This window comes from Neorhizobium galegae bv. orientalis str. HAMBI 540, from assembly GCF_000731315.1.
In the GTDB taxonomy this organism is placed as follows: Bacteria; Pseudomonadota; Alphaproteobacteria; order Rhizobiales; family Rhizobiaceae; genus Neorhizobium; species Neorhizobium galegae.
The window spans coordinates 4,391,438-4,446,511 of record NZ_HG938353.1 but is presented as its reverse complement, the minus strand read 5'-3'; the positions used below and the strand labels follow the sequence as shown (position 1 = coordinate 4,446,511).

The window sequence follows — 55,074 nt, the reverse complement described above, 5'->3', positions numbered from 1 at the left end:
AGCGTGTCGAGATCGCCGAATTCCTCGAGAAGCTGGGCTGCCGTCTTCGGGCCGATGCCCGGAATGCCCGGCACGTTGTCAACCGAATCGCCGACCATTGCCTGCAGGTCGATCATCTTCTCCGGCGGCACGCCCCATTTCTCGATGACGTCGGGAATGCCGATCTGCTTGTCCTTCATGCTGTCATACATGTGGACGTTCGGCGTCACGAGCTGCATCAGGTCCTTGTCGGACGAGACGATCGTCACATCGGCGCCGGTCGCCTCGGCCTGACGGGCGTAGGTGGCGATGATGTCGTCCGCCTCGAAACCTTCGGTCTCGATGCAGGGCAGGTTGAATGCGCGGGTCGCCTGGCGGATCAGGCCGAACTGCGGGATCAGCTCTTCCGGCGGCGCCGAGCGGTTCGCCTTGTAGGCGTCGTAGAGATCCTTGCGGAAGGTCTTGGAGGAATAGTCGAAGATGACCGCGAAATGGCTGGGCGTCACGCCGACCGAGGTGTCGCGCGCATCGGTCAGCAGCTTCCACAACATGTTGCAGAAGCCGGAGACGGCGCCGACCGGCAGGCCGTCGGACTTGCGGGTGAGCGGCGGCAGCGCGTGGAACGCGCGAAAAATGAAGCCGGAACCGTCGATAAGGAAAAGATGATCGCCTTTTTTCATGGCGCAAGGAATAGCGTGGGGCATTTGATCCGTCCACGAAAACTTCGCCCCGCGGGGCCGCGCGCGCCTCACCGGAACGTTACCGATTTGTAATATGCTTTCTCTTGAAAAGCCCGTCTCGGTTCCACATTTCCTTGTTACCGGCGATTGATCACGCCGCAGTCTGGCAGTCGGCCTGTCCCCCGCCGCACCCAGACCGGACAAAGGCCTATCCCCCTCTCCGGGCCTTTGTCCCTCCATCAGAACCGCCACGGCTGTCCCCTCCCTGCCGTGGCGGTTTTTTATTGCCCTTTTGCAGGAAAGACTTGTCATTTTCCCCATCTTCGCACAGGCTTGGCGAAAGCATGGCGTGCGATATATCTGGTAGATAACGCTCGCAAACGGGCTCGTTCAGGGAGGGATGAAGACCAGCCATGGGATTCGACCGCTCGCATTCGGCGACATACCTGGCGGGCCAACTCGCCAAAGGCTTTGCGCGCTCCTTGCAGAAGCGTGCCATGGTGCTTGGCTTTTCTCCCGGGCAGTTTCCTGTCCTGCTCGAACTCTGGCAGGAAGACGGGCTGACGCAGAAGCAGCTCCTCGACAAGCTGGAAGTCGAACAGGCAACACTCGCCAATACGCTCGCCCGCATGGAGCGGGATGGGCTGATCCAGCGCACCCCTCATCCGAACGACCGGCGAGCGCAGATCATTACCCTCACCCCGCTCGGCCGCGAGCTGGAAATCCAGGCCGTCGAAGCCGCTTCCGAGGCGGATGCAGCGCTTTTTTCAGGCTTCCGCCGCTTCGAGCGTGAACTGATGATCGAATATATGCGGATGATCGTCGAGAACGCCCGCAAGGTTTGACTGAGGCCGCGCCTTTCGTCAGACCTCGTCGTTAGAGGCAGCAGGCGCTGGCTTCGGCGGACGGTCCGCAGCATGCTGCCGCCGCGCGGGTTTCCTCCGCCAGCCATCGGTCGCGGGGTTTGCAGCTCGCCGGGCGCGCGGCCAGTTCCACATGCAATGCCCCGCCCTCAAGGACCGGCGTCGACGCGCAATAGAGCTGCATCGGCCGGATGCCGTCGCTGACTTCGAACGTCAATTTGGCGGTGCCCTCGATCTTCACATGTTCGGAGACCTTGCGGATGATCGCCGAAAACTTGCCCGCCGTCATATGGGTGCGGTCGCCTTCCTCGATGTCCCAGAGCTGCACGAAAATTTCCGACCAGGCCTCCGGGTTGGCACCACAGTCGAGCGCCGAGAACTGTCCCGCCTTGACCTCGGTGACATGGTAGCCGGGCTTTACCGGCCGGCCATCGTAGTGAAACACCAGCGGCTGGTCGCTGGCACCCGCCAATGTGTCGAGCAGGAAGCCCAGGCTGATGTCGTCCTGCAGAACCGGCTTGTCTATCACGTTCATTTCGGTTACTCCTTATTTCAATTATTCAAGGATTGTTGAAATATGGATGAACGTCAAGCCCTCGCGTCATTCGGAGCACTCTCGCAGGATACCCGCCTGCAGATTGTCCGGATGCTCGTTGTTGCCGGCCCCTCCGGCATGGCGGCCGGCACGATCGCCGAGCAATTGGACGTATCGCCGTCAAACGTGTCCTTCCATCTCAAGGAACTGGACCGGGCCGGCCTGATCTCCCAGCAGCGGGAATCCCGCTCGATCATCTATTCCGCCGATTACGAAGCGCTCGGCGGCCTCGTTCGCTTCCTGATGGAAGACTGCTGCGCCGGACATCCGGAAATCTGCGCGCCAGCCGCCGAGGTGGCCGCCTGCTGCACCCCTGCACCTGCCGCGTTGGAGGGCTGACGGCCATGTTCGACCTGCCCCGCAGACTAACCGCCGAAGCTCTCGGCACCGCCATGCTGGTCGCCACCGTGGTCGGTTCCGGCATCATGGCTGACCGGCTCTCAGTAGACATGGCGGTTTCGCTGCTCGGCAATACCCTCCCGACCGGCGCGATTCTCGTTGTCCTGATCACCCTGCTCGGGCCGATTTCCGGAGCGCATTTCAATCCGGCGGTGACAATGGTGTTTGCCCTGAGACGCGAGATTGATGTCCGCTCGGCGCTCTTCTATCTCGCCGCGCAATTCGCAGGCGGCGTCGCGGGAACTATCCTGGCGCATGCGATGTTCGATCTGCCGCTGCTGCAGGTATCCACCACGATCCGGACAGGACCGGGCCAGTGGCTCGCCGAGGTGGTCGCCACTTTCGGCCTCGTTCTGACGATCCTCGCTGGAATCCGGTTCCGTTCCGAGGCTATCCCGTGGCTGGTCGGCCTCTATATCACCGCCGCCTACTGGTTCACCGCCTCGACCTCGTTTGCCAATCCCGCCGTCGCGCTGGCGCGATCGCTCACCGACACCTTTGCCGGAATCCGGCCGGACGATCTTGCCGGCTTCATCCTGGCCGAGATCGTCGGCGCCCTCGTGGCCCTGCTGCTGGCCGGCTGGCTGCTGGTGGAGACAAAACCCCTCACCCAACCGCTCGCACACATGAAGGGCGCAGAATGACCATCGACGTCACCATCTATCACAATCCGGATTGCGGCACCTCGCGCAACACGCTGGCCATGATCCGCAATGCCGGCATCGAGCCGACCGTGATCGAATATCTGAAAACACCGCCGGCGCGCGACCAGCTCGTCTGGATGATCGCGGATGCGGATCTCACCGTGCGAGAGGCGATCCGCGAGAAGGGCACGCCCTATGCGGAGCTTGGTCTCGACGATCCTGCTCTCTCCGACGATCAATTGCTGGACGCGATGCTGAAGGATCCGATCCTGATCAACCGCCCGTTCGTCATCACGCCGCTCGGCACGCGCCTGGCGCGGCCGTCGGAGGCCGTGCTGGACATTCTGCCGGATACCCACCAGGGTCCGTTCGCCAAGGAAGACGGCGAGCAGGTGCTCGATGCTGAAGGTAAACGCATTGTCTGAACGCATGCCCGTTGCCGCCGTCGTGGCGCTCGGCGTCACGCAGATCATCGGGTATGGCACCCTCTACTACAGTTTCAGCATTCTTGCGCCCGATATGGCGGCGCATTTCTCGTGGTCCAGCGAATGGATCTTCGGGGCGCTTTCGGTCGCGCTTCTGATCGGCGGGCTCAGTGCTCCATGGCTCGGCGCGCTGTTCGACCGGATCGGCGCCGGCCGCGTCATGACAATCGGTTCTGCCGCGGCCGCTGTCGCATTGGTCGCCTGCGCCATGGCGCCCGGCAAGACCACCTTTGTCGTGGCGCTGATCGCGATCGAGGTGGCCGCCAATCTCGTGCAATATGGCGCCGCCTTCGCCCTTCTGGTGCAGCTTCGGCCACAGGTCGCGCAACGCAGCATCACCTATCTCACCCTGATCGCCGGATTCGCCTCGACGATCTTCTGGCCAATCACCGCCGCGCTGCATGCCTATCTCTCCTGGCAGCACGTCTATCTCGTCTTTGCGGCGCTCAATCTGCTGGTCTGCCTGCCGCTGCATGCCTGGCTGTCTTATGGAGCCGCGCGACGAAAGACGGCGTCTTCTGCCCTCCCCACCCGCACCGAGGGCATTTTGACGCCCGACCTGCGGTTCGTCGGCTTTACGCTGATGGTCGCCGGGTTTTCGCTGCAGTCGCTGGTGAGCTCCGCCGTGCTCGTCCATATGGTGCCGCTCCTCTCCGGCCTCGGTCTCGGCACGAGTGCTGCCCTGGTCGGCACATTGTTCGGCCCTTCCCAAGTTCTTAGCCGGCTCATCAACATGACGTTCGGCCGAAACCTGCAGCCCCTTCGGCTCGCGCTGATTGCGGCGGCGCTGCTTCCGGCCGGCGTTGTCGTTCTCGTCCTCACGGCGCCATCGGTACCCGGAGCGATGCTGTTTGCGGTCATCTTCGGCATGGGTAACGGACTTTTGAGCATCGTGACGGGTACCCTTCCGCTGACGCTGTTCGGCAGCGATGGCTACGGCAAACTGCAGGGCAAGATGATGTCGGCCCGATTGATCGTCTCGGCGATTGCCCCCTTCGTCCTGGCGCTTTCCATGCAGCGGCTGGGTTTTATCTGGTCGCTTTCGATCACGGCGGCGCTTGGCGCTGTTGCCGTCCTCGCCTTCCGCGCCATCGATGGGCTCGTCCGAAACGGAAGGCGTTTCAGCTAGGACGCCCATCCCGCGTGCCATGGACTTCTTTGCCATTGTCTCTTCCACCCTGGACTTGCTAACAAGGTCGGGCATTCGAAACGATGGGCCGCTTCTCGCCTCCTGGGCTCAAGGGTCTCGCACTTCAAAGACAGGATTCCCCATGACCGATCTTTCCTCCGTCCTCGACCGCGCCGACCGCAATCTTCCCGAAAGCCTCGAGCGCCTGTTCGGCCTCGTCCGCATCAAGTCGATTTCCACCGACCCCGCCTTCAAGCCGGATTGCCGCAAGGCTGCAGAATGGCTGGTGGCCGAACTCAAGGATCTCGGCTTCGAGGCGTCGGTTCGCGATACGACTGGCCATCCGATGGTTGTCGGCCATCATCCGGGCGCCAGCGCCGATGCGCCCCATGTGCTGTTCTATGGCCATTACGACGTCCAGCCGATCGATCCGATCGAGCTCTGGGAGGATGATCCCTTCGATCCCAAGGTCAAGGAACTCGGTCCCGGCCGCAAAGTGGTGACGGGCCGCGGCGTTGCCGACGACAAGGGCCAGTTGATGACCTTCGTCGAAGCCTGCCGCGCCTACAAGGATGTACATGGCTCGCTGCCGGTGCGCGTCACCATTCTCTTCGAAGGCGAGGAAGAATCCGGCTCACCGTCGCTCAAACCCTTCCTCGATGCCAATGCTGCCGAGTTGAAGGCCGATTATGCGCTGGTCTGCGATACCGGCATGTGGGACGCCGATACGCCGGCGATTACCGCGTCGCTGCGCGGCCTGGTGGGCGAGGAAATCATCGTCACCGCCGCCAATCGCGACCTCCATTCCGGCATGTATGGAGGTGCTGCCGCAAACCCGATCCAGATCCTGTCGAAGATCCTCGCCGGACTGCATGACGATACCGGCCGCGTGACGCTCGAAGGCTTTTACGACGGCATCGAGGAGACGCCGTCCAACATCAAGGCGGCCTGGGAAAGCCTGGTCGCCGGACGCGACGATTTCCTCGGCGAAGTGGGGCTGTCGGAACTGGCCGGCGAGAGGGGCCGATCGCTGCTCGAACTCATCTGGGCACGGCCGACCTGCGAATTCAACGGCATCAGCGGCGGTTACGAAGGCCAGGGCTTCAAGACCGTCATCGCCTCGAAGGCATCGGCCAAGGTCTCCTGCCGTCTCGTCGGCGGCCAGGATCCGGAAAAGATCCGCGAAAGTTTTCGCGCCTATGTACGCTCGAAAATCCCTGCCGATTGCTCGGTGGAATTCCTGAAGCACGGCGGCTCGCCGGCGATCCAGCTCGGCTACGACTCGCCGGTGCTGACCAAGGCGAAGACCGCGCTTTCCGAAGAGTGGCCGAAGCCAGCACTGCTCGTCGGCGTCGGCGGCTCTATCCCGATCGTCGGCGATTTCCAGAAGACGCTCGGCATGGAATCGCTGCTGGTCGGTTTCGGCCTCAGCGACGACCGCATCCACTCGCCGAACGAGAAATACGACCTGCGCTCTTTCCACAAGGGCATACGCTCCTGGGCACGGATCATCGCGGCGCTGGCTGCCTGAACTTGACGCTTAAAACTAAAAGGGCCTGACGCGTGCTCGCATCAGGCCCTTAAAAACAAAAAGGCCGGGGCAAGCCCGACCTTTCCACTCCCATTCACTGGTGCCAGTACATCCGTGGTCACTCTAAATGGGACAAGCATTTCCGACGCGGCCGCTTTCGACCTTTTCAGATCACCACGGCTCTAGCGGTCATTGTCTCTCGGTGAGGTAAACATTCCGTTAACGCGGATATGGAAACTGCCTCAAGACGGCACGGTCGCCCGTATTTGCCGTAACACACATGGTCGCTGAAGCTTTTTGGAGCCCGACCATGCGGTGCGTCGGAAACGCTATTGTACCCTAGATGGGAGCTGGATTTCCGTTTACAAGGGCTCAAATTTAGAATTGCTCTAAATAATGAAGCCTAGGTTCCCAAAAGCAGAAAGGCCGGACGAGCCGGCCTTTCGCAATCTTAAAGACCTGAAGTCTTCAGCAGATCATGCGCCCTGGAGGCGGTCTGCGGAAACCTTGCCCGAACGCTTGTCGCTGACGAGTTCGTAGGAGATCTTCTGACCATCCTTGAGCTGGCCGAGGCCGGCGCGCTCAACGGCAGAGATGTGAACGAATACGTCCTGCGAACCGTCGTCAGGCTGAATGAAGCCGTAGCCCTTGGTTGCGTTGAACCACTTTACAGTACCGGTAGCCATAACGATGCCTTTCCCTTGCAAATATGACCGACTATTCCACGCTCGAGCGCTTGGAACGTTGAAGTTTCGTATTTGAAGAGAGATCGTCGCAAACGCCGTGAGGCGCATAGTGCTGGCTATCAAACAAATATCGATGGCGAAGCAAATAGGGTCTTCGCGCAAAAAGGTCAAGATCGGGAAAATTCAGGCTTGCCTTAAAAAGCGAAATCGCCAGCGATTTCAAGGCATATAAAACAGAAAACCCGGCGCGGGAGGAGGTGCGCCGGGTTTCTGAAACTGACCAACAACTGGGAGGAGGAGGTGTTGTCGGTCCCATCAAGGGCGCTGGGAGGAGGAGTGCGCCCGTCGATGAATTGAACATACAGGATCGAAGCTCAAAAAACAGTCACGATATCGCAGTGCAGCATTGCAATTCTCGCATAGCTCTATTGTTCTCTTGCGGCGGGCGTGATCCTGCGCCAATTTTGCGGCCATGAGCCTCGAATCCGTCCGCGCCTTCTTCGCCACCAACGCCCCCGATATCCACGTCATCATTACCGAGGAAAGCTCGGCGACCGTGCCGCTTGCCGCTGCTGCCCACGGGGTGGCGCCCGAACAGATCGCCAAGACGATCTGCGTGCGCGCCGGCGAAATTATCGCGCTGGTCGTCATGTCAGGAACCAGCCGTCTGGACAATCGCAAATTCCGGGATCGGTTCGGCGCAAAGCCGCGCATGCTCGGCGGCGACGACGTCGTGGCGATCACCGGGCATCCTGTCGGCGGCGTATGCCCGTTCGGGCTGCCTGCGCCGACGCCGATCTACTGCGACGTATCTCTTCTAAAATTTCCGGAAGTCGTGCCCGCGGCCGGCGCCGTCAATGCCGCGGTGCGTATCAGCCCCGACCGTATGGCGGACCTGACCGCAGCGACCTGGGTCGATGTCGGTCAGGATCCGGTACCAGATGGCGCCGCCTAAAGGCGGCCGCTCAGATAGCGGTCATACCAGGCATGTTTGCTGTCGGCAGAAGCGGTGGCCACCACATAGCCGATCGCAAAACCGATGGCGCCGATCAGGGTGAACAGCGTCGTCGTGGCGGCAGGGTGCTCGCGGATGGTGCCGGCAACCGAGCTTGCTTCATTCTGGACGTAATGCGCGGCATTGCCGGCACGCTCGGCGACCTTACCATAGGCAGCGCCGGTCTTTTCGGCGAGCATCTCGCGCAGATTGGCGATCTCGGAACGAAGCGTCGCAATCTCGGCCTTGACGTTTTCGCTGGGCTCGTGATCGAAAGAGGGCGTATCCGACTTCGCGGGTGTATTCAGGTTTCTGATGGGCTCTGCCATTACCGGCCTCCTTGAGTTGATCGAGAGACCGTTCAACTGTCGAAGGACTGATAGGTTCCTCGTTTAGGCGAGAAGCTATCGGCTTTTCGCCAGCGCCTCGGCGAGCGCCGAGAGCTTTTGCTTGTCATCCGAGCCTTTTTGAAGCGAGTTCACCAGGATCAGTGCGAGCGCCTCCGCATCGGGGCTCGCCTTGTCGATCTGGTGTTCGGCACAAGCCTGGTCAAAGACCTGCTGCAGCAGGCTGAGCTGCTCGGGATTGACCGGATTTCGAACCATCTGTGTAGGCATATAACCCTCCCGATCATACGGTGCCCGACCGGCGGACCACTCCCCTCGCCCCATTCAGCAATGGCGGCCGGAGAAAATTACCAGCGGCCTTTTATTGCGACAGTCTTGCGCCGGCCTTGTCGGCGCCCGAGGAAAAAGGTCTGCAAGCCACAGGAGAGGGGATTTTGAGCCTTGGCTAATAAATTGACAATAACAATAATAGAGGGGTGCAATATAAGGGTGGACCCGTACGGGTTACTACCTATACGGGTCCGTCGCGAGTGTCCGCGGGCTGGGCAGAAGGTTCGGCCCGGTTACGCCATGCCGGCCGGATCGCCGGTCGGCAGGAGTGCAGGATCAAGCGTCGGATCCTGCGGGTTCTTGCTGTCGCCAGGATCCTGCGCCGGCGTCAATGGCGGCTTTTCCTGGGTGCGATCGGGAACTCCGCCCGCCGGTGTCGGCCCGCGCGGCTGAGGGCTCGGAGTCGGGATAGGGTCTCGATTGGGCATGATGGCCTCCTTTTCCTGTCAGGAAACCAACGACTGAGGCCCGCCACTGTTCCAGGAGCGGACAGGATTCTGAGGAAAACCTCACTCACCTCTGGCGATACCAGCGCCGGTCGCGGGACGCGGACGACATGCCGAGCATGTAGCCGATCGCCAGGCCGAGCAGGCCGATAACGGCAATTGCCGACCCGGTAGCCGCCGGATGATCGACGGCATGAGCGCCAACCATACCCGCCTCGTCCTTGACATGATGAACAGCAGATTTCGTACGAGCGCTAACGCCTGTCTCTTCGGCGACGTCGCCGGTAAAGCCGGCAGCGAGAGATTTTTTAGCCATGGGAGTCTCCTTTTCGGAAACAACACCAAGCGGAACGCGAGGTTCCGTTGCTCGATCTATCCGAGAGGGCGGGTCTCTATCTGAAGCAAAATGAAAACCCGCACCGGCGGGAAGCCGGCGCGGGCAAAACGATTATTCGGTGGCTTTAGCCTGTCCTTCGGACTGTTTCAGCACGGTGGCTTCCTCGCGCGGATCCATTTTCGGAGCCGCAATGCTTGCCGTGGTGACTTCCTTGTCCACCTTGTCGGAAGCCGTGACGTTGTGGCCGGCGCATTCCGCAAGAGCTGCGGTCGACGACAGGCCGAGCACGGCGGCGATGACGAGAATTGTCTTCATGCCATTCTCCTTTCGCTGTGGTTGCAGGCATAACGTAACCCGCAAAGCGATGAACCCGAAATCACGAATTCGCGTTTCGGGTCGTCTCAAACTGCCGGTTTTTCGCCGCCTGCCGCGATTACATCAGCTTCGAAAGGGTTTCGCGATTGACGAAAATATCCGTCTTTCCGGCCTCATAGGCGGGATGACTGAACTCCAGCATCCCCCTTTCAGGCATTTCAAGCGCCTGCTTGACACTGACCAGCCCGACCGGAACACGCTGGTCGCCGTTGCGGATCACTGCCTCGACGATTTTCTGCATATCCTCCCCTCCTCCAAGGTGGAATCCGTCGTAACGCGGATCTTGCCTCCTTGTTCCATCAGGAATCGGATTTTTTTAAGGTCTGATATGGTATCGGGCAGCTTTTGTGACACAGGTCAACGCCCGGCATTGCAGGGCGTTGCGGCCTTTCAATGAAGGTCCAGCGGCAGCTGGATACCCTTGGGGATGTTCGGGCGTCGCTGGTTGGCGATCTGTATCTTCTGGAACGTCTCGCGCCGACGCTGCGCTTCGGCCTCGCGCAGAGCCTTCGATGCCGCGACTGCGGCCATTGCACGTTCGATCACATGTTCGGTTCTGCTCATCAGCACCCTCCAAATGTTCTCTATTTGTTCTCATAAATGGAGATGAAAGTCAAGCGGTTCAATAAGTATTGTCCGATAAACCATTCCTTTACGCCTCCTTAAATCGCCGCATTTAGAGTCCAGCCAAAGCTTGGGCGATCAGACATTCGAGTAACAGCCTGTTTTGACAGGCGCGTAACGGGGGTATGCCGGCTCACCATGGCAGCCAGAGGCAGATCAGACAAACGTGTTGAACCGTCCTTCGAGGGTTCGCGACCGAGCGACGATTTCCGCCTCGACGCGGATGAACGGGTCGTGGGCAACGGCAACGGCCGGCCTGGCAGACGTCCATCGAGAGCCGAAAGCGACGAGCGTTCCGAGCGTCCGGAACGTGCCCGTCCTTCCCGCAACAAAAAAGCTCCTCAACGCGGCCAGGGCGGCGGGTTTTTCGCGCCGCTCCGCAGATTGATCTACTGGTGTTTCGTGCTCGGCATCTGGGCCGGCATCGCCGTTGGCGGGCTGGTGCTCTATTATGGTGCGAGAATGCCGGCCGCCAGCACCTGGGCGATCCCGGATCGCCCCCCCAACATGAAGATCACCGCGGTCGACGGCTCGGTCGTTGCCAATCGCGGCTCCACCGGCGGCGAGGCGCTGGCGCTCGAAGAAATGTCGCCCTACCTGCCGCAGGCGGTCATCGCCATCGAGGACCGGCGCTTCTATTCGCATTTCGGCGTCGATCCGTTCGGCCTGGCGCGCGCCGTGGTCAACAACCTGACCGGCCAACCGATCCAGGGCGGTTCGACGATTACCCAGCAGCTCGCCAAGAACCTATTCCTGTCGCCGGACCGCACCTTCGAGCGCAAGATCCAGGAGGTGCTGTTGTCCTTCTGGCTGGAGCACAAGTTTACCAAGGACCAGATCCTCGCCATGTACCTGAACCGGGTGTTCTTCGGTTCGAACGCCTATGGCGTGGAGGCTGCCTCGCGGCGGTATTTCAACAAGTCCGCCCGCGACGTGAACCTCGGCGAAGCGGCAACACTTGCCGGCCTCCTCAAGGCTCCGTCCCGCCTGTCGCCGGCCCGGGACCCGAAGGCTGCGGAAACCCGCGCCCAGATCGTGCTCGGCACGATGCGCGAAGAGGGCTATGTCACCGACAGCGACCTCAAGACCGCCATGTCGCAACCGCCGGCCAAAGCAAAGAGCTACTGGACCGGCGCCCAGCATTATGCCGCCGACATGGTCGTCGACGAGGTGAAGAGCCTGATCGGCGAGCCGAAGGTCGACGTGACTGTCGAAACGACGCTCGACATGCGCCTCGAAGCCGCCGCCGAAAAGTCGCTGAACGATATTCTCAAGAAGGAAGGCGGCAAGCTCAACGCCTCGCAGGCAGCCCTCGTCTCGGTCGATGCGACCGGGGCGATCCGGGCGCTGGTCGGCGGCCGCGATTATGCGACAAGCCAGTTCAACCGCGCCGTCAAGGCGAAACGCCAGCCGGGTTCGGCTTTCAAACCCTTCGTCTATGCCGCGGCACTCGAAGCCGGCGCCCGGCCGGACTCGATGGTCAACGATGCGCCGGTCAAGATCGGTAACTGGTCGCCGGAGAATTTCGACGAGAAATACCGCGGTCCCGTAACGCTCGCCTCGGCCTTCGCGCAGTCGCTCAATACGGTTGCCGCACAGCTCGTCATGCAGGTCGGCCCCGACAAGGTGGTGAGCCTCGCCCACCGGCTCGGCATCGATTCCGACATCCAGGCAAATGCTTCGATCGCGCTCGGCACCTCGGAAGTCTCGCTGGTCGAGCTGACGTCTGCCTACGCGTCCTTCATGAACGGCGGTTACAAGGCGACGCCGCATATCGTCAAGCGCATCACCGATCCGGACGGCAAGGTGCTTTACGAGGCCGATTATGCCAACCCCCCGCGCGTGCTCAGCGAGCCGGTGGCGGCGACGATGAACGGCATGATGAACCGCGTCATCAACGAGGGCACCGGCAAGGCCGCCAGGATCGACGGCTGGCAGGCAGCCGGCAAGTCGGGCACCACCCAGTCGTTCCGCGACGCACTGTTCGTCGGTTATACCAGCATCATGACCACCGGCATCTGGTTCGGCAACGACGACGGCGCCTTCATGAAAAAGGTGACCGGCGGCGGGCTGCCCGCAAAAGCCTGGAAAGAATATATGACGTCGGCGATGAAGGGTTATACGCCGACGCCGCTGTTCGGCACCGGCCGCGGCCTCGATTTGCCGCCTGCCGCAGTCCAACCGGATTCACCGTCGACGACGATTGGCGATATTATTTCCGGGATCCTGCCCGGCGGCCGCCGAACCCAGGAAGAGCTTCCCGCCGATTATCCGCCGGCGCCGCGCCCTCCTGTCCAGGATTCCGCCTCGATCGAACGGGAGCCCGCCCGCGTGCGGCCCGTCTATGGCGACAATCAGGGCTATGACAACAGGGACAACAGACAGATTTACGACAATCGGCCGGTCTATGGCGACCGCGGCCGCCATGGCGACGTGATACCGCCCGGCGACGTTCCGGCCCGTGATTATCGCCAGTATCGCGGCCCTTATGATTCGCCCACTCCGGTGCCCCCGGGAGCGATCGGCGGCGGCCCCGTTCCGCCCGGCGACGTGGGCGTTGCGGGCTCCAGAGGCCAGCCCCGGCAGACCACGCTTTTCGACCTGATCATGGGGCAGTGAAGCGTATTCACAGTATTGCTCGGCAAACTGTTCTTTTTGCTAGGATCCGGGCGATTTCTCGCCTTGCAGTCCTAAAAACCCGTCCTTATATACGCCGCATGACCGCAGCCGATGCTGCGCACCATCCCAGTCGAGGAACTGTCAGTGGAATGCCTTTGAGGGGTTCCGATGGTTCGCTTAAAGGAGAGAGAAGAAAATGGCAAAAGTAATTGGCATCGACCTCGGTACCACCAACTCCTGCGTCGCCATCATGGACGGCAAAGATGCGAAGGTGATCGAGAACGCCGAAGGCGCGCGTACCACGCCCTCCATGGTCGCATTTTCCGATGACGGCGAACGCCTCGTCGGCCAGCCGGCCAAGCGCCAGGCAGTGACCAACCCCACCAATACCCTCTTCGCTGTGAAGCGCCTCATCGGCCGCCGCCACGAAGATCCGACCGTCGAGAAGGATAGGGGTCTCGTCCCCTTCGACATCGTCAAAGGCGACAATGGCGACGCCTGGGTCAAGGCTCAGGGCAAGGCCTATTCTCCCGCACAGATTTCCGCGATGATCCTTCAGAAGATGAAGGAAACTGCCGAATCCTATCTCGGTGAAAAGGTCGAAAAGGCCGTCATCACCGTTCCGGCATACTTCAACGATGCCCAGCGCCAGGCGACCAAGGATGCAGGCCGCATCGCCGGTCTTGAAGTTCTCCGCATCATCAACGAGCCGACCGCTGCCGCTCTCGCCTACGGTCTCGACAAGAAGGACGGCAAGACGATCGCCGTCTACGACCTTGGCGGCGGCACGTTCGATATCTCGGTTCTCGAAATCGGCGACGGCGTCTTCGAAGTGAAGTCCACCAATGGCGACACCTTCCTCGGTGGTGAAGACTTCGACATGCGTCTGGTCGAATATCTCGCGGCCGAGTTCAAGAAGGACAACGGCATCGACCTGAAGAACGACAAGCTCGCTCTGCAGCGCCTCAAGGAAGCTGCCGAAAAGGCCAAGATCGAACTCTCGTCCTCGCAGCAGACCGAAATCAACCTGCCGTTCATCACCGCCGACGCTTCCGGTCCGAAGCACCTGACGCTGAAGCTGACCCGCGCCAAGTTCGAAAGCCTGGTCGACGATCTCGTCCAGCGCACCATCGCGCCGTGCAAGGCAGCCCTCAAGGATGCCGGCGTCACCGCAGCCGAAATCGATGAAGTGGTTCTCGTCGGCGGCATGAGCCGCATGCCGAAGGTCCAGGAAGTCGTCAAGCAGCTGTTCGGCAAGGAGCCGCACAAGGGCGTCAACCCGGATGAAGTCGTCGCTCTCGGCGCCGCCATCCAGGCCGGCGTTCTTCAGGGCGATGTCAAGGACGTTCTGCTTCTCGACGTGACCCCGCTGTCGCTCGGCATCGAAACGCTCGGTGGCGTCTTCACCCGCCTGATCGACCGTAACACGACGATCCCGACCAAGAAGAGCCAGACCTTCTCGACCGCCGAAGACAACCAGCAGGCCGTGACCATCCGCGTATCGCAGGGCGAACGCGAAATGGCCCAGGACAACAAGCTGCTCGGCCAGTTCGACCTCGTCGGCCTGCCGCCGTCGCCGCGCGGCATGCCGCAGATCGAAGTGACCTTCGACATCGACGCCAATGGCATCGTCCAGGTTTCGGCCAAGGACAAGGGCACCGGCAAGGAACAGCAGATCCGTATCCAGGCTTCCGGCGGTCTCTCCGACGCCGAGATCGAGAAGATGGTCAAGGACGCCGAGGCCAATGCCGAAGCCGACAAGAAGCGCCGTGCCGGCGTCGAAGCCAAGAACCAGGCCGAAAGCCTCGTTCACTCCAGCGAGAAGTCGCTGAAGGAATATGGCGACAAGGTTTCCGAGACCGACCGCAAGGCGATCGAGGATGCGATCGCTTCGCTGAAGACCGCCATCGAAGCTCCGGAACCGGATGCCGATGACATCCAGGCAAAGACGCAGGTCCTGATGGAAGTATCCATGAAGCTTGGCCAGGCCATCTATGAGGCCCAGCAGGCCGAAGGCGAGGGTTCCGAGGGCGGCAAGGACGATATCGTCGATGCCGACTACGAGGAAGTCAAGGACGACAAGAAGTCCGCCTGATCCGCCGGTTGCCTGATGGCCAGACCTCGACCATAGTTGACTAGAGTATCCGGCTGCCTTCGTGCAGCCGGAATCCTTTCCGGAGCCGGTTACCTCCATGGCAAAAGCAGACTTTTACGAAACGCTGGGTGTCGGCAAGACCGCCGACGAGAAGGAGCTGAAAAGCGCCTTCCGCAAGCTCGCGATGAAATATCATCCCGACAAGAATCCGGGCGACGCAGAAGCCGAAAAGAAGTTCAAGGAGCTCGGCGAGGCCTACGAGACCTTGAAGGATCCCCAGAAGCGTGCGGCCTACGACCGCTTCGGCCACGCCGCCTTCGAACACGGCGGAATGGGCGGCGGTGGCGGTGGTTTCTCGGGCGCAGGCGCCGGCGGCTTCTCCGATATCTTCGAAGACATTTTTGGCGAAATGATGGGCGGCGGACGCGCCCGCCGATCCTCTGGCGGGCGTGAACGCGGCGCCGATCTTCGCTACAATATGGAAATCACGCTGGAAGAAGCGTTTGCCGGCAAGACGGCGCAGATCCGGGTTCCGACCTCGATCACCTGCGACGTCTGTTCCGGCTCGGGCGCCAAGCCCGGCACGCAGCCGAAGACCTGCGGCACCTGCCAGGGCTCTGGCCGCGTGCGCGCAAGCCAGGGCTTCTTCTCGGTCGAGCGCACCTGCCCGACCTGCCACGGCCGCGGCCAGACGATCACCGATCCCTGCTCCAAGTGCCACGGCCAGGGCCGCGTCACCGAAGAGCGTTCGCTGTCGGTCAACATCCCGGCCGGCATCGAGGACGGCACGCGCATCCGCCTGCAGGGCGAAGGCGAAGCCGGCACGCGTGGCGGCCCTGCGGGAGACCTCTACATCTTCCTGTCGGTCAAGCCGCACCAGTTCTTCCAGCGCGACGGCGCCGACCTTTATTGCGCCGTGCCGATCTCGATGACGACGGCCGCCCTCGGCGGCACGTTCGACGTAGCGACGCTCGACGGAACCAAGTCCCGCGTGACGGTGCCGGAAGGCACCCAGCCCGGCAAACAGTTCCGCCTGAAGAGCAAGGGCATGCCGGTGCTGCGATCCTCGCAGACGGGTGACCTCTACATCCAGATCCAGATCGAGACGCCGCAGAAGCTCACCAAGCGGCAGCGCGAACTGCTGCAGGAATTCGAGGAATTGTCCTCGAAGGAGAACAACCCGGAATCGACGGGCTTCTTCGCCCGGATGAAGGAATTCTTCGAGAACTGAGCTTCTGGAGCCCAGACTTCAAAGCCGCCCGCAACAGATCGTTGCGGGCGGCTTTTTCATTGGCACCTAAAACGTGTCGCGGCCGCCGCTACGCGGGTCGTTCACCATATGCGGCTCATAGATGCCGGCACGCGCCATTCGCCTCCAGGGGCGGGCGATCTCTCCCGGATTGTGGTCGACATCGACGATCGCCAGCGAAGGCGTCGCATCCGCCCGGCATTGGGCCACCCATTCGCCGCTCGGGGCGGCAATCCCGGAAGGCGGCATGAAGCCGGGATAGGCCAGGACCGAGAAACTCACCCAGTATCTGTTGCTCGCCGCATGTCCCAGCGCCTCGGCCGCGAAGGCAGGCGTCGCGCCGGTGGTCGAGAACAGCACGCAATCGACGTCGAGCTGCTCGTATTCCCTGAAGATTTCGGGAAAATGCGTCTCCATTCCGAGCGAGCAGCCGAAGCGCACCCCATCGACCTCGAAGGTCACCGGCGTCGAACCCGGCGTGTACATGAACGAGATCTTGGTGTTCGACAGCAGGCGCTCGTCGTAGCGCGTTACCAGCTCTCCCCGGTCGGAGACGATATAGAGGCTGTTGTGCGGCCGATGCGGCTCGGTGAGCTGGTGCACGGAACCGATCACCGCAAAGAGCCCAAGCTCCCGCGCCAATTCCCGCGTGGCATCCAGTTCTTCGCGCAGGACGGTCCATTCGAACCGGCTCCAGTCGGACGGCCCGACCGGATCGCGGCCGGTCGAAGACATGATGCGCTTGTTGGGAGAGCAGGTCGCACCTTCGGGGAAGTGTATCATCCGCGCGCGCGCCTTTTGCGCTTCGCGCATCAGGCGGCGCATCTCCTCCCCGCTTGCACGAAGCTCGGCTGCGCTGCGGGGATCGACATAGGGCGTGGTTTGGGCCACCGCCAGGCGCACCGACCGGGCCTGCGGCCCCGGATCGCTCGGGGCACTCTCGCGGATGTGGCTGAAGGCTGCGGTATAGGATTCGCCCGTCTTTTCGGCACGGGCACGGACACGGCGCTTGAAATTTCCGTTCTGGGTCATCTTGAGCCTTTCACGTCCCGGACGGAGTTCCCCAGCAACCACATCCGAAACGGTCGGACCAAGAGAGCGACCCGAGACTGAAGTCCCTTTGCCTCCGTTTCAGGACCATGCTGGGGAAGGTCCGGGGAGGTTCGGCGTAGGCCACGCAAGGCAAAAGATGCCAATCACGCCTTGATTCGTCAACTCGGGTGGAGACCGTCTATTTCAGGCCAGCGACTGGATCGACGCGCTGGCGAGGATCATTGCGAAGAGGAGGAGACAGACGGCGGCGGCGCGACGTATGATGATCGGTTTCACCTCGAAAAGCTCGGTCCGCCGCATCAGGCTGCCGAAAGCGATCCAGCCATTGGCGGCCAAAAGCACGAGCCCGGCAAACAGCGCAAGCCAGGGCGCGAGTTCGGTGAGGCCGCCATGCGGCATGATGACGAGCGCGATGATCAGCGCCTTGGGGTTCAGCACCGTGGTGACGAAGACCTGCCGGACGGAAACTTCGACCGCGTCCTTCGCCTGCTTTTCGGACGTCCACAGCCGATAGCCCAGATAGAGCACCCAGACGCCCGCAGCGAGCTTCGCCCAGACCGAAGCCTGCGGATAGGCGTCGAAGAAAGGCGCCGCAAGCGTCGCCACCGGCACGATCACAAGCAGATAACCGCCGAGTTCACCGGCGATCAACGGCAGGCTCGTCAGCCAGCCGCGCGAGTATCCGCCGAGCGCCATCAGCGTATTGGTCGGCCCCGGCGTGCAGAGAAGCAGGAGGATGGCGCCGGTGAATTCCGGAAGGGTCATGCAACTGCCTGTCGAAGTAACCGGCATGGTCCGGCTCTTCCTCTCTATCAGCATTTTCGGCACGCCGATTGACACCCGTCAAATCAGCTTATTTTGTCGGCGAAGGCATGCGGGCCACAAACCAGCCGAGATATTTCTGGATTGCCGGCGAGACGACAAATACGATCGACAGCACCATGATCGGCGCGATCAGGATCGTTCGATGCCACACGGCCCAGCCTTCGGTGAGCGGCGCGAGGATATAAAGAAGCATCGTGATCAACGGATAGACAGCGAGGATCATCACGATCGCAAGTCGCGCCTTCGAAGGATTGACGCGGGCGGGTTTGGGCTGCAATTGCGCCTCCAAGGCTTGATTTCCCCTATCGGGATTGAGGATTAAAGTTGTCGTGGTCATCGGACCTCCATAGAAACGATCCGTTTCGATGGAGGTGATATAACGAAACGGTCCGTTTCGTTCAAGTAGGATTCGTGTTATGTCGATTAAAATTTTGCTTGGGAGACCTGCATGACGGCGAAAAAGGCTGCGGAGACCCGCCGCACGTCGATCGGCGCACAACGCAATCCCGACAGCCAGGATGCCATTCTCCGCGCCGCAGAAGAAATCCTTGTCGAAGGCGGGCTGGGATCGTTTTCGATCGAGGCGGTCGCCCGGCGAGCCCATGCGGGCAAGCCGACGATCTATCGGTGGTGGCCCACGCGCGCGATCCTGCTTCTGGATGTCTACCACCGCCAGAAATATGTCGACATAGCACCGGACACCGGCACGATCGAGACCGATATTTTCCAGCTTCTGAGCGGATTGCTCGAGTTCTGGAGCGCCGGTCATGGAGGCGCCGTCTTTCGCTCCGTCATCGCCGAGGCCCAGACCGATCCGGCAGCGGGCAAGGCGATCGCCGCCTACATGGCAGACCGATACCAGCAGGGCGGCGAGATATTCCGCCGGGCAAAGGCCCGGGGCGAAGTGGCCGACTGGGTCGCACCGGAGCTCGCCATGGAGATCATCACGAGCTTTGCGTGGAAACGACTGCTGACCGACCGGCTGGACATTACGCCGGAAGAGCTGCGCCTCGTGGTTCGGCACCTCGTCGAGGGTTTCAAGGTACAGTAGGTCTTTGGAACATTCGTACGGCCACGGCCAAGCGACCAAGGGAATATTTCGCGCTCAAACAGCGCATGCTCGTGCCGCCTGACGGACGACAGGACCCGTCAATAATGCGGCGGCTTGGTGATGGCCGGCGCGTCCAGCGAGGATTCCTCCAGCGAGAGGAACCGCTCGGTCAGCCGGTCGAGCTTGGCGCGCGTCTGTTCCATCACCTTCCACTGCTCGGCGAGCTGGTCGGACAATTCCTCGATCACCTTGGCCTGATGGGCGGCCAGTTCCTCGAGTTTGACCAGTCTTTCCTCGTCACTCACCTGTCGTGTCCTTTGCTGCATTCTTCGCGGCCTTTTCGGCACGCACCGCATCCGGCATGCCGTCATGAGGACCGAGCGGCCGCTTCGGCACGTCGTCCCACCAGTCGCTGCGCGTTTCGCGCCAGTCGAGGCGCGTGGGATAATAGAGGCGGTTCTCCGGCTTGTTCGGTTCGCCGACCACCAGCAGCCGGACCTCCGCCTCCGAATTGTTCATGAACGTATGTGCCAGCCCCGTTCCGGCGGGAAATCCGACCGAATCGCCAGGTTTTAGCCGATGGAGCTCGCCATCCAGCCAGACATCCGGCGTACCCTCGATCACATAAACGAACTCTTCCTCGGCGCTCTCGGCATGCGGGAAGGAGGTGCGGCGGCCGGGCGGCAGGCGCTCGTGATGGATACCGAGCCGCGTCAGGCCGAAATGCCGGCCAAGCGCAGCGCCGATCGACATCAGTTCGTCATCGCCACGATAGGTGCGCGTATCGGGCCTTTCGATGTCGCTCCAGTGGGTGATGCAGGAAGGGCGGTCCTGGTCGGTCATGTGCTGCTCCTCTGAAAGCGGAGCTACACTAGCCGACCGGAACCGCCCGGTCCATGTTTCAAGCCGAGGATCAAGCGCGTAGGCGCGGGCGCTCGGTGCGGGTTTCGCGGACAGCCCTTGTCTTGAAGCGGCCGAGCAGCGACGCCAGCCGGCTGCTGATGCCGACCAGGCTCTGGGTCGAGGCATTGGTCTCTTCCATCAGCGCCGCGTTCTGCTGGGTGATCTGGTCCATGCTGCGGATCGCGGAATTGATCTCTTCGATGCCGGAAGCCTGTTCCTGAGCCGAACGGGCGATCGACGAGATATGTTCGTCGATCGACTTGACGCGCCCGCCGATGCCGACCAGCGCCTGCCCCGTCTTGTTGACGAGCTCGACACCGCGATGGACGTCTGTCGAAGACTGGTCGATCAGTTCCTTGATTTCCTTGGCGGCAGCGGCAGAGCGTTGCGCCAGTTCGCGGACTTCCTGCGCGACGACCGCGAAACCCTTGCCCTGCTCTCCAGCGCGGGCCGCTTCCACGCCGGCGTTCAGCGCCAGAAGATTGGTCTGGAAGGCGATCTCGTCGATCGCCCCGATGATCTGGGTCATCTTCTGCGAGGACTGCTCGATGTCGCCCATCGCGGCAATGGCCTCCTCGACCACCTTGCCGGAGCGAACGGTCTCCGAGGCCGATTCGCGCACGATCTCCTGCACTTCGCGGGTCCGCTGCGCCGCCTGGCCAGAAATCGTGGTGATCTCTTCGAGTGCGGCAGCCGTCTGCTCGATCGCCGAAGCCTGCTGCTCGCTGCGCCTGGCCATGTTTTCGGAAGCCGCCGAAATGCCGCCGGCTTCGGCGCGCACCTGTTCGACCGAGCTGCTGATCCCGCGCATTGCCGTGTCGAGTTCGGAAATCGAGGAATTGTAGTTCTGCTGCAGCTTGGCGAAGCTCGGCGCCAGTTCCTGCCAGAGTTCGGATGTCAGGTCGCCGCCGGAAAGGCTCGTCAGTGCCGCTTCGAGCGCCGCGAGGGCTGCATCCTGTTCGGCCTTGGCCTTTTCCTGTTTGGCTTCGACCTCTCTGCGCTGGTCACCCAGCACCTCGAGATAGACCGAGATGGCGTAATCCATGTCCAGCAGGGCCGCCTTGACGACCGAGGAGAGATGTTCGGAAAGCACCTTCGCCTTCTTCTCCTGGAAGAAGCCGGACAGCTCCCGGCTGACGACGGCGCGAATGACTCCGTCGAGGATCAGCGCGTAACCGCCGATATACCAGCGCGGTTCGAGACCGAGCCGGGCATGGGTGCGTCCGATCGTGGAAACCGCGTCCACATAATTGTCATCGTATTTGCCAGCTGCAATGGCATCCCAATGGGTGGCCTGGCGGCTCTTGGCCTGGGCGATATGAGCATCGTTGGAGAAGAACTTCGCCGTCTGCGGGTTGCCCTTGACCTTGCGATAGAAGGCATCCAGCGAGGCGCCGATCGCGTCCTTGATGGCCGGCCGGATCTCGGCCAGAGACCGGCGCTGCTCCTGGCCAAGGCCGATGAAGTCAAGGCGCTCGGCGAGATCGGCTTTGTGGTTCTGGTCTTTCATGACAAGTCTCCGGAGTTAAAAGGATCCACGCGGCCATCCGGATATAAGATGCGTATGCGTGCTCAGGCATCTCTAGGAGCCAAGCTTTAACGGGCTGTTAGCCATACCCCCTAGTTTTTGGGTAATCATAAATTGGTGTTGCATTGGAGAAGTTTCGGTGTCGAAGGCAGGGCGCGAAATTCTCGGCGGGACAACCTCTGGCAGGGATGGCACGGACTGGGATTCGTCTTTTCAATCAATGCGATCCTTCGATTGTGGGCAACCGGATAGGCTGCAAGGCTGAGCGACGGCGTCCGGCGCAAGGACAGTTGCAAAGCCTCACCAAAGCAAGCGCTTGCCATCCGGGCCTTGAGCCCTTAGCTCCTGTTTCACGAAACCTTAAGATTCCCGATGGCGCAGAAAACTTCCCTCTCCCGGCTGAAGCTCACCGATTTCCGCAATTATGCGGAAGCGGCGCTGTCGCTCGACGGGCGCCATGTGGTGCTGACCGGCGAGAACGGCGCGGGCAAGACCAATCTCTTGGAAGCCGTTTCCTTCCTGTCACCCGGCCGCGGACTGCGCCGCGCCGTGCTGTCCGACGTGACGCGCGTCGGCGCTGCCGCCGGGTTCACCATCTTTGCGGATGTCGACGGCATGGACGGCGAGGTCTCGATCGGCACCGGTATCGAGCCGGGCGAAGGCGAAAGCGTTACCCGCAAGCTCAGGATCAACGGCACCCCGGCCAGATCGACTGAGGAGCTTACCGACCACCTGAGCGTCCTGTGGCTGACGCCGGCTATGGACGGCCTCTTCACCGGCGCCTCCTCAGACCGCCGCCGTTTCCTCGATCGCCTCGTGTTGTCGCTCGATCCCGCCCATGGCCGGCGGGCGAGCGATTTCGAGCGCGCCATGAGGAGCCGCAACCGGCTGCTGTCGGAAGGCCGCTTCGACCCTTCCTGGCTGTCGGCCATCGAGGCGCAGATGGCGGGCCTCGGCATCGCCATGGCCGCCGCCCGGCAGGAGATGCTCGGGCTTTTGAGGGCCCTATCTGGCAATTCCGGCGAGACGCCGTTCCCGACGCCGGTCCTGACACTCGAAGGCTTCATGGACGGTGCAATGGACCGCCCGGCAGCCGACCTCGAGGAAGACTATCTCGACATGCTGCGCAATGGCCGCGGTCGCGATGCCGCAGCCGGCCGCACGCTCGACGGGCCGCACCGTACCGACCTGCTGGTGCGCCACCGCGAAAAGGACATGGAGGCCGCGCGCTGTTCGACCGGCGAACAGAAGGCGCTGCTGATCGGCCTCGTGCTTGCCCACGCGCGGCTGACGGCCGACATGACCGGTTACGCGCCGATCCTGCTGCTCGACGAGATCGCCGCCCATCTCGACGAAGGCCGGAGGGCGGCTCTTTTCGATCTCGTCCACGGTCTCGGCGGCCAGTCCTTCATGACCGGCACCGATCGGGCAATGTTTTCCGCGCTCGCCGACCGGGCGCAGTTCTTTACCGTCGCGCATGGCGGCATCAGCGTTTGAAATCCACCTTACGTGGCCCGGCGGCCGGTGATATGATTGCGCCATGGAAAGCCTGACCCCGGAAAAACTGAGCCAAGACGAGATCGAGCGCTACCGCCGCCATATCCTGCTGCCGGAAATCGGCGGCACGGGGCAGCAGAGGATGAAGAATGCCCGCGTGCTGGTGATCGGCGCCGGCGGGCTCGGCGCGCCGATCCTCGAATATCTGGCAGCCGCCGGCATCGGCACGCTCGGCATCATCGACGACGACCTGGTTTCCCTCTCCAACCTGCAGCGGCAGGTTATCCACGATACCGGCACGATCGGCGAGATGAAGACCAGGAGCGCCCGAGAGGCGATCGCCCGTCTCAACCCGCATGTCCGCGTGGTAGATTTCGAGGAGCGCTTTTCCGCCGAATGGGCAGCGCGGAAGCTCGCCCTTTTCGACCTGCTGATCGACGGATCCGATAATTTCGATACCCGCTACGCGGCGGCCGATGCTGCGGAACTCACGCGGATACCGCTGGTCACCGGCGCTGTCGGCCGGTTCGACGGGTCGGTGACGGTGATGAAACCCTATGAGGCGGGGCCGGACGGCGTTCTCAACCCCGGCTATCGCGATCTGTTTCCGGAAAAGCCGCCAGCGGGGCTTATCCCCTCCTGCGCCGAGACCGGCGTCGTGGGTGCACTGACGGGAGTCATCGGCACGCTGATGGCGATGGAGGCGATCAAGCTCGTCACCGGCATCGGCGAGCCGCTGGTCGGACGGCTGATGCTCTACGATTCGCTGTCGGCCCGTTTCGACACGATCAAATACAAGCGCCGCACGGCCAAGGCAGCCGCCGAGTGATCGAGCCGCCTGCAATCGAGCCCTTGATCGAGCCAGGGATCAAGATTGTCCGCATCGACGAGGATTTCGGACGCTGGGACGAGCTGCTGGCGCTTATCCTCTCCTCCTTCGCTTATATGGACGACGTCATCGACCCGCCCTCCTCGGCACATCGCCTGACGCTCGCGTCACTCGCCCAGAAGGCTCGCGATGAGATCGCGTTTGCGGCAATCGAGAGCGGCAGGCTGACCGGCTGCGTCTTCTGCAAACCGGAGCCGGGCTTCCTCTATATCGGCAAGCTCGCCATAGCCCCGGCCAGTCAAGGCAAGGGCATCGGCCGCCGGCTGCTGATCGTCGCGGAAGGGATTGCCCGGGAAAAAGGCTTGCCGGCACTGCGGCTCGAAACCCGCATCGAACTCACCGCCAATCACGCGACCTTCGCAAGATGGGGTTTCGCCAGGACGGCGGAGAACTCCCATCCGGGCTTTACCCGCGCCACCTCGATTGAGATGCAGAAGCGTCTCGACTGATCAGTTGCGGCCCGGAAGCACCCGGTTCGGCGGGCGGTGGCCGTCGAAGAAGGTGCGGATGTTGATGATCACCTTGTCGCCCATGTCGATCCGGCCCTCGATCGTCGCCGAGCCCATATGCGGCAGCAGCACGACCCGGCCCTGATGAGCGAGCTTGACCAGTTTCGGGTTCACCGCCGGCTCGTTCTGGTAGACGTCCAGCCCGGCGCCGGCGATCTTGTTGTCGCGCAAAAGCTGGATCATCGCCGCCTCGTCGATGATGTCGCCGCGGGCGGTGTTGACGATGATCGAGCCTGGCTGCATCAGCGCCAGGCGCCGCGCCGACAGGAGATGGAACGTCGCCGGCGTCGAGGGACAATTGACCGAGACGATATCGACGCGGGCGAGCATCTGGTCGAGGCTGTCCCAATAGGTCGCCTCGAGCTCCTCTTCGGTCGCCGGGCTGACGCGCTTGCGGTTGTGGTAATGGATCGACAGGCCGAAAGCCTTGGCGCGGCGAGCGACGGCGGTGCCTATGCGGCCCATGCCGACGATGCCGATACGCTTGCCCCATATCCGCCGGCCGAGCATCCAGGTGGGACTCCAGCCGGTCCACTCGCCGGGCTTGTCGGTCAGGATGCGCGAACCCTCCGCGAGCCGCCGGTTGACGGCAAGGATCAGCGCCACGGTCATGTCGGCCGTGTCCTCGGTCAGCACGTTCGGCGTATTGGTAACGGTGATGCCCTTCCGGGCTGCGGCATCGACATCGATATGGTCGAAGCCGTTGGAGAAGCTGGCGATCAGCTTCAGCTGCGGGCCGGCCTGCTCGATCAGCGCCTCGTCGATACGGTCGGTCACCGTCGGCACCAGCACGTCGGCCGATTTCATGGCGGCCGCCAGTTCGTCGCGCGAACGTGGCGTGTCGTCGATATTGAGTTCGGCCTCGAACAGCTCGCGCATGCGGGTTTCCACCGCATCCGGCAGCTTACGGGTGATATAGACCTTGGGTTTCTTCTTCGCCGTCATGAAACTCTCTGCCTGACGCCTTGAAGCACGAAACCTGGATGTATCCGGGTTTCGTGCTTCAAGCTTTTGTTCGACGCTTGTCGTTATCCCGAAACCCGTACCACTTTCAGGTGGCCTGCTTTAGGAGGTCCTTAACCAAGTCGCGCGATATTCAGTTCATCCAGGGCGTTTTCTACCAGACCCGTCAGCGAAGACAAACAAAACCTCGCGAGGTTCCCGAAAGCCCGAGATCGCTCAGCCGGAACCAAACACATGCGTCGCGCCATTCTCAGCTCTTTCATCGCTCTTTCCTTCGGGCTTGTCGCCTCCCTATCTGCATCCGCCCCGAGCTTTGCGCAGGGTGCGGCCAAGGGTCCGAGCGGCCTGCCGCTGCCGCGTTTCGTCAGCCTCAAGTCGAGGAAGGTCAATATCCGCATCGGCCCAAGCACAGACTACGCGGTGTCCTGGATGTATATGAAGTCCGGCACGCCGATGGAAATCATCCAGGAATATGAAAACTGGCGGCGGGTTCGCGATGCCGAGGGCACCGAGGGCTGGGTGAACCAGGCTCTGCTTTCAGGCGAGCGGACTGCGGTCGCAGCCCCCTGGATGCGCGGCAAGGGCAAGGATATCTACGTCAACGTGCGCCGTGACCCGCAAGGTACCGCCGCCGTCCTCGCCAAGCTGGAGCCGGGCGTCGTGCTGCAGATCAAGGAATGCAACGGCGACTGGTGCCGGGTCGAGACCAACGGCGCCGAGGGCTGGGTCGCCCAGGCCGAAGTCTGGGGCGCTTATCCCGGCGAGGCGTTCAAATAAGATTTTTCCTGCGAAGCCTCAGATGAGGCCTTCGCGCGCCGCAGCTTCGGTGAGCGACGCCATCGGGCGCGGGCCGATCTGCTGGATGCAGATGGCAGCGGCGAGGCAGCCGAGCTTGCCGCAATCCTCCAGCGAACGATCCTGCGTGTAACCGAACAGGAAACCGGCCGCGAACAGATCGCCGGCGCCGGTCGTATCGACCAGTTCCCTGATCGGATAGGCCGCGACCTTCACGCGTTCGTCGCCGCGAACGATGATCGCGCCTTCCTCGCTGAGCGTCACCGCCGCCAGCTTGCAATCCTGCGAGATCTTCTTCAGCGCCAGTTCGAAATCCTCGGTCTCGTAGAGCGACAGCGCTTCCTGTTTGTTGGCAAACACGATGTCGACCGTGCCGGAGCGCATCAAGTCGAGGAACTCGGCACGGTAGCGGCCGACGCAGAAAGGGTCGGACAGCGTCATCGACACTTCGCGGCCATGTTCATGGGCGATGCGGGCCGATTCGCGGATCGCTTCCTTGGCGCGCGGCGGGTCCCAGAGGTAACCCTCGAAATAGGTGACCTTGGCTTCCGCGACGACGTCCTTCTCGACATGTTCCGGGCCAAGATCGACGCAGGCGCCGAGATAAGTGTTCATCGAACGCTCGCCATCCGGCGTGACGAAGATCATCGAACGGGCGGTCGGCGGATTGCTGCCTTCCGGCCTGGTCTGGTAGTGAACGCCCTGGGCGCGGATGTCGTGCTGGAAGATGTTGCCGAGCTGGTCTTCCGCAACCTTGCCGAAATAGGCCGCCTTGCCTCCGAAACCGGCAATGCCGGCCGCCGTGTTGCCCGCCGACCCGCCGGACGCTTCGACCGCCGGGCCCATCTTCGAATAGAGGAGCTCGGCACGTTCGGCATCGATCAGGTTCATCGCGCCCTTGGTGATCGCATTGTCGCTCAGGAAATCGTCGTCGCAGCGGGCGAGAATATCCACGATGGCATTGCCGATGGTGAGCACGTCGAACTTGGGCATCCGGTCTTGATCCTCTCGGGAAACAGTTTGTCGCGAAAACCGGTATTCGGGTTTTCCACTGATTGGAAGGGAAAATAACCGCGATACCGGCAATCCGGGGCATTTTGGGCCGTCACTCTGGTGTCACGATCACAGGTTATACACTTGGCGATCCGGTTGTGTTGCCGACCACGGATGAACTGGCGGCTGACCACCGGATGTCCTGGACGAGACCAGGAGGGAAAGCGGGGATTGCCCCGCTTTTTTGTTCGGCGCCGGTCGCCACGCCTCGCTTTCAAGCGGCTTTTCTACATCAACGCATTTGTGGCAAGCCGCGACATGGGTTAGACGCATAAAACCGTCCCCACAGAAAGCCTGCCTCTTGTCCTCCGTGTTCCTGAATGTCGTGCCCCTCTTCATCCTGATCCTGATCGGCTGGATGGCGGCGAAAACCGGGATATTGAAGGAGGAGACCGGCGATGCGCTCGGCGAATTCGTCTTCAAGATCGCCGTGCCGATGCTGATCTTCCGGACGCTGGCGGATGCGCATTTCGAAGGCGCCTCGCCGTTCCGGCTGTGGACCGTCTATTTTCTCGGTGTCGCCATGACCTGGGCGATCGGTCACATCCTCACCACCCGCGTTTTCGGCCGGGATGCGAAGATCGGTGTGATCGCCGGCATGTCCGGCTCGTTTGCCAACAACGTCTTCATCGGCCTGCCGCTGGTAGCGCATGTGGTCGGCAAGGACGGGCTGGTGGCGATCTCGATCCTGCTTGCGATCCACCTGCCGCTGATGATGGTGGCCGGCACCATCCTGATGGAGGGTGCGGCCGCCAAGGTCGACGGCGGCGAAAAACGCGGCATTGCTGCGGTGCTCAAGCAGGTGGGCTCCAACCTTGCCCGCAATCCCTTGGTGATTGCGCTTATCATCGGCGTCGCCTTCAACTTCCTCGGCCTGCATTTCCCATCGGCGATCGCCATTGTCGTCGATCAGATTTCCGCCGCGGCAAGTCCGGTCGCTCTGATATCGATCGGCATGGCTCTGACGCGATATCCGATCCGGGGCGATATCGGCCTTTCGGGCACCGCGGCCGTACTCAAGCTGATGCTGCTCCCGACACTCGTCTTCCTGATGAGCCATCTGTTTGCCCTGCCGAAAGACTGGGCGACGGCGCTGGTGCTGACCGCGTCGGTGCCGACCGGCATCAATGCCTGGCTGATCGCGCAGCGCTTCCGCTCCGGACATAGTCTTGCGGCATCGGTGATCAGCATGACCACGGCATTCGGGGTCTTCACCGTCGGCTTCTGGGCCTGGCTGCTCGGCTGAGTTGCCGCGCCGGATCGAGTGCTGAAAATGAAAATGCCCGACTGACGCCGGGCATTTTCATTTGGACACTCTAAAAAGTCGCCGATCAGTTGGTGGCGGGCGCCGGTGCGGCGTTCGGGTCCGGAAGCGGAACCGGCGAATCAGCCAGCGTGCGCAGATAAGCGATCAGGTTGGCGCGCTCGGCATCGGCCTTGACGCCGGCAAAGCCCATCGCAGTACCCTTCACGAAAGCCTTCGGAGCCGTGAGGAAGTGGTTGAGGTTGTCGAAGGTCCAGTGCTCGGCGCCGGCCTTCGAGAAATCCTTCATGCCGGCCGAATAGGAGAAGCCTTCATGTTCGGCGACCGGACGGTCGACAATGCCCCAGAGATCGGGGCCGACCTTGTTCGGTCCGCCCTTCTCGCCGGAATGACAGCTCTGACACTTCTTGAATGTGGCTTCGCCAGCCTTGGCGTCGGCCTTCACCAGAAGCTGCGCGATCGGAACGGCAGCGGCAGCGGGTGCTGCGGCTTCACCAGCTGCGGGCTCTTCGGCGGCGACGATGGCAAAACCTGCCTTCTCGGGTACCTCCGAATGGAAAATCCCTTCCGAGGCAATGGACACCGACATCATGACGAAAACAGTAGCAAGCAGGGCGCCTGCCGCCATGTTGACATTGGGGTTCATCCGCAAATGCTCCTTCGCAACCGCCTCATGAGAAAGCGGACCATCTTGAAATCGCGCGGAACCTATGTCTTTTGCATGGTTGTTGCAACACGATTATCGTCCCGCGCGTGAGACTTTTTGACACTGTTTACGCGGGAATAGAAGGGTCTTTCCATGAAGAATTCGGCTTTTGACCGGACGCTGGTGTTGATCCCGGCACGAATGGCCTCGACACGCCTGCCGGGGAAACCTCTGGCTGATATTGCCGGCCTGCCGATGATCGTGCAGGTAGCAAAACGAGCCGAGGAAGCGCAGGTCGGGCGAATCATCGTCGCCGTCGACCACCAGGATGTCTACGACGCCGTGGCCGCCGCAGGCTTCGACGTGGTGATGACCCGCGGGGATCACCAGTCCGGTTCGGATCGCATTTTCGAGGCGGTGCAGAAGGCCGATCCGGACGCGAAAATGGACTTCGTGATCAACGTCCAGGGCGACCTGCCGACGATCGAGCCGGAAGCGGTGCGCGCTTCGCTGAGGCCGCTCGACAATCCGTCGACCGATATCGCGACGTTGACCGTCGTAATCACCGACGAACACGAGAAGACCAATCCGAACGTGGTGAAGATCGTCGGTTCGCCGCTGTCGGCGACGCGGCTGAAGGCGCTCTATTTTACCCGCGCCACCGCGCCCTATGGCAATGGCCCGCTCTATCATCATATCGGGCTCTACGCCTATCGCCGCGCGGCGCTCGAAAAATTCGTGTCGCTCGGGCCTTCCGCGCTCGAAAAGCGCGAATCACTCGAACAGCTCCGAGCGCTCGAAGCCGGCATGCGCATCGATGCCGAGATCGTTGACTCGGTTCCATTGGGCGTCGATACTCCCGCCGACCTTGAAAAGGCCCGTGCGATCCTGTTTGCCCGTGCCTCCTCGTAACGGATAACCCCATGAACGCACTCACCAATCGCATCGCCTTCCAGGGCGATTTCGGCGCCAATTCCGACATGGCCTGCCGCGACATGTTCCCGACCATGGAACCGCTTCCCTGCCCGACGTTCGAGGACGCCTTCCAGGCCCTCGAAAACGGCGAGGCGGATCTGGCGATGATCCCGATCGAGAACACGATCGCCGGCCGCGTCGCTGACATCCATCACCTGCTGCCGGAATCGCGGCTGCACATCATCGGCGAATATTTCATGCCGATCCGCTTCCAGCTGATGGTGCTGCCAGGCGTGACCCGCGAGGAAATCCTCACCGTCCACAGCCATATCCATGCGCTCGGCCAGTGCCGCAAGATCATCCGCTCGAACGGCTGGAAGGCCGTCGTCGCCGGCGACACGGCGGGTTCGGCCAAGATGGTGGCCGAAAAGGGCGACCGCACGATGGCGGCACTCGCGCCGCGGCTTGCGGCCGATCTCTATGGTCTTGAAATCCTGGCGGAAAATGTCGAGGACCGGGACGACAACGTCACCCGCTTCGTGGTGCTTTCCCGCGACGAAAAATGGGTGCAGCGGAACGATCCGGACGAGGTGCTGGTCACCACTTTCGTGTTCAACGTCCGCAACATCCCGGCTGCGCTCTACAAGGCGATGGGCGGCTTTGCGACCAACGGCATCAACATGACCAAGCTCGAAAGCTACCAACTCGGCGGCAAGTTCGTGGCAACCCAGTTCTATGCCGATATCGAAGGCCATCCCGACGACGCCCCGGTGCGCCGGGCGCTGGAAGAGCTGCGGTTCTTTTCGGAAAAGGTGCGGGTTCTCGGCACGTATAAGGGCCACCCGATGCGGGGCGCGCTGCAGAAGGGGTGAGGGGCGGCGGCGTTTAGCCGGCAAAACGCTCCGGTGGAGCGTTTTGAGCCTCGAACGCGCTGAGCAAAAGCGAAGTGCCGGGAGTGCACCATGCCGGAGGAGATGCAATCGACTTGGAAGCTCACAGCTGGGCATAATAACCCCTTGGTGTTTTGCGGTTTTCAGTTCGGCCGGGACACGTCGTGTGCCTCGAATTGAAATTTTAATAATGACACGCGACGTGTCCCGTTCGGTCTGTTTTTCCGCGCAACTCCGGTCCCTCTGCGGCGGCATGGTCTTACGTCCTTGCGGAATGCCATACCGGGTTGTGTGCGACACACGCACGCCCCGCCATTAGGCGAGAGGGAGACCATTTTCTGCGCAGCCCCTGGCGACCCACCTGCATGACGGCAGATCATCAAGGCACCGGTCCCGTCTCGCCGGTCATGCGGGCCGGTGTAGCCGAAACGGGACGGGTAGATTGTAGGCAGGGGTTTGGCGGGCGGGGATGAAAATAGACCGATTTGAGGGTAACTTTGCCTCAAGTGACTGATTTGCCTAAGCAAGCCCCCCTCTGCCCTGCCGGGCATCTCCCCCACAGGTGGGGAGATCACAAGCGGCATGATCCCCGCCTCCAAAACGCCGCCGCGAAACATGGGACGCTCAATGGAGGGTTGTGAGCAGGCTCCAGCCAATCTCCCCCCTTGAGGGGGAGATGCCCGGCAGGGCAGAGAGGGGGGTGCCACACCCTCCGCGACCGATCGCTTTTTGCGCTTACTCGGCACTCATCGCATAGACCCGCAGCCTATGCCCGTCCGGATCGGTCACGACGAACGTGTAGCCGAAATCCATCTCGACCGGCGTCTGCAGCACGCGCAGGCCACGGCCCGACCAGTCGGCATAGATCTTGTCGACGCCGGCGGCATCGTTATGCCTGAAGCAGATTTCCGAGCCGCCGCCGCACTCGCCCTTCACCGGCGGTTCAGCCGTGTGTCGTGACCACAGGCCGAGTTTCATCCCGGTGTTCAGCACGAAGAGCGCAAAGGTCGGTGACTTTTCCACGGGTTCGGCGCCGAAGAGGGCCTGGTAGAAATCCGCACTGGTCAGCGGATTGTCGACGAAGAGGATGGTGAAATCGGGGTGGACCATGTCAGTTCTCCTTGTGACGCAATTCCCTCTGCCGAGAATTGCTCTTGGTTGGGACTGACCGGAGATTATCGCAGCCTACTGTCAGATAATGGCAGCAGCGTTCATGGCTGGGGCGGAATTCCTTCAGCTTCTCGCCACTCCTTGAGCAAGACCGGCCGGCGGCGCGGATAACGCGTTTCCGTCCAAGCCGCAGAGGAAATGCGATCGGCCCGGAAATGCCGGAAATCCTGCCTGAGTTCGCACCAGGCGATCATGACCCGGACGCTCTCGAAAAAACCCAACGCGAATGGCCAGACCCTTCGATGGGTCAACGCCCCCTTTTCGTCCTCATAGGCCAGTTCGAGAATATGCTCGGCGCGGATGGCCCTGCGGATCAGCGCCAGGTCGGCCTTATCCTCGTTTCGCTTCGGCGCTCCGACAAGCAGCGTCGAATTGTCGAGGTCCTCTTTCAGATCCGGCGGCAGCACGGCGGCAATCTTGGCGAGCGCGTCGACGGCGCCGGCGGCCAACCGCGGGTCGGCGGTCTTTGCCACCCAGCGGGAGCCGAGCACCAGCGCCTCGATCTCTTCTTGCGAAAACATCATCGGCGGCAGCATGAAGCCGGGCCGCAGCACGTAGCCGAGACCCGCCTCGCCTTCGATGAAGGCGCCCTGCGCCTGCAGGCTGGCGATATCGCGATAGAGCGTGCGCAGGCTGACGCCGGTCTCGGCGGCAAGTTTGGCGCCGCTGACAGGCTGGCGGTAGCGCCGGAGCGTCTGGAGAAGAGCCAGCAAGCGCTCCGAGCGGGCAACGGTCATTTTGCTGAAACCCTCCGGCCCGATGATGAAGTCGATCTCGATTCGATGGGATCGCCCGGCCCTTCGCTTGCGCTCCGGGCGTTCCTCACTGCAATCGATTCACAGGATCGATTGCTCAGGCTTCGCCTGACCGTTCGTCACCCCACTCGATCCAGTCGCGGAGCAGGCGGTGGGCGATCGCACCCTTGACCGGAGCGAAAAGCGGGGCATCCGGGCCGGCATCGAGCATGGCGGCGGCCTCGGCCCGCTCGAACCAGCGGACATCGGCCATTTCCTGCGGATCGATCTTGATCTCGGTCGATTTCGCCTCGGCGTAACAGCCGATCATCAGCGAATGCGGCATCGGCCAGGGTTGCGAGGCGTGATAGCGGACCCGGCCGGTCTCGATGCCGGATTCCTCGAAGGTCTCGCGGCGCACCGCATCCTCGATTGTCTCGCCAGGTTCCACGAAACCGGCGAGGCAGGAATACATGCCCTCCTGGAAATGGTGGCTGCGGCCGAGCAGGCAGCGGTCGCGCTCCGTGTCGATCGTGAGCATGATGACAACTGGGTCGGTGCGCGGAAACATCATGTGCTGGCACTGGGTGCAGACCCGCTTGTAACCGCCGATCCTGGTTTCGGTCGGCGATCCGCATTTGCCGCAGAACTTGTTGGCCGCATTCCAGTTGAGCAGCGCGACGGCTTGCGCGACCTCGCCCTGCAGCTCTCCCTCGATGAGCTGGTCGCGAAAGAGCGCCCGGGCCTCGGTTGGCTTGTAGTGGCTTGCCAGTTCTTCCGCCGGGATCAGCATCGGCACGGCGATGCGGGGTTCGCCCGTCTCGTGGTAACCGAGCAGCACGGCGTTGTCGAAATCCGGCTTCAGTTCGGCAAGCTCGTAAGGCGAGAACAGCGGGTCGAGGATCTGGCTGTCGTGCTTCAGGATCAGCCGGCTGCCGGTGAAGGCGAGGATATGGGCGCCCTCCACGGCGAGCGCCTTCTCGACGCAATCGTCCTCACGGTATTCGGCGCGGCGGTCGAGCTTGTTGCCGGAAAAAGCCGTCAGCTTGCTCGGTTCGGGATGGGGTGCGTCGGTGTCGAAAAGGTTCGCTGTCATGAAAGGGCTTCAACCAGTTTGTTGAGAAAATCTTGTTTTTGTTGCTCTTCATAGGTCACCGACTGGCCGAAACCCCATATCGGGCCGGGCCAGTTCGGGTCGCCCTCGAACCGGGCGATGACATGGACATGCAGCTGGCGGACGATATTGCCGAGTGCGCCGACATTGATCTTGGTGGCACCGGTCACCGTCTTGAGGGCTGCTGCCACCCTGTTGACCTCGACCGAGAGCAGCGCTTGTTCCGCGGGTGAGAGATCGAAGATCTCGGTCAAGCCGGAGCGCTGCGGCACCATGACCAGCCACGGCCAGCGGCTGTCGTTCTGGATGCGCAGCTGACAGAGGTCCAGCGCCGTCACAAGATCGGAATCGCGGGCAATCCTCGCGTCCAGTTCGAATTCGCTCAAACTTTCCTCCCTTGTTTTTCTGTTCGATAGCAGTTTTTTACAGGGTTGGCTTGCATTTGGAAGCGTTATTGACGATATGGACGGTGGGAGGTTGGTGGTGGACGAGCCACTCGCCAACCGGGTCAGGTCCGGAAGGAAGCAGCCCTAACGAGCCAGGCACGGGTCGCCGTGCCAGCCTCCCACCCTTTTACTTGTACTACCATCTTGGTCAGCTTCCGGCCCGGTCAAGACCGTGCTCAGGATTGGCCCGCGCAGGCTGGCAGGACTGAATGAGCGATACCGGGCCCACATCTTCAAGCACTTCCGCAGCGAATGCCGCCACAGGCAGCGGATACCGGGTGCTCGCCCGCAAATACCGTCCCAAGGATTTTTCGGACCTGATGGTCGGCCAGGAGCCAATGGTCCGCACGCTGACCAATGCGTTCGAGACCGGCCGCATCGCCCAAGCCTATATGCTGACCGGGGTTCGCGGGGTCGGCAAGACGACGACCGCCCGCATTCTCGCCCGCGCGCTGAACTACAAGACGCCAGACATCAACAAACCGACCATCGACCTCAGGATCCCCGGCGAACATTGCCAGGCGATCATGGAAGGCCGGCATGTCGACGTGATCGAGATGGACGCCGCCTCCCATACCGGCATCGACGATATAAGAGAGATCATCGAGCAGGTGCGCTACCGCCCGGTCTCGGCGCGCTACAAAGTCTATATCATCGACGAAGTGCACATGCTCTCGACACAGGCCTTCAACGGCCTGTTGAAGACGCTCGAAGAGCCGCCGGAACATGTGAAGTTCATCTTCGCGACGACGGAAATCCGCAAGGTTCCGATCACCGTCCTGTCGCGCTGCCAGCGGTTCGACCTGCGCCGTATCAGCGCCGCGGACCTGGTTCACCTGTTCACCTCAATATTGGAAAAGGAAGGCATTCCGGCCGAGCCGGAAGCGCTCGCCATGGTCGCGCGTGCGGCAGAAGGGTCGGCACGCGACGGGCTGTCGCTGCTCGACCAGGCGATCGCGCACGGCGGCGGAACCGTCGTTGCCGAGACCGTGCGCGGCATGCTGGGGCTCGCCGACCGCGCCCGCATCGTCGACCTTTTCGAACATATCGTGCGCGGTGACGTGACGGCGGCGCTTTCGGAATTCACGGCGCAATACGAGGCCGGCGCCAATCCGGTCGTGGTGCTGACCGATCTCGCCGATTTCACCCATCTGACCACCCGTTTCAAATATATCCCCGATGCCGCCAACGATCCTTCGATCAGCGAAGTGGAGCGCGTGCGCGGCCGGGAATTTGCAGACGGCGTGGCGGTCAGCACCCTGTCGCGCATCTGGCAGATGCTCCTGAAGGGCATTCCGGAAGCGGAAAACTCCTCGCGCCCGGCGGGTGCTGCGGAAATGGTGCTGATCCGGCTGACGCATGCGGCCCATCTTCCCTCCCCGGAAGATGCCGCCCGCAGGCTTGCGGATTTCTCCAATGGCGATGGCCAGCGGGCGCCGGTTCCGAACGGCAATGGTGGCGGGCGTCCCGTTTCGCCGCCGCAGTCGCCGGTCAATGCGCGCGGCACGGAGATGGCGAGCCCGCGTATTCCGGCTGGCGGGCCGACCGCCATGCTGCAGGCCGTGCCGAACACCATGCCGCGGGACATGCCCGTCGGCCGCACCGAAGAACAGCCGGCCGAAAAGCCGGTGCCGAAGGTTCCGGTCAATTCGATATCGGATATCGCCGACCTCTGCTCCAAGAACCGCGATCCGCGGCTGAAGGCGCTGCTGCGCAATTTCGTGCGGCTGGTAAAGATCGAGCCGGGTCGGCTGGAGATCAACCTTTCCGGTGACGCGCCGAAGACCATTGCCGGCGACCTGAAGGCGCGGCTGGAGGAATGGACCGGGATTACCTGGTGGGTGACGCTCAGCAACGAGGCCGGAGAGCCAACGCTGGTCGAATCCGAAAAGAGCGTGCGGGAGGCGCAGTTCACCGACGCGCGCGCCGATCCGGACGTGGCGGCGATCCTCGCCCAGTTCCCCGGCGCACGGATCACCGACGTGCGCATCCGCGTGACGGAAGAGGATGAGAACGAGGCCGAGGACCTGCCGGCAGCGGCGACCGCGGAATCCGAAGAGGGCGACATCCTGCCCGGCGACGACATCGAGCTATAAAGGAAGAGGACAGACAGATGCGCGACATCATGGGCATGATGGGCAAGGTCAAGGAAATGCAGGCCAAGATGGAAAAGATGCAGGCGGATATCGCCACTCTTGAAGTCGAAGGCACGTCCGGCGGCGGGCTGGTGACCGTGCGGCTGAACGGCAAGGGCGACATGCTCGGCCTCAAGATCGATCCGTCGCTGTTCAAGGAAGACGACGTCGAGATCCTCGAAGACCTGATCGTCGCCGCCCACAAGGCTGCCAAGGAACGCGCCGAGGCGATCACCGCCGAAAAGACCAAGGAACTGACCGCCGGCCTGCCGATCCCACCCGGCTTCAAGATGCCGTTCTGATCCTGGTTGATGGAATAGGGAGGTTCCGATGACGCTTGCGTCGCTTCTGGTTTTCGCAGCGGCACTTTTCGTGGCCGCGGGTTCGCCTGGTCCCAGCATCGCTGCGCTCGTGGCGCGCGTCCTGTCCAAGGGTTATCGCGACGTACTGCCGTTTCTCGCGGCGATGTGGGTCGGCGAAGCCGTGTGGCTTTCGTTTGCGGTCGCAGGCCTTGCCGCCATCGCCGAGAGTTTTCATGTCGTCTTCGTGGCAATCAAGTGGATCGGCGTTGCCTACCTCCTCTATCTCGCATGGAAGATGTGGTTCACCGAACCCGCCGGCTCCGGCGAAGACCTTCCGGAAAATCGCTCCGTGCCGAAGATGTTTTTCGCCGGCCTCACCGTGACGCTCGGCAATCCCAAGATCATGATGTTCTATGTGGCGCTGCTGCCTTCGATCATCGACCTCGGCGGCGTGACGCTGACCGGCTGGCTGGAACTGGTCGCCGCGATGTTCCTTGTGCTCGTGATTGTCGATCTTGCGTGGGTGCTGCTCGCCGCCAAGGCCCGCCAGTTCCTGAAAAGCCCTCGGGCCGTGAGGATCGCCAACCGGGTTTCGGCCGGCGCGATGGCCAGTGCGGCAGCGGCGATCGCGACGCGCTAGGTCTCGAACGTCGGCCTCCAGCGGCGGCCGATCGGTGCGGCCAGGAAGCGGGCTCTTTCTGCATCCGACAAGGCCTTGCCGACGGCCGCCAGCATTTCCGCGATCATGACGCGCTCGTCGGCATAAAGTTCGTGGCGGACGGGATCGCTCGGCGAGACCATGCCTGGCTTGACGACGCGGCAATAGATGCCGGGGCGGCCGGCTTTGGTATAGGTCTTCAGGAATTTCGGATCGCCCATCTTCACCGCGAGCGTGTTGCAGGGGGAGCGGGCGCAGCTGGCTTCCAGGACGACCTCGCCTATATGAAAACGGTCGCCGGCGGCGACATCGCGGTTGTCGAGGCCTTCGACGGTAAGGTTTTCGCCGAATGTACCGGGCGGGAAATCGCGGCCGAGTTCGGCTGCCCACCAGTCCAGCGTCAGCGAGCCTTCGAGGAGGATCGCCTGATCCTCGCCGCCATGGTGTTTCGTGTTGCAGACCGCATCGCCGACGAGGCCGAGGCTGTCGAGCATGACGGCGGCATTGACGGCCGACTTGTAGATGCCGGTCTTGAAACTCTTGCCCGGCAGCTTTTCCGGGCGCCCGAGGCAGACGGCGAGAAGTTTCATAAGCGGTCCTTCCGCGATTCCGTTTTTAAGGCATATGGGCTAAAGGGAGAAAATGGCAAAGCGAGTCACCGGCCCCGAAATCGAAAAACTCATCCAGCTTCTGGCAAAGGTCCCGGGCCTCGGGCCGCGCTCGGCGCGCCGGGCGGCGCTGCATCTGATCAAGAAGAAGGAACAGCTGCTCGGGCCGCTTTCGAGCGCCATGGGCGAGGCCTATGACAAGGTGAAGATCTGTTCGCGCTGCGGCAATGTCGACACCGTCGATCCCTGCACCGTCTGCACCGATCTCCACCGCGACCAGACGATGCTGATCGTCGTCGAAGACGTTTCCGATCTCTGGGCGCTGGAGCGGACGGGCGCGATGAACACCGCCTATCACGTGCTCGGCGGCACGCTCTCGCCGCTCGACGGCATCGGCCCGGATGACCTCAACATCCGCGGACTGATCGACCGGGTGAACGAGGGCGTCATCCGCGAGATCATCATCGCCGTCAACGCGACGGTCGAGGGGCAGACGACGGCGCACTATATTACCGATCAGTTGTCGGGGATCGACGTGAAGATCACGCGGCTGGCGCATGGCGTGCCGGTCGGCGGGGAGCTCGATTATCTCGACGAGGGCACGCTGACGGCCGCGCTTCGGGCGCGGACGGTGATTTAGAGGAGGCATTGAGTATGTGGAGACGTACCCCATCTGCCTCGCTGGTTGGAGCCTTGATGATGAGGATAACGTTGAGCAAGCTCGCCCCCCTCTGGCCTGCCGGCCATCTCCCCCTCAAGGGGGGAGATCGGCCAGAGGCACCGGCATCACTTCTATCGCTGTGGTCGAGGCGTCGCAACAGGTCAATCTCCCCCCTTGAGGGGGAGATGCCCGGCAGGGCAGAGGGGGGTGCCTTTCGGCACATCGCAGCATTTCTTTTCGTCATAGCGACAACCCTCCTCCCCCTCCCCGCACTCGCCCAAAACCGTCCCGACGTCGAAAAGCAGTTCCAGCGGTGGATCACCGGCGATCTGGCTCCGGTGGCCAAAAAAGCCGGTATCTCCGAGAAGACGATGAAGGCCGCCTTCCAGGGTATAACACTTAACTGGGACCTGCCGGACCTGGTGCCGCCGGGTTCGGAGCCGCCGAAGCAGCAGGACCAGAGCCAGGCGGAATTTTCCTCGCCGGGCGCCTATTTTTCCGAAAAGCGGCTGCAGGGGCTCGCCGAGACCGGCCGCGGGCTTGCCTCCACCTATTCGGCGACGCTGAAGAAGATCGAAGCGGCCTATGGCGTGCCGGGCGAAATCGTCGTCGCCATCTGGGGGCGTGAATCCGGTTTCGGAAAGGCGCGGATGCCCTATTCCGCCGTGCAGGTTCTGGCGACCAAGGCTTTCATGTCGACCCGCAAGGACATGTTCCGCGAGGAGCTGATCGCGGCGCTGAAGATGATCGAGCGGGGCGATGTCGATCCGGGCACGATGAAGGGTTCCTGGGCGGGCGCGCTCGGCCAGCCGCAGTTCATGCCGTCCAGCTACCTGAAATATGCCGTCGACTTCGACGGCGACGGCCGTCCGGACATCTGGAATTCGGTGCCGGATGCGCTTGCCTCGATCGCCCACTACCTGCAGAAGGAAGGCTGGCAGCGCGGCCGCGACTGGGGGTTCGAAGTGACGATCCCCGCAAAAGTCTCCTGCGCGCAGGAAGGGCCGGATCTCGCCAAGCCGATCTCCGCCTGGGCGACAACCGGCATCACCCGCATTTCCGGCAAGGCGTTTCCCGCGGCAGACCTCAAGGCGGACGGCATGATGCTGGTGCCGGCGGGGCGCAGCGGACCGGAATTCGTCGTCACGCCGAATTTCTACGTGATCAAGGAATACAACAACTCCGATCTCTACGCACTGTTCATCGGCAATCTCGCCGACCGGATCGCCTCGGGCGCAGGTCCCTTCCAGGCACCCTGGGGCGATGTCGGCAAGATGCTGCGCTCCGATGTGCTCGCCATGCAGAAGGCGCTGGTCGCCAAGGGCTACGATGTCGGCAATGTTGACGGGCTGCCGGGCTACAAGACCCGCCGTTCGCTCGGCGACTGGCAGGCGAAGAACGGCCTGGCTCCGACATGTTTTCCCGATCCGTCGCTCAAGGGAAAGATCAGGTAGTCAGAGGCTGCGTTTCAGGCCCTCATGGCTCGGGGTGAAACCGAGCTTCTCATAGAAGCGGATCGCATCCGGCCGCGCCTTGTCGGAGGTGATCTGCACGAGCTTGCAGCCGCGCTCGACACACTTTCCCACCGCCCATTCGATGAACTGCGATCCCAGCCCGCTGCCGCGCTCGCTTGCAGCGATCCGCACGCTTTCGATCTGGCCGCGCCACATGCCGGTGCGCGACAGGCCGGGAATGAAGGAAAGCTGCAGGCATCCGACCACCTTGTCTTTCCGGTTCACCGCGACCGCGAGAAGCTGGTTTCCATCAGCCTCGATCGCTGCAAAGGCCTGCTCGTAGCGGGGATCGACCGGATTGGACACGACTTCGCGAGCCTGGCCGAGCGCATCGTCCGCGAGCAGTTCAACAATGGCGAGGAGATCGGAGTGGCGGGCTTCTCGGAAGGAAAACATCGGATCTAGTGGTGCAGGTCGGGCGGCGACTTGTGGAAAATGTCGTCGCTCGGCGGGATCGCCTGTCGCTCGATCATCCGGTGGACACGCGGACCTTCTTCGCCGCGATGAAGACTGCGGATCGCATCCCAGGCCTCTGCATCCGCCTGGGTGCGGCGCTGGTTATGGCGCACGTAATCGGCCCAGGTGGCGGTGTGATAGGTCTCCGTCCAGATTTCCGGATGTTCCAGATCGCGCATCAGCGCCCATTGCCGCGCACCGTCGCGGATGCGAATACGGCGTCGCTGCGACATCAGCGCCAGGAATTCCGGCACGTCCTCGTCGGCGATGGTGTAGTCCACCAGGGAAACGATCGGCCCGCTGCGCGGCTGCAGGTCGAGGCTCAGCAGCGGCACGTTGAACCGGTTGAGCGGATCGAGATTGGCATCGCTGAACTGCGGCAGCGGCAGGCGCATGCCGATCACGGCGCCAAGCAGCATGACGAGGCTCGACAATGTGAGCGCGATCGACACTCCGAACGTATCGGACAGAATACCCCACACCCAGCTGCCGCCGGCAATGCCGCCGAACGTCGCCGTCTGGTAGAAGGAAAGCGCGCGCGCGACCACCCAACGCGGCGTCGAAAGCTGCACCGTCGTGTTGAACAGCGACAGAGCCAGCACCCAGCAGGCACCCGGCACGAGGAGGACGATCGCCGTCAGCGCCGTGCTTGAACTCAGGCCTATGATCGCGGCGCTCGCGGCAAAACCCAGGAAGGACAGGCGGACAATCGATTCGCTGGTGAGCTTTTCACGCAGCCGCGAATTTGCCATGGCACCGGCGATGGCACCGACGCCGAAGGCGCCGAGCATGATGCCGTAGGTCAACGGGCCGCCGGAAACCAGGTCGCGGGCGACGATCGGCAGAAGGGCCAGGACGGCACTCGCCGAAAGACCGAACACAAGGCCACGGAACAGCACGTTGAGAATGTTCGGCGACATGACGACGTAGCCGAGGCCCGCCGAAAGCGCCCGCAGAAGCGTCTCGCGCGGCAGCGCATTGTCGCGGCTTTCCGGTTTCCAGCGGATCAAGGCGTAGATCAAGGCGAAATAGCTCATCGAATTGGCAGCGAACGCCGCGGCAGCGCCAGCAGCCGCAACGATCGCGCCGCCGATCGCGGGGCCGACGCTGCGGGTGATGTTGAAACCGACGCTGTTGATCGTCACCGCCGCCGGCAGGACCTCGCGAGGTACCATATCACCGACAGAGGCCTGCCAGGCCGGGTTGTTGAGCGCCACGCCGCAGCCGAGCAGAAAGGTGAATGTCAGAAGCAGCCAGGGCGTCAGCAGGTCGAGATAGGCAAAGACCGTCAGGGTTAGCGAGACCGTCAGCATGAAGAACTGCGCCGTCAGCATCAGGGTCCGGCGGTTGACGTTGTCGGCGAGCGCGCCGGCAATCAGCGAAAAGAGCATGATGGGCAGCGCGGTCGAAGCCTGGACCAGCGCAACCATGTCCTCGGAATCGGTGATCGAGGTCATCATCCACGCCGCCCCGACGGCCTGGATGAGGCTGCCGAAATTGGAGGCGAGGCTGGCAATCCAGATGGTTCTGAACGTTGGGTGCCTGAAGGGAGCCAGGGTCGATATCCGATCGGGCACTTTTATCCTCGTTCTTTCGTGCGTCGTTCCAAACGGTTATAGACCCGGCAGAACCAAATTCCAGCCGCCAAAGCCCCGGAATATGCGACTCTTGCATTCGGGGGGCTGAAAGCGTATATGCACCCCATATTCTTGATCGTCCGATGAAGAGTGGGCCCCACCGGACCCGCTCTTTTTTGTTAGGCGATCACTGTAACCCAGACATTGGGCCCAGCTATGGGGCAATGATTGCCGGAGAGCTTATGCCGCAAACCGAATACGAGCCGCGGCTCATCATCGAGACCGGGCTTGACCTCAGGGTCGCCGAAATCATCGAGCCCGTGCTGACCGCCATGGACTATCGTCTGGTGCGCGTAAGGATGCTGAACCAGAACGGCGCGACGCTGCAGATCATGGCCGAGCGCAACGACGGCACCATGGACGTCGAGGGCTGCGAAGCCGTATCCGTGGCGATTTCGCCGGTTCTGGATGTAGAAGATCCCATCGATCGGGAGTATCATCTCGAAGTGTCCTCGCCGGGCATCGACCGCCCGATGGTTCGCAAGTCGGATTTCACCCGCTGGCTGAACCATCTGGTAAAATGCGAAACGTCGATCATGATCGACAATCGCAAGCGGTTTCGCGGCAGGATCACCGAAAGCGATGCGGACGGTTTCACGATCGAGCGGGACCAGGTCGCCTATGGCGAGGAACCACGGGTAACGATCCCGTTTTCGGCACTGGCCGAGGCAAAGCTCATTCTGACCGACGATCTGATCCGCGACGCGCTTCGGGCCGACAAGCTCGCCAAGGCGCAGGCCGCGAACCAGAACGAAGAAGCAGAAGACGAATAAACCGAACAGAGACTTGTGCCTTTCCCCCGGAAAGGCCTCATCTTTTGACCTACGGAGACCAACGACAATGGCAGTGAGTGCGAACCGGCTTGAACTTCTGCAGATCGCGGACGCAGTAGCGCGCGAAAAGGTCATCGACCGCGAGATCGTGCTGGCTGCGATGGCCGACGCCATTCAGAAGGCTGCCCGCTCCCGCTACGGCTCGGAAACCAATATCCGTGCCGACATCAATTCCAAGACCGGCGAAATCCGGCTCCAGCGCCTGCTGGAAGTCGTTGATCACGCCGAAGACTACGGCACGCAGATCCCACTGGCTCTGGCGCTCGACCGCAATGTCGATGCCAAGATCGGCGACTTCATCGCCGATCCGCTGCCGCCGATGGATTTCGGCCGTATTGCCGCCCAGTCGGCCAAGCAGGTCATCGTCCAGAAGGTGCGTGAAGCCGAGCGCGACCGCCAGTTCGACGAGTTCAAGGATCGCGTCGGCGAAATCATCAACGGCACCGTCAAGCGCGTCGAATATGGCAATGTCATCGTCGATCTCGGCCGTGGCGAAGGCATCATCCGCCGCGACGAAATGATCCCGCGCGAAAACATGCGCTATGGCGATCGCGTCCGCGCATACGTCTATGATGTCCGCCGCGAGCAGCGCGGCCCGCAGATCTTCCTGTCGCGTACCCATCCGCAGTTCATGGTGAAGCTGTTCACCATGGAAGTGCCGGAAATCTACGACGGCATCATCCAGATCAAGTCGGTCGCCCGCGATCCGGGCTCGCGCGCCAAGATCGCCGTGATCTCGAACGATAGTTCGATCGATCCGGTCGGCGCCTGCGTCGGTATGCGCGGTTCGCGCGTTCAGGCCGTGGTCGGCGAATTGCAGGGCGAGAAGATCGACATCATTCCGTGGTCGCAGGATCCGGCGTCGTTCATCGTCAACGCGCTGCAGCCGGCCGAAGTCGCCAAGGTGGTTCTCGACGAGGATGCCGAGCGCATCGAAGTCGTGGTTCCGGACGAGCAGCTGTCGCTTGCCATCGGCCGTCGCGGCCAGAACGTCCGCCTCGCCTCGCAGCTGACCGGCTGGGACATCGACATCATGACGGAAGCCGAAGAGTCGGAGCGCCGCCAGAAGGAATTCAACGAGCGCACCAACCTCTTCATGGACGCCCTCGACGTCGACGAAATGGTCGGCCAGGTGCTGGCTTCGGAAGGCTTTGCCCAGGTCGAGGAACTGGCTTACGTCGATCTCGACGAAATCTCCTCGATCGACGGTTTCGACGAAGACACCGCGACCGAAATCCAGACCCGCGCCCGCGAATACCTGGAGCGGATCGAAGCCGAGATGGACGCCAAGCGCAAGGAGCTCGGCGTCGAAGACGAACTGCGCCAGATCAACGGCCTGAACGGCCAGATGCTCGTCGCGCTCGGCGAAGACGGCATCAAGACCATCGAGGACTTTGCCGGCTGCGCCGCCGACGACCTCGTCGGCTGGAGCGAACGCAAGGACGGCGTGACGAAGAAGTTCGAAGGCCTGTTCTCGAAGTTCGACATTTCCCGCGTCGAAGCTGAAAACATGATCGTCCAGGCCCGCCTATCGGCAGGCTGGATCACCGAGGAAGACCTCGCAAAGGGTGCCCCCGAGCCGGAAGCCGAAGCGGAGGAGGCGGACGCCGTTGAGCAGGAATGATCCCGCTCGCGAATGAGCCGGACCACAATGATGACGGACCTGTCGATGATGACCTGGGCGAGATCGTCGTGAACGACCGTACCTGCATCGTCACCCGTGAGGCGGGATCACCGGAAACGCTGATCCGCTTTGTGGCTGGCCCGAACGGCCAGGTCGTGCCCGATCTGAAGCGTCAGCTTCCGGGCCGTGGCTGCTGGATCAAGGCTGAACGGTCGCTCGTCGATCGGGCAGTTCAGAAAAAGCTCTTCGCCCGGGCCCTCAAGGCCGAGGCGAAAGCGGATGCGGATCTCGGCGCGCTGGTGGATCGCCTGCTCGCCGCCGATCTCGTCGGCATGATGAACATGGCCCGCAAGGCGAGCCAATTCGTCACCGGCGCAACGAAAGTCGATGCTGCCGTGCGCTCAGGTGCTGCGCTCGCGGTGTTCCATGCGGCCGATGCGGCCGCCGATGGAGTGAGGAAAATAGACCAGGCCCGCAAGGCCTGGAAGCTCGGTTCGAATACCGGGGAAGACATTCCGTCCTTTTCGCTCTTTACCAGCGCGGAATTGGACGAAGTGATGGGCCAGAATGCTTTTATCCATGCCTGCGCGCTTGCGGGGCAGGCGGGTGAGGGTGTAGTGAAGCGCGCAAACCTACTTGAACAGTACCGCATGGGCGGTCTGTCCCAGACAAAAGGTGTCGCTGACATGCCGAAACAATGACGCGGTCACCGGCTTTAGCCGGACGCACATCGATATGTACGGATTAAACGACGGGTTCTGATGGCTTCCATCCGTTCCTGTCCGAAGGAACAGGAACGGAATGACCGACAACAAAGACGATAAGACACTCGGCGTAAAGAAGACCCTTACACTGAAGCCATCTGGGATGAGCCAGGGTACCGTCCGCCAGGACATGGGTCGCGGCCGCACCAAGGCCGTCGTCGTCGAGACAGTGAAACGGCGGCCGACCCGACCGCTGGACGAAAAGCCTGTAATCACGCCTGCAGCAGCCCCGGCGCCCGCGCCGCGGGTGGTAGAGGCCGTTGCACAGCAGCCGGTCGCTCCCCAGCGCCCGCCGCAGCCGCAGGCGGCTGCTCCCGCGCCGCGCGTCCACCAGCCGGGTTCGCAGAACCAGCGGCCGCAACAGCCGCAGCATGGCCAGCGCCCGCCGCAATCCAATCAGTCGCAGCGCCCGCAGCAGTCCGGCCAGCCGCCGCGTCCGCAATCCAGCCAGCCGCAGCGTCCGCAGCAGCGTCAGGGCGGCGCCGTCCTGCACGATCTGTCCGCAGGCGAGATGGAAGCCCGTCGCCGCGCTCTGATGGAAGCGCAGGCGCGCGAGGTCGTCGAGGCCAAGCAGCGCGCCGAAGACGAGGCACGTCGCCAGGTCGAGGAAGAACGCCGCAAGATCGAGGAAGCCGCCGAGGCTGCCCGCCGTGCTGCCGAACCCAAGGTCGAACCGGTCGAGGCCCCTGCCCCGGCCGAGACGCCTGCACCCGCGGTTGCCGAAAAGCCGGCCGAGCGCGCCGCTGGCGCCCCTGCCGGCCGTCCGGGCGAAACCCGTCCCCAGGCTCCCCGGCCTGCAGCTCCCGGCGCCGCACCTGCGGCACTGCCGGTTGCCGGTCGCCGCAAGGGCGCTGACGAAGAAGACGAAGATCGCGGCCCGCCGCGTGGCGCACCCGGCCGTGGCCGTGTCCCGGTCGCTGCTCCCGCCAAGGTTCCGGCCCGACCGAAGACCGAAGACGAACGCCGCCGCGGCAAGCTGACGGTGACCACGGTCAGCACGGACGACGACGGCAATGCCCGTGGCCGTTCGATGGCCGCGACCCGCCGCCGGCAGGAGAAGTTCCGCCGCAGCCAGATGCAGGAAACGCGCGAAAAGGTCATGCGCGAAGTCATCCTGCCGGAAACCATCACCATTCAGGAACTGTCGCAGCGCATGTCCGAACGCGCCGTCGACGTCATCAAGTACCTGATGAAGGAAGGCCAGATGATGAAGCCGGGCGACGTCATCGACGCCGACCTCGCCGAAATCATTGCCGGCGAATTCGGCCATACCGTCAAGCGTGTTTCCGAATCCGACGTCGAAGAAGGCATCTTCAACGTTGCCGACGACGAAGGCGAAATGGTCTCGCGCCCGCCGGTCGTCACCATCATGGGTCACGTCGACCACGGCAAGACCTCGCTGCTCGACGCCATCCGCCATGCCAACGTGGTCTCCGGCGAAGCCGGCGGCATCACCCAGCATATCGGCGCCTATCAGGTGGAACAGAACGGCCAGAAGATCACCTTCATCGATACCCCCGGCCACGCCGCCTTCACGGCCATGCGTGCCCGTGGTGCGCAGGCGACGGATATCGCAATCCTGGTTGTTGCAGCCGACGACAGCGTGATGCCGCAGACGATCGAATCCATCGCCCATGCCAAGGCAGCGGGTGTTCCGATCATCGTGGCGATCAACAAGATCGACAAGCACGAAGCCAACCCGGACAAGGTTCGCCAGCAGCTTCTGCAGCACGAAGTGTTCGTGGAATCGCTCGGCGGTGAAGTGCTCGACGTCGAAGTGTCGGCCAAGAACAAGGTCAATCTCGACAAGCTGCTCGAAGCCATCCTGCTGCAGGCCGAAATCCTCGACCTCAAGGCCGATCCGAGCCGTACCGCCGAAGGCATCGTCATCGAAGCCCAGCTCGACCGTGGCCGCGGCGCGGTTGCGACCGTGCTCGTCCAGAAGGGCACGCTGAAGCCGGGCCAGATCATCGTCGCCGGCGATCAGTGGGGCCGCGTTCGCGCGCTCGTCACCGACAAGGGCGACCATGTGAAGGAAGCCGGTCCGGCCATGCCGGTCGAAGTGCTCGGTCTTTCCGCCACTCCGGCGGCCGGCGACAGGTTCGCCGTGGTCGAGAGCGAAAGCCGTGCCCGCGAGATTTCCGAATATCGCCAGCGGCTCGCCCGCGACAAGGCGGCTGCCCGCCAGTCCGGCCAACGCGGTTCGCTCGAACAGATGATGAGCCAGCTCCAGAACACCGGCTTGAAGGAATTCCCGCTGGTCATCAAGGGTGACGTGCAGGGTTCGATCGAAGCGATCATCGGCGCACTGGACAAGCTCGGCACCGACGAAGTCCGTGCCCGCATCGTTCATTCGGGTGCCGGCGGCATCACCGAATCGGATATCTCGCTTGCCGAGGCATCCAATGCGGCGATCATCGGCTTCAACGTCCGTGCCAACCCACAGGCGCGAGCCTTTGCCGAACGCGAAGGTCTCGAGATCCGCTACTACAACATCATCTACGATCTCGTGGATGATGTGAAATCGGCGATGTCGGGCCTCCTGTCTCCGGAACGTCGCGAAACCTTCATCGGCAATGCCGAGATCCTCGAAGTGTTCAACATCACCAAGGTCGGCAAGGTCGCCGGTTGCCGTGTCGTCGAGGGCAAGGTCGAACGTGGAGCGGGTGTCCGCCTTATCCGCGACAACGTCGTCGTCCACGAAGGCAAGCTCAAGACGCTCAAGCGCTTCAAGGACGAAGTCAGCGAAGTGCCGATGGGCCAGGAATGCGGCATGGCGTTCGAGAATTACGAAGACATGCGCGCAGGCGACGTCATCGAATGCTTCCGCGTGGAGCATATCACGCGCACGCTGTGACCTCCGGCAAACAGCCCGAACAATTACAGGAGTCGTCCGTGACATTCGCGGACGGCTCCTGGCATTTTGACTACGTGCTTTCCGATGCGGAACTCGAGGACGGCATCAATCTTGTCGTGCGATACCATTTCGAGAGGCGGCAGAAGCTGATGGGATTGCTGGGGTTTTACGATGCCCTTGCTAAGAGATTCCGGAAGGTCGGCCCTTCTCCGCTTATCATTTCGGAAAAGCGCGAGATCCGCTCCATCAAGGCGGAATTCGGATCCGGCTTCGTCCGGGCGCGGGGCGACGGTCTGCTGATCGAACTGGACACCAAACGGCTCAGGAGGTTGACAACGCTGGGTAACTGGCTGGTTCTTTTCTACGACGGCGGGCATCTGCTTTTGCCCCGGCGGATTTTCCCCGACGACACGACGGCCGAACGTTACATCAGCTATGTTCGTGGCCTGATACGCCGCTGCTAGCGCACCGGGCAGCCAGCGCTTTCACCCACTTTCGGCATCGACTTGTGACGTGGCAAAAATTTTCAGCTTCAACCGGAGAGCTCGCGACGGTAAGCATCTACCCATATCCGCATTTCCAGTTTCCGAGGAGGACAACATGCCGATTTCATTCGACCTGACGGGCAAGACGGCAATCGTTACTGGCGCCAATACGGGCCTTGGCCAGGCGATATCCGTGGCGCTGGCGCAGGCCGGCGCTGACGTGGCGCTGGTCGGCCGCTCCTCCATGGCCGAGACGGAAGCAGCGGTTAGCGCGGCGGGCGGGCGCAGTCTGTCGATCCAGGCGGACCTTTCGACGCTCGAACCTGTCGATCGGATCATCAGCGAAACGGTCGCGTGGACGGGGCGTGCCGATATCCTCGTCAACAATGCCGGCATCATCCGCCGGGCCGATGCTATCGATTTCACCGAGGCCGACTGGGACGCGGTGATGGACGTGAACCTGAAGACCGTGTTCTTCCTCTCCCAGGCGTTTGCACGCCGGCTGATCACCGAGGGCAAGGGCGGCAAGATCGTCAACATCGCCTCGCTGCTCTCCTTCCAGGGCGGCATCCGCATCCCTTCCTATACAGCCTCGAAGAGCGGCCTCGCGGGTCTCACCCGGCTGCTCGCCTGCGAATGGGCGAGCAAAGGCATCAACGTCAACGCCATCGCGCCGGGCTATTTCTCGACCAACAATACCGAGGCACTGCGCGACGATCCGGACCGCAACGCGGCGATCCTCAGCCGTATTCCGGCCGGACACTGGGGCCAGCCGGAAGAGCTCGGCGGAGCCGCCGTATTCCTCGCCTCGCCGGCCTCCGACTATATCCATGGCATCGTACTGCCGGTCGACGGCGGCTGGCTGGCGCGGTAGGCGTCCGTCAGCCCGATTTTCCGGCACCGAAATGCCGATCCAGCGCAAATGGGGTAAAAGTCCCGTCCCGCATTAATGTGATCGGCATTCTCAAGATTTATTAGTTGCCATTTCTACTCATGTTTATTATCCGGTAGCTGCAACATCGCGAACCCGGCGGCAGTGGCCGGCGGCGTTCCGATGCCCCGTTTCCGTCATCGTCAACTTGGCGCTCCAGCGCTGTCCGCGATGACGAACAGTCCGGAGTATCGCCTGCCATGACCGCTGCCCTGAAGCCCGCCTTTTCGATGCGCCAACCGATGAGGAACTGGTTTCCGATCGCTCTCGCGGCACTGGCAATAACGGCTTCGACGGTGATGGCACAGACGCCGGCTCCGGATACGTCAACGCAAGCGCCGCCCCCACCGCAGGCGACCTCACCTTCCGGTGCACACCCGACGCAGGCGGCTCCCGCTCCTGCCGCGCAGGCAGCCCCTACTACCTCCCGTACGACGCCAAGCGAGCCGGCAGCCTCGCCGACTGCGGTACCGCCCGCCGCGCAGTCGGCGCCCCCCGCTGCTCCGCAACCGGAAGCTTCCGCCCCGCAACCCGCCGTTCCGACGGGAGCGCCGGCCAGCAATGCTGCCCAGCCAACGCCTGCCAGCCCGCCACAGACCCCGGCCCCGCCGCCGGCGGCGCGCCAGCCGATCGACATGTTCACGCAGTTCCTGGAGCCTGGACAGCGTTCGGACCTGCCGCACAACCTTTCGCCCTGGGGCATGTTCATGGCGGCCGACTGGGTCGTCAAAAGCGTGATGATCGGGCTCGCATTCGCTTCGCTGATCACCTGGACCGTCTGGCTCGCCAAGACGCTGGAGCTTGCAGGCGCCCGCACCCGCGCCGCTCGGACGCTGAAGGTCATCCGCACCTCCCGCACGCTTTCGGAGGCCTTTGGCGCCGCCGGCCGCCGCGGCGGTCCCGCCGCGCTGATGCTGCGATCCGCGGCAGAAGAAATGCAGCTCTCCGAAGCCGCAATCGACCATGCCCATGGCGACGGCGTGAAGGAGCGGGTCGGCTCGGCGCTTTCCCGCATCGAGGCTTATGCCGGCCGGCGCATGTCGCGCGGCACCGGCGTGCTCGCGACGATCGGCTCCACCGCCCCGTTCGTCGGCCTGTTCGGCACCGTCTGGGGCATCATGAACGCCTTCATCGGCATTTCGGAATCGCAGACCACCAACCTTGCCGTCGTCGCGCCCGGTATCGCGGAAGCACTGCTGGCGACCGCAATCGGCCTCGTCGCGGCCATTCCGGCTGTTGTCATCTACAACGTCTTCGCGCGCTCGATCACCGGCTACCGGCAGCTGCTGGCGGATGCCGCGGCGGGCGTGGAGCGGCTGGTGAGCCGAGACCTCGATTTCCGCAAGGTTCCTCCGGGCGGCCGCAAGGCGCCGGTCTCGCTGGTGGCAGGAGGCTGACATGGCCGGCGGCATCCGCGAACAGCACGGCGACGAGCTTTCCGAAAACCACGAGATCAACGTGACGCCGTTCATCGACGTCATGCTGGTGCTGCTGATCATCTTCATGGTGGCGGCGCCGCTGGCGACCGTCGACGTCAATGTCGATCTTCCCGCCTCGACCGCAAAGCCGGCGGAGCGGCCGGACGAGCCGCTCTACCTGACGGTGAAGGAAGACCTGAGCCTCAATATCGGCAATGACTCCGTGCAGCGCGAGCAGCTTGCCGCGACCCTCGACCGCGTCACGGAAGGCAAGAAGGACACCCGCGTGTTCCTGCGTGCCGACAAAGCGGTCGATTACGGCCAGTTCATGGAGGTCATGAACCTGCTCCGCGATTCCGGTTACCTCAAGATCGCGCTCGTCGGCCTCGAAACGCTGCCCGGTCCGCCGGCACCGGCAGCCGCCCCGGCCGGTGGCGTTCCGGCCGTGGTGCCGCCAGCGGCACCTGCCACTCCGGCACCCGGAGGCAATCCATGAGCCTTGTCGTCTCGCAGGCAGGTCCGGGCGGACGCGTCGGCGAGCTGGCGCTGTGGGGCGCTGCCGGACTGCTGATGCTGACGGTACATTTCGGCGCCGCGGCCTATCTGATGCGCGAACAACCGGAGGTGCTCGCCGACAACGCACCGCCGGCAGCGATCATGATCGAGCTCGCGCCGGAGCCGGAAGCCGTCAATACCGAGGAAGAGCAGATCTCTCCTGACATGCAGGAGCAGGAACAGCTGATGAGCGAGCAGGCGGAGCCTGTCGAGGAACCGCAGCCGGAGCCCGTCGAGCAGCCTCAGCCCGAACCCGAGCCGATGCCTGAGCCTGTTGCCGAACCTGTCGAGCAGCCGGTCGAACCGCCGCCGCAGGAAGTCGCCGAGACGGTCGAGCCCGAACCGGTGCAGCCGCCCGTGGCGGAACCGCCGCCGGAGCCGATCGAGGAGATCAAGCCGGTCGACGAACAGATGACGGCGGCGCTCGAAAATGTCGACGTGCCGTTGCCGGCGATGCGGCCTCTGCCGCCGCCGGTCGCGGAAAAGCCGCCGGAACAGCCGAAAAAGCCGGAGCCCCGGAAGGAGCCGGTGAAGAAGGTCCAGAAGCCGAAGCAACAGCAGCAGCAGGCCCGGCCGGACATGGCCGAGGCGAAGATCCAGGCCAAACAATCGGACCGCACGGCCGCCAGCCAGAATTCCACGAGCCTGTTCTCTGCGTCGGTCTCGCCGCAGCAATGGATGACGCGAGTTAGAACGAAGATCGCTCGCTACGCCCGCAAATGCCCGGGCAACGGAACCGGCATCGTTACGGTCCGCTTCAGCTTCGACGGCAGCGGCAACATCGGCAATGTCTCGGTCGCGGGGTCATCGGGCAACGCGTCTATCGACGACTATGTCGCTTCGGCTGTCCGACGCGCTTCGCCCATCCCGGCACCGCCTTCCGGTGTTGCAAGTTCACTCAGCCAGCCGGTAAAGTGCGAATAACCGCCTGATTTTCTCGCGGCGTTCGCCACTGAACTCACCTGGATCTCCTGCATGCATATTACTCTGAATGAAGCCGAAACGCTGGTACAGAGCGTTTTCGAAGCCAATGGCGTTCTTGCTGATACCGCCCGTTCCGTCGCCCATGCGCTCGTGCATGCGGAAGCTGCCGGGCAATACGGTCACGGGCTCCGCCGCGTTCCCGCCTATATCGGCCAGGCCCGTTCCGGCAAGGTGGATGGCAAGGCCAGGGCCATCGCCACCCGGCCGCGGCCTGCGGTGCTTGTCGTTGATGCGGCATTCGGTTACGCCTATCCGGCCTTCGATATCGCGCTTGCAGAACTGCCGACGATTGCCCGGGAACAGGGCATTGCGCTCGGTGCCATCCACCGTTCGCATCATGCGGGCGTCATGGCGCTGACCGTGGAGCGGTTTGCCGAACTCGGCCTCGTGGCGCTGATGTTTGCCAATGCACCGGCCTCCATGGCCGCCTGGGGCGGCAGGAAGCGGCTGTTCGGCACCAACCCGATCGCCTTTGCAACGCCGGTCGCCGGCGAGGATCCGCTGGTCATCGACCTGGCGCTCTCGACCGTCGCGGCCGGCAAGATCATGGCTGCGCGCCAGAAGGGCGAAAGCATTCCCGAGGGCTGGGCCTTCGACGCCGACGGCAAGCCGACCACCGATCCGCACGCGGCTCACAAGGGCCTGATGGCGCCCTCGGGCGGCGCCAAGGGTGCGGCGCTGGCGCTGATGGTGGAGGTCCTCTCGGCCGGCCTGACCGGATCGAACTTCTCTTACCAAGCAAGCTCGTTCATGGACGAGAAAGGTTCGCCGCCTTCGGTCGGTCAGACGCTTATTGTTATCGATCCTTCCGCAAGCACCGCTTCGGCTGCCGAGCGGATCGCCGAACTTGCCCACGAGATGGCCTCCGAAGAGGGCGTTCGCCTGCCCGGGCGGCGCGGCCAGAACGCGCGCCGGACGGCGATCGAGCAGGGGCTCGATGTCGAGGACGAGGTGATTTCGGCGATCAGGGCGCTGGCCTAGGCCCGCAGCGCTGCCGCCGGCGACTGGCGGTAGGCGAGAATGGCCGGCACGGCGGACAGAACCGCCGATGCGGCAAGCAGGATCAGCACCATGCGCCAATCTTCGCCGGTAAAGCCGACCGGCAAGATGATGCCGCTCTTGGCCGTGAAAGCGTTGGCGATCAGCCGGGCCGCGGCAAGGCCGGTCAGAAAGCCGAGACCGATGCCGAGCGCGACCAGCAGGAAGAGCTCGAACCAGACAATGGCAAAAACCGACAGCCGCGGCGCGCCAAAAGCCCGCAGCGCGCCAATCTGGCGCCGACGCTGGCCGATATGGGTGATGGTGACCAGGACCAAGGCTGCCGCCACTAGGCCCTGCGATCCGGCGGCCACGGCGCTCAGCACCATCTTGGCATCACCGAGCGTCGCATAGAGGCTGGTCAGCACCTCGCCCGGGAAAACCGCGAGCGTATTGCCGTTGCGATATTCCTGGCGGAGCTTGTAGGCATCGGCAATCGTCTTCGGCTTTACGAGGACTGCCGGAAGGCCCGGCGCATCGGCTGCGAAAATCTCATCGATCGCCGCATCCGCATCGATGGAACCGTGATGATCGTGATCCTCGTCGGCATGCTCATCCGCAGCGGCCGCAGCCTGCGTTACCTGTGCTGCTCCACCTTCGTAATGCTCTTGTTCCTCATGCTCATGCTCATGCTCATGATCGTGGCCGAGGCCATGGACGTGCCAGACCGCCTGGATCGGCACCAGAATGGCCCGATCCCAGGGCGTCCCCGTCGGCGGCAGCTTGCCGGTGACGTGGTATACGACGCCCGCATGGGTCTCGCCGCCCATCGCCGCCGTGCCGTGCATGGGCTTGATTTCCGCTCCGACCGGCAGCTTCACTGCCGCCCCGACCACCGCCTCGCCCTCTTTCTCGAACATGCGGCCCGAGGCAAAACCGGAGACGGTGCTGCCAATCAGCGCGCGGGTCGTGCCGACCAAAGGGTAGCCGGCAAAGGAATCGCCGAACCCGACCGGTGCCAC

The 55,074-nt window shown here is 62.7% G+C and carries 60 protein-coding genes and 1 other RNA gene (2 of these 61 only partly in view); 34 read left to right on the top strand and 27 right to left on the bottom strand.

The genetic code is table 11. The features are described 5' to 3' along the window. Positions 1–683: the 5' end (the start) of a DNA polymerase I gene (gene polA / locus RG540_RS21390; RefSeq protein WP_407668857.1), read on the bottom strand. Its footprint begins 2,323 nt before the window's first position; the window shows 683 of its 3,006 coding nt (coding positions 1–683); it begins with the start codon at positions 681–683; its stop codon lies beyond the left edge, outside the window. 389 nt (positions 684–1,072) lie between these two features. Between polA and RG540_RS21385 the strand changes: the two genes are divergently transcribed. Further along, the gene (locus RG540_RS21385; protein WP_038548012.1) at positions 1,073–1,504 is read left to right on the top strand and encodes a MarR family winged helix-turn-helix transcriptional regulator; all 432 of its coding nucleotides are present in this window, start codon (positions 1,073–1,075) and stop codon (positions 1,502–1,504) included. 31 nt (positions 1,505–1,535) lie between these two features. Here RG540_RS21385 and RG540_RS21380 read toward each other — a convergent pair whose 3' ends face one another. Then, entirely contained in the window at positions 1,536–2,057 is a 522-nt protein-coding gene (locus RG540_RS21380) for a DUF6428 family protein (RefSeq protein ID WP_038592193.1), read from the bottom strand. Between the two features lie 42 nt (positions 2,058–2,099). Here RG540_RS21380 and RG540_RS21375 point away from each other — a divergent pair, with 42 nt between their 5' ends. The 5 genes from RG540_RS21375 (at position 2,100) to RG540_RS21355 (ending at position 6,305) form a co-directional block, all read left to right on the top strand. Beyond that, the gene (locus tag RG540_RS21375; RefSeq protein ID WP_038592190.1) at positions 2,100–2,456 is read left to right on the top strand and encodes an ArsR/SmtB family transcription factor; all 357 of its coding nucleotides are present in this window, start codon (positions 2,100–2,102) and stop codon (positions 2,454–2,456) included. A 5-nt stretch (positions 2,457–2,461) separates the two neighbouring features. After that, complete coding sequence (locus RG540_RS21370) at positions 2,462–3,160, top strand: aquaporin (RefSeq protein WP_038592187.1); 699 nt, start codon at positions 2,462–2,464, stop codon at positions 3,158–3,160. After that, a complete protein-coding gene (arsC, locus tag RG540_RS21365; RefSeq protein WP_038592186.1) occupies positions 3,157–3,585 on the top strand; it encodes an arsenate reductase (glutaredoxin) in 429 nt (142 codons plus the stop codon). Before RG540_RS21370 ends, arsC begins: the two co-directional genes overlap by 4 nt. Beyond that, positions 3,560–4,774 carry an arsenite efflux MFS transporter ArsK gene (gene arsK / locus RG540_RS21360; RefSeq protein ID WP_038592184.1) on the top strand — a complete coding sequence of 405 codons (1,215 nt, stop codon included), beginning with the start codon at positions 3,560–3,562 and terminating at the stop codon, positions 4,772–4,774. The genes arsC and arsK overlap by 26 nt, the downstream gene beginning before the upstream one ends. Before the next feature lie 142 nt (positions 4,775–4,916). Continuing rightward, on the top strand, positions 4,917–6,305 hold the full coding sequence (locus RG540_RS21355) for a M20/M25/M40 family metallo-hydrolase (protein ID WP_038592182.1): 1,389 nt from the start codon (positions 4,917–4,919) through the stop codon (positions 6,303–6,305). 476 nt (positions 6,306–6,781) lie between these two features. Here RG540_RS21355 and RG540_RS21350 read toward each other — a convergent pair whose 3' ends face one another. Next, positions 6,782–6,991, bottom strand: a complete 210-nt coding sequence (locus tag RG540_RS21350; RefSeq protein ID WP_007754264.1) for a cold-shock protein — start codon at positions 6,989–6,991, stop codon at positions 6,782–6,784. A gap of 472 nt (positions 6,992–7,463) precedes the next feature. On the opposite strand from RG540_RS21350, the gene RG540_RS21345 reads away from it, so the two are divergent. Continuing rightward, positions 7,464–7,946 carry a YbaK/EbsC family protein gene (locus RG540_RS21345; RefSeq protein ID WP_038592179.1) on the top strand — a complete coding sequence of 161 codons (483 nt, stop codon included), beginning with the start codon at positions 7,464–7,466 and terminating at the stop codon, positions 7,944–7,946. Here the strand turns inward: RG540_RS21345 and RG540_RS21340 are convergent. The 7 genes from RG540_RS21340 to RG540_RS32895 form a co-directional block, all read right to left on the bottom strand. Continuing rightward, positions 7,943–8,314, bottom strand: coding sequence for a hypothetical protein (locus RG540_RS21340; RefSeq protein ID WP_038592176.1), 372 nt, complete (start codon positions 8,312–8,314; stop codon positions 7,943–7,945). The genes RG540_RS21345 and RG540_RS21340 overlap by 4 nt on opposite strands. 75 nt (positions 8,315–8,389) lie before the next feature. Then, positions 8,390–8,602 carry a hypothetical protein gene (locus tag RG540_RS21335; RefSeq protein WP_151045704.1) on the bottom strand — a complete coding sequence of 71 codons (213 nt, stop codon included), beginning with the start codon at positions 8,600–8,602 and terminating at the stop codon, positions 8,390–8,392. A gap of 293 nt (positions 8,603–8,895) precedes the next feature. After that, complete coding sequence (locus RG540_RS21330) at positions 8,896–9,090, bottom strand: hypothetical protein (RefSeq protein WP_038549933.1); 195 nt, start codon at positions 9,088–9,090, stop codon at positions 8,896–8,898. A gap of 85 nt (positions 9,091–9,175) precedes the next feature. Further along, the gene (locus RG540_RS21325; protein ID WP_038592172.1) at positions 9,176–9,424 is read right to left on the bottom strand and encodes a hypothetical protein; all 249 of its coding nucleotides are present in this window, start codon (positions 9,422–9,424) and stop codon (positions 9,176–9,178) included. Positions 9,425–9,556: 132 nt separating this feature from the next. Next, entirely contained in the window at positions 9,557–9,760 is a 204-nt protein-coding gene (locus RG540_RS21320; RefSeq protein ID WP_038592169.1) for a hypothetical protein, read from the bottom strand. A gap of 118 nt (positions 9,761–9,878) precedes the next feature. Then, positions 9,879–10,061 carry a hypothetical protein gene (locus RG540_RS21315; protein WP_038592165.1) on the bottom strand — a complete coding sequence of 61 codons (183 nt, stop codon included), beginning with the start codon at positions 10,059–10,061 and terminating at the stop codon, positions 9,879–9,881. Between the two features lie 149 nt (positions 10,062–10,210). After that, positions 10,211–10,384, bottom strand: a complete 174-nt coding sequence (locus RG540_RS32895; protein WP_167551680.1) for a hypothetical protein — start codon at positions 10,382–10,384, stop codon at positions 10,211–10,213. A gap of 198 nt (positions 10,385–10,582) precedes the next feature. On the opposite strand from RG540_RS32895, the gene RG540_RS21310 reads away from it, so the two are divergent. From RG540_RS21310 to dnaJ, 3 genes are all read left to right on the top strand, one after another. Further along, complete coding sequence (locus RG540_RS21310) at positions 10,583–13,063, top strand: transglycosylase domain-containing protein (protein ID WP_038592162.1); 2,481 nt, start codon at positions 10,583–10,585, stop codon at positions 13,061–13,063. A gap of 196 nt (positions 13,064–13,259) precedes the next feature. Beyond that, positions 13,260–15,158, top strand: a complete 1,899-nt coding sequence (dnaK, locus tag RG540_RS21305; protein ID WP_038592159.1) for a molecular chaperone DnaK — start codon at positions 13,260–13,262, stop codon at positions 15,156–15,158. Positions 15,159–15,255: 97 nt separating this feature from the next. Next, positions 15,256–16,389 carry a molecular chaperone DnaJ gene (gene dnaJ / locus RG540_RS21300; RefSeq protein ID WP_038592156.1) on the top strand — a complete coding sequence of 378 codons (1,134 nt, stop codon included), beginning with the start codon at positions 15,256–15,258 and terminating at the stop codon, positions 16,387–16,389. A 66-nt stretch (positions 16,390–16,455) separates the two neighbouring features. Here dnaJ and RG540_RS21295 read toward each other — a convergent pair whose 3' ends face one another. The 3 genes from RG540_RS21295 to RG540_RS21285 all read right to left on the bottom strand — a co-directional run bounded on the left by RG540_RS21295 (position 16,456) and on the right by RG540_RS21285 (position 18,562). Then, the gene (locus tag RG540_RS21295; RefSeq protein ID WP_038592153.1) at positions 16,456–17,439 is read right to left on the bottom strand and encodes a carbon-nitrogen hydrolase family protein; all 984 of its coding nucleotides are present in this window, start codon (positions 17,437–17,439) and stop codon (positions 16,456–16,458) included. Positions 17,440–17,643: 204 nt separating this feature from the next. Then, positions 17,644–18,225, bottom strand: a complete 582-nt coding sequence (locus tag RG540_RS21290) for a LysE family translocator (RefSeq protein ID WP_038594419.1) — start codon at positions 18,223–18,225, stop codon at positions 17,644–17,646. An 88-nt stretch (positions 18,226–18,313) separates the two neighbouring features. Then, positions 18,314–18,562 carry a hypothetical protein gene (locus tag RG540_RS21285; RefSeq protein ID WP_038594416.1) on the bottom strand — a complete coding sequence of 83 codons (249 nt, stop codon included), beginning with the start codon at positions 18,560–18,562 and terminating at the stop codon, positions 18,314–18,316. A gap of 171 nt (positions 18,563–18,733) precedes the next feature. On the opposite strand from RG540_RS21285, the gene RG540_RS21280 reads away from it, so the two are divergent. After that, the gene (locus RG540_RS21280; protein ID WP_038592150.1) at positions 18,734–19,336 is read left to right on the top strand and encodes a TetR/AcrR family transcriptional regulator; all 603 of its coding nucleotides are present in this window, start codon (positions 18,734–18,736) and stop codon (positions 19,334–19,336) included. Positions 19,337–19,434: 98 nt separating this feature from the next. Here the strand turns inward: RG540_RS21280 and RG540_RS21275 are convergent, their stop codons facing one another. The 3 genes from RG540_RS21275 to RG540_RS21265 all read right to left on the bottom strand — a co-directional run bounded on the left by RG540_RS21275 (position 19,435) and on the right by RG540_RS21265 (position 21,749). Next, the gene (locus tag RG540_RS21275; RefSeq protein WP_151045690.1) at positions 19,435–19,662 is read right to left on the bottom strand and encodes a SlyX family protein; all 228 of its coding nucleotides are present in this window, start codon (positions 19,660–19,662) and stop codon (positions 19,435–19,437) included. After that, complete coding sequence (locus tag RG540_RS21270) at positions 19,634–20,179, bottom strand: cupin domain-containing protein (RefSeq protein WP_038592145.1); 546 nt, start codon at positions 20,177–20,179, stop codon at positions 19,634–19,636. Before RG540_RS21270 ends, RG540_RS21275 begins: the two co-directional genes overlap by 29 nt. Positions 20,180–20,249: 70 nt before the next feature. Next, positions 20,250–21,749, bottom strand: coding sequence for a globin-coupled sensor protein (locus RG540_RS21265; protein ID WP_038592142.1), 1,500 nt, complete (start codon positions 21,747–21,749; stop codon positions 20,250–20,252). A gap of 390 nt (positions 21,750–22,139) precedes the next feature. On the opposite strand from RG540_RS21265, the gene recF reads away from it, so the two are divergent. Genes recF through RG540_RS21250 form a run of 3 tightly spaced genes read left to right on the top strand, consistent with a single transcriptional unit; the run spans position 22,140 to position 24,602 of the window. Further along, entirely contained in the window at positions 22,140–23,264 is a 1,125-nt protein-coding gene (recF, locus tag RG540_RS21260) for a DNA replication/repair protein RecF (RefSeq protein ID WP_038592140.1), read from the top strand. Between the two features lie 43 nt (positions 23,265–23,307). Continuing rightward, positions 23,308–24,093 carry a molybdopterin-synthase adenylyltransferase MoeB gene (locus RG540_RS21255; RefSeq protein ID WP_038592137.1) on the top strand — a complete coding sequence of 262 codons (786 nt, stop codon included), beginning with the start codon at positions 23,308–23,310 and terminating at the stop codon, positions 24,091–24,093. Between the two features lie 38 nt (positions 24,094–24,131). After that, complete coding sequence (locus tag RG540_RS21250; RefSeq protein ID WP_038594413.1) at positions 24,132–24,602, top strand: GNAT family N-acetyltransferase; 471 nt, start codon at positions 24,132–24,134, stop codon at positions 24,600–24,602. Here the strand turns inward: RG540_RS21250 and RG540_RS21245 are convergent, their stop codons facing one another. Further along, a complete protein-coding gene (locus tag RG540_RS21245) occupies positions 24,603–25,607 on the bottom strand; it encodes a 2-hydroxyacid dehydrogenase (RefSeq protein ID WP_038592135.1) in 1,005 nt (334 codons plus the stop codon). It lies immediately after the preceding gene. Between the two features lie 252 nt (positions 25,608–25,859). On the opposite strand from RG540_RS21245, the gene RG540_RS21240 reads away from it, so the two are divergent. Continuing rightward, on the top strand, positions 25,860–26,402 hold the full coding sequence (locus RG540_RS21240; protein WP_038592132.1) for an SH3 domain-containing protein: 543 nt from the start codon (positions 25,860–25,862) through the stop codon (positions 26,400–26,402). Between the two features lie 18 nt (positions 26,403–26,420). On the opposite strand, the gene RG540_RS21235 is transcribed toward RG540_RS21240, so the two are convergent. Then, positions 26,421–27,413, bottom strand: a complete 993-nt coding sequence (locus tag RG540_RS21235) for an adenosine kinase (RefSeq protein ID WP_038592129.1) — start codon at positions 27,411–27,413, stop codon at positions 26,421–26,423. A 361-nt stretch (positions 27,414–27,774) separates the two neighbouring features. Between RG540_RS21235 and RG540_RS21230 the strand changes: the two genes are divergently transcribed. Beyond that, the gene (locus RG540_RS21230; RefSeq protein WP_038592127.1) at positions 27,775–28,719 is read left to right on the top strand and encodes an AEC family transporter; all 945 of its coding nucleotides are present in this window, start codon (positions 27,775–27,777) and stop codon (positions 28,717–28,719) included. A gap of 85 nt (positions 28,720–28,804) precedes the next feature. Here the strand turns inward: RG540_RS21230 and RG540_RS21225 are convergent, their stop codons facing one another. Then, positions 28,805–29,383: a c-type cytochrome gene (locus tag RG540_RS21225; RefSeq protein WP_038592124.1), complete on the bottom strand. Its 579-nt coding sequence runs from the start codon at positions 29,381–29,383 to the stop codon at positions 28,805–28,807. 153 nt (positions 29,384–29,536) lie between these two features. Between RG540_RS21225 and RG540_RS21220 the strand changes: the two genes are divergently transcribed. Both RG540_RS21220 and RG540_RS21215 read left to right on the top strand, forming a co-directional pair. Further along, complete coding sequence (locus RG540_RS21220; protein WP_038592121.1) at positions 29,537–30,295, top strand: 3-deoxy-manno-octulosonate cytidylyltransferase; 759 nt, start codon at positions 29,537–29,539, stop codon at positions 30,293–30,295. A gap of 11 nt (positions 30,296–30,306) precedes the next feature. Then, positions 30,307–31,170, top strand: coding sequence for a prephenate dehydratase (locus RG540_RS21215; protein WP_038592119.1), 864 nt, complete (start codon positions 30,307–30,309; stop codon positions 31,168–31,170). A 753-nt stretch (positions 31,171–31,923) separates the two neighbouring features. On the opposite strand, the gene RG540_RS21210 is transcribed toward RG540_RS21215, so the two are convergent. From RG540_RS21210 to RG540_RS21195, 4 genes are all read right to left on the bottom strand, one after another. Next, positions 31,924–32,298, bottom strand: a complete 375-nt coding sequence (locus tag RG540_RS21210) for a VOC family protein (protein WP_038592118.1) — start codon at positions 32,296–32,298, stop codon at positions 31,924–31,926. A gap of 101 nt (positions 32,299–32,399) precedes the next feature. Then, entirely contained in the window at positions 32,400–33,095 is a 696-nt protein-coding gene (locus tag RG540_RS21205; RefSeq protein WP_038592117.1) for a helix-turn-helix transcriptional regulator, read from the bottom strand. Between the two features lie 115 nt (positions 33,096–33,210). Then, on the bottom strand, positions 33,211–34,188 hold the full coding sequence (gene nudC / locus RG540_RS21200) for an NAD(+) diphosphatase (RefSeq protein ID WP_038592115.1): 978 nt from the start codon (positions 34,186–34,188) through the stop codon (positions 33,211–33,213). Then, complete coding sequence (locus RG540_RS21195; RefSeq protein ID WP_038592113.1) at positions 34,185–34,592, bottom strand: HIT domain-containing protein; 408 nt, start codon at positions 34,590–34,592, stop codon at positions 34,185–34,187. Before RG540_RS21195 ends, nudC begins: the two co-directional genes overlap by 4 nt. An 86-nt stretch (positions 34,593–34,678) precedes the next feature. Here RG540_RS21195 and ffs point away from each other — a divergent pair. The 4 genes from ffs to RG540_RS21180 all read left to right on the top strand — a co-directional run bounded on the left by ffs (position 34,679) and on the right by RG540_RS21180 (position 37,729). Continuing rightward, positions 34,679–34,775: signal recognition particle sRNA small type (gene ffs, locus RG540_RS31445), an RNA gene on the top strand. 86 nt (positions 34,776–34,861) lie between these two features. Then, the gene (locus RG540_RS21190) at positions 34,862–36,748 is read left to right on the top strand and encodes a DNA polymerase III subunit gamma/tau (protein WP_038592111.1); all 1,887 of its coding nucleotides are present in this window, start codon (positions 34,862–34,864) and stop codon (positions 36,746–36,748) included. A gap of 17 nt (positions 36,749–36,765) precedes the next feature. Next, the gene (locus RG540_RS21185; protein ID WP_038592108.1) at positions 36,766–37,089 is read left to right on the top strand and encodes a YbaB/EbfC family nucleoid-associated protein; all 324 of its coding nucleotides are present in this window, start codon (positions 36,766–36,768) and stop codon (positions 37,087–37,089) included. A 28-nt stretch (positions 37,090–37,117) separates the two neighbouring features. Further along, positions 37,118–37,729 (top strand): LysE family translocator, encoded by a 612-nt coding sequence (locus RG540_RS21180; RefSeq protein WP_038592105.1) that lies wholly within the window; start codon positions 37,118–37,120, stop codon positions 37,727–37,729. Here the strand turns inward: RG540_RS21180 and RG540_RS21175 are convergent. After that, the gene (locus tag RG540_RS21175) at positions 37,726–38,337 is read right to left on the bottom strand and encodes an MOSC domain-containing protein (protein ID WP_038592102.1); all 612 of its coding nucleotides are present in this window, start codon (positions 38,335–38,337) and stop codon (positions 37,726–37,728) included. The genes RG540_RS21180 and RG540_RS21175 overlap by 4 nt on opposite strands. 52 nt (positions 38,338–38,389) lie before the next feature. Here RG540_RS21175 and recR point away from each other — a divergent pair, with 52 nt between their 5' ends. Both recR and RG540_RS21165 read left to right on the top strand, forming a co-directional pair. Continuing rightward, positions 38,390–38,995, top strand: a complete 606-nt coding sequence (gene recR / locus RG540_RS21170) for a recombination mediator RecR (RefSeq protein WP_038592100.1) — start codon at positions 38,390–38,392, stop codon at positions 38,993–38,995. A 206-nt stretch (positions 38,996–39,201) separates the two neighbouring features. Next, on the top strand, positions 39,202–40,470 hold the full coding sequence (locus RG540_RS21165; RefSeq protein WP_038592099.1) for a lytic murein transglycosylase: 1,269 nt from the start codon (positions 39,202–39,204) through the stop codon (positions 40,468–40,470). Here the strand turns inward: RG540_RS21165 and RG540_RS21160 are convergent, their stop codons facing one another. Then, entirely contained in the window at positions 40,471–40,926 is a 456-nt protein-coding gene (locus RG540_RS21160; protein ID WP_038592098.1) for a GNAT family N-acetyltransferase, read from the bottom strand. It abuts the gene before it with no gap. 5 nt (positions 40,927–40,931) lie between these two features. Then, entirely contained in the window at positions 40,932–42,563 is a 1,632-nt protein-coding gene (locus RG540_RS21155) for an MFS transporter (RefSeq protein ID WP_038592096.1), read from the bottom strand. 242 nt (positions 42,564–42,805) lie between these two features. On the opposite strand from RG540_RS21155, the gene rimP reads away from it, so the two are divergent. The 10 genes from rimP to RG540_RS21105 all read left to right on the top strand — a co-directional run bounded on the left by rimP (position 42,806) and on the right by RG540_RS21105 (position 54,055). After that, positions 42,806–43,396 (top strand): ribosome maturation factor RimP, encoded by a 591-nt coding sequence (gene rimP / locus RG540_RS21150; protein WP_038592094.1) that lies wholly within the window; start codon positions 42,806–42,808, stop codon positions 43,394–43,396. Positions 43,397–43,463: 67 nt separating this feature from the next. Further along, the gene (gene nusA, locus RG540_RS21145) at positions 43,464–45,080 is read left to right on the top strand and encodes a transcription termination factor NusA (protein WP_038592092.1); all 1,617 of its coding nucleotides are present in this window, start codon (positions 43,464–43,466) and stop codon (positions 45,078–45,080) included. Continuing rightward, positions 45,077–45,781 (top strand): RNA-binding protein, encoded by a 705-nt coding sequence (locus tag RG540_RS21140; RefSeq protein WP_038547893.1) that lies wholly within the window; start codon positions 45,077–45,079, stop codon positions 45,779–45,781. The genes nusA and RG540_RS21140 overlap by 4 nt, the downstream gene beginning before the upstream one ends. Before the next feature lie 100 nt (positions 45,782–45,881). Beyond that, complete coding sequence (gene infB, locus RG540_RS21135; protein ID WP_038592090.1) at positions 45,882–48,701, top strand: translation initiation factor IF-2; 2,820 nt, start codon at positions 45,882–45,884, stop codon at positions 48,699–48,701. After that, entirely contained in the window at positions 48,698–49,165 is a 468-nt protein-coding gene (locus tag RG540_RS21130) for a hypothetical protein (RefSeq protein ID WP_038592088.1), read from the top strand. The genes infB and RG540_RS21130 overlap by 4 nt, the downstream gene beginning before the upstream one ends. A gap of 136 nt (positions 49,166–49,301) precedes the next feature. Next, positions 49,302–50,060 carry a 2-dehydro-3-deoxy-D-gluconate 5-dehydrogenase KduD gene (gene kduD, locus RG540_RS21125; protein ID WP_038592085.1) on the top strand — a complete coding sequence of 253 codons (759 nt, stop codon included), beginning with the start codon at positions 49,302–49,304 and terminating at the stop codon, positions 50,058–50,060. Between the two features lie 257 nt (positions 50,061–50,317). Continuing rightward, the gene (gene exbB / locus RG540_RS21120) at positions 50,318–51,514 is read left to right on the top strand and encodes a tonB-system energizer ExbB (protein ID WP_080724998.1); all 1,197 of its coding nucleotides are present in this window, start codon (positions 50,318–50,320) and stop codon (positions 51,512–51,514) included. Between the two features lies 1 nt (position 51,515). Then, the gene (exbD, locus tag RG540_RS21115; protein ID WP_038592082.1) at positions 51,516–52,031 is read left to right on the top strand and encodes a TonB system transport protein ExbD; all 516 of its coding nucleotides are present in this window, start codon (positions 51,516–51,518) and stop codon (positions 52,029–52,031) included. After that, the gene (locus tag RG540_RS21110; protein WP_038592079.1) at positions 52,028–53,014 is read left to right on the top strand and encodes a cell envelope integrity protein TolA; all 987 of its coding nucleotides are present in this window, start codon (positions 52,028–52,030) and stop codon (positions 53,012–53,014) included. The genes exbD and RG540_RS21110 overlap by 4 nt, the downstream gene beginning before the upstream one ends. Positions 53,015–53,065: 51 nt before the next feature. Beyond that, the gene (locus tag RG540_RS21105) at positions 53,066–54,055 is read left to right on the top strand and encodes an Ldh family oxidoreductase (protein WP_038592076.1); all 990 of its coding nucleotides are present in this window, start codon (positions 53,066–53,068) and stop codon (positions 54,053–54,055) included. Here the strand turns inward: RG540_RS21105 and RG540_RS21100 are convergent. Continuing rightward, positions 54,052–55,074 carry the 3' portion of an ABC transporter permease gene (locus RG540_RS21100; protein ID WP_038592073.1) on the bottom strand. Its footprint extends 285 nt past the window's final position, so only the last 1,023 of its 1,308 coding nucleotides appear in the window; the start codon falls outside the window, past its right edge; it ends in the stop codon at positions 54,052–54,054. The two genes, RG540_RS21105 and RG540_RS21100, sit on opposite strands and share 4 nt — an antisense overlap.

Coding starts and splice junctions, on each gene's coding strand:
- RG540_RS21160 (WP_038592098.1), bottom strand. CDS start 40,926: ATGTTTTCCTTCCGAGAAGCCCGCCACTCCGATCTCCTCGCCATTGTT.
- RG540_RS21210 (WP_038592118.1), bottom strand. CDS start 32,298: ATGGTCCACCCCGATTTCACCATCCTCTTCGTCGACAATCCGCTGACC.
- RG540_RS21245 (WP_038592135.1), bottom strand. CDS start 25,607: ATGACGGCGAAGAAGAAACCCAAGGTCTATATCACCCGTAAGCTGCCG.
- RG540_RS21385 (WP_038548012.1), top strand. CDS start 1,073: ATGGGATTCGACCGCTCGCATTCGGCGACATACCTGGCGGGCCAACTC.
- RG540_RS21225 (WP_038592124.1), bottom strand. CDS start 29,383: ATGAACCCCAATGTCAACATGGCGGCAGGCGCCCTGCTTGCTACTGTT.
- RG540_RS21380 (WP_038592193.1), bottom strand. CDS start 2,057: ATGAACGTGATAGACAAGCCGGTTCTGCAGGACGACATCAGCCTGGGC.
- RG540_RS21375 (WP_038592190.1), top strand. CDS start 2,100: ATGGATGAACGTCAAGCCCTCGCGTCATTCGGAGCACTCTCGCAGGAT.
- recR (WP_038592100.1), top strand. CDS start 38,390: ATGGCAAAGCGAGTCACCGGCCCCGAAATCGAAAAACTCATCCAGCTT.
- RG540_RS21290 (WP_038594419.1), bottom strand. CDS start 18,225: ATGACCCTTCCGGAATTCACCGGCGCCATCCTCCTGCTTCTCTGCACG.
- RG540_RS21185 (WP_038592108.1), top strand. CDS start 36,766: ATGCGCGACATCATGGGCATGATGGGCAAGGTCAAGGAAATGCAGGCC.
- RG540_RS32895 (WP_167551680.1), bottom strand. CDS start 10,384: ATGAGCAGAACCGAACATGTGATCGAACGTGCAATGGCCGCAGTCGCG.
- RG540_RS21270 (WP_038592145.1), bottom strand. CDS start 20,179: ATGACCGACCAGGACCGCCCTTCCTGCATCACCCACTGGAGCGACATC.
- RG540_RS21220 (WP_038592121.1), top strand. CDS start 29,537: ATGAAGAATTCGGCTTTTGACCGGACGCTGGTGTTGATCCCGGCACGA.
- RG540_RS21370 (WP_038592187.1), top strand. CDS start 2,462: ATGTTCGACCTGCCCCGCAGACTAACCGCCGAAGCTCTCGGCACCGCC.
- RG540_RS21240 (WP_038592132.1), top strand. CDS start 25,860: ATGCGTCGCGCCATTCTCAGCTCTTTCATCGCTCTTTCCTTCGGGCTT.
- RG540_RS21335 (WP_151045704.1), bottom strand. CDS start 8,602: ATGCCTACACAGATGGTTCGAAATCCGGTCAATCCCGAGCAGCTCAGC.
- RG540_RS21215 (WP_038592119.1), top strand. CDS start 30,307: ATGAACGCACTCACCAATCGCATCGCCTTCCAGGGCGATTTCGGCGCC.
- arsC (WP_038592186.1), top strand. CDS start 3,157: ATGACCATCGACGTCACCATCTATCACAATCCGGATTGCGGCACCTCG.
- RG540_RS21355 (WP_038592182.1), top strand. CDS start 4,917: ATGACCGATCTTTCCTCCGTCCTCGACCGCGCCGACCGCAATCTTCCC.
- RG540_RS21280 (WP_038592150.1), top strand. CDS start 18,734: ATGACGGCGAAAAAGGCTGCGGAGACCCGCCGCACGTCGATCGGCGCA.
- RG540_RS21165 (WP_038592099.1), top strand. CDS start 39,202: ATGCCCGGCAGGGCAGAGGGGGGTGCCTTTCGGCACATCGCAGCATTT.
- RG540_RS21180 (WP_038592105.1), top strand. CDS start 37,118: ATGACGCTTGCGTCGCTTCTGGTTTTCGCAGCGGCACTTTTCGTGGCC.
- RG540_RS21205 (WP_038592117.1), bottom strand. CDS start 33,095: ATGACCGTTGCCCGCTCGGAGCGCTTGCTGGCTCTTCTCCAGACGCTC.
- RG540_RS21275 (WP_151045690.1), bottom strand. CDS start 19,662: ATGCAGCAAAGGACACGACAGGTGAGTGACGAGGAAAGACTGGTCAAA.
- RG540_RS21325 (WP_038592172.1), bottom strand. CDS start 9,424: ATGGCTAAAAAATCTCTCGCTGCCGGCTTTACCGGCGACGTCGCCGAA.
- RG540_RS21255 (WP_038592137.1), top strand. CDS start 23,308: ATGGAAAGCCTGACCCCGGAAAAACTGAGCCAAGACGAGATCGAGCGC.
- RG540_RS21310 (WP_038592162.1), top strand. CDS start 10,583: ATGGCAGCCAGAGGCAGATCAGACAAACGTGTTGAACCGTCCTTCGAG.
- RG540_RS21340 (WP_038592176.1), bottom strand. CDS start 8,314: ATGGCAGAGCCCATCAGAAACCTGAATACACCCGCGAAGTCGGATACG.
- RG540_RS21345 (WP_038592179.1), top strand. CDS start 7,464: ATGAGCCTCGAATCCGTCCGCGCCTTCTTCGCCACCAACGCCCCCGAT.
- nudC (WP_038592115.1), bottom strand. CDS start 34,188: ATGACAGCGAACCTTTTCGACACCGACGCACCCCATCCCGAACCGAGC.
- nusA (WP_038592092.1), top strand. CDS start 43,464: ATGGCAGTGAGTGCGAACCGGCTTGAACTTCTGCAGATCGCGGACGCA.
- arsK (WP_038592184.1), top strand. CDS start 3,560: ATGCTGAAGGTAAACGCATTGTCTGAACGCATGCCCGTTGCCGCCGTC.
- recF (WP_038592140.1), top strand. CDS start 22,140: ATGGCGCAGAAAACTTCCCTCTCCCGGCTGAAGCTCACCGATTTCCGC.
- RG540_RS21105 (WP_038592076.1), top strand. CDS start 53,066: ATGCATATTACTCTGAATGAAGCCGAAACGCTGGTACAGAGCGTTTTC.
- RG540_RS21265 (WP_038592142.1), bottom strand. CDS start 21,749: ATGAAAGACCAGAACCACAAAGCCGATCTCGCCGAGCGCCTTGACTTC.
- RG540_RS21175 (WP_038592102.1), bottom strand. CDS start 38,337: ATGAAACTTCTCGCCGTCTGCCTCGGGCGCCCGGAAAAGCTGCCGGGC.
- RG540_RS21110 (WP_038592079.1), top strand. CDS start 52,028: ATGAGCCTTGTCGTCTCGCAGGCAGGTCCGGGCGGACGCGTCGGCGAG.
- dnaK (WP_038592159.1), top strand. CDS start 13,260: ATGGCAAAAGTAATTGGCATCGACCTCGGTACCACCAACTCCTGCGTC.
- RG540_RS21350 (WP_007754264.1), bottom strand. CDS start 6,991: ATGGCTACCGGTACTGTAAAGTGGTTCAACGCAACCAAGGGCTACGGC.
- rimP (WP_038592094.1), top strand. CDS start 42,806: ATGCCGCAAACCGAATACGAGCCGCGGCTCATCATCGAGACCGGGCTT.
- RG540_RS21235 (WP_038592129.1), bottom strand. CDS start 27,413: ATGCCCAAGTTCGACGTGCTCACCATCGGCAATGCCATCGTGGATATT.
- exbD (WP_038592082.1), top strand. CDS start 51,516: ATGGCCGGCGGCATCCGCGAACAGCACGGCGACGAGCTTTCCGAAAAC.
- RG540_RS21320 (WP_038592169.1), bottom strand. CDS start 9,760: ATGAAGACAATTCTCGTCATCGCCGCCGTGCTCGGCCTGTCGTCGACC.
- RG540_RS21295 (WP_038592153.1), bottom strand. CDS start 17,439: ATGACCCAGAACGGAAATTTCAAGCGCCGTGTCCGTGCCCGTGCCGAA.
- RG540_RS21330 (WP_038549933.1), bottom strand. CDS start 9,090: ATGCCCAATCGAGACCCTATCCCGACTCCGAGCCCTCAGCCGCGCGGG.
- kduD (WP_038592085.1), top strand. CDS start 49,302: ATGCCGATTTCATTCGACCTGACGGGCAAGACGGCAATCGTTACTGGC.
- RG540_RS21140 (WP_038547893.1), top strand. CDS start 45,077: ATGATCCCGCTCGCGAATGAGCCGGACCACAATGATGACGGACCTGTC.
- RG540_RS21315 (WP_038592165.1), bottom strand. CDS start 10,061: ATGCAGAAAATCGTCGAGGCAGTGATCCGCAACGGCGACCAGCGTGTT.
- dnaJ (WP_038592156.1), top strand. CDS start 15,256: ATGGCAAAAGCAGACTTTTACGAAACGCTGGGTGTCGGCAAGACCGCC.
- exbB (WP_080724998.1), top strand. CDS start 50,318: ATGACCGCTGCCCTGAAGCCCGCCTTTTCGATGCGCCAACCGATGAGG.
- RG540_RS21190 (WP_038592111.1), top strand. CDS start 34,862: ATGAGCGATACCGGGCCCACATCTTCAAGCACTTCCGCAGCGAATGCC.
- infB (WP_038592090.1), top strand. CDS start 45,882: ATGACCGACAACAAAGACGATAAGACACTCGGCGTAAAGAAGACCCTT.